The organism is Nonomuraea insulae (assembly GCF_042656245.1).
The window spans coordinates 113,540-169,600 of the sequence record NZ_JBHSPA010000055.1; the positions used below are offsets into that span (position 1 = coordinate 113,540).

A 56,061-nucleotide genomic window follows, 5' to 3' on the forward strand; every position below is an offset into this window, starting at 1 on the left:
CGGCGGCCCGCACCGAGGGATCGGCCGAGCGACGGCCGGCCAGCTCCAGGAACAGGCCGGCGTCGGAGTCGTGGGCCGCCAGCCGGTACCCGGAAGGCCCCAGCACCACCGAGGCGGGACCTCCGAGCGCACGCCGGAGCTGGGACACGCGGGCCTGGAGGGTGCCGAGCGGGGTGGGCCGCGCGCCCCACAGGTCGTCGAGCAGCCGGTCCGCGGAGACGGGCCCGCCCCCGTGCGCGAGCAGGTCGGCCAGGAGCGCACGCACCTTGACCTCGCCCACGCGTACGGGAGAGCCGTCCTCCGCCCAGACCCGCAACGGGCCGAGCACCCCAAAACGCACCACGTAACCATCAACCCGTAGCGGACCCGAAGGATTTCCGTAGCGCCCTGCCCGATGGTGGAGCGCATGAGCGAATTGACAGTTGTGGGACTCGGCCCGATGGGCTCGACGATGGCCGAGACGTTCCTGGCCGCGGGCCACCGGGTGGCGGTATGGAACCGTACGGAGAGCAAAACGGGCCCGCTGGTGGCCAAGGGCGCCAGGCGCGCGGCGACGGCCGCGGACGGCGAGTTGCTGGTGATCAGCCAGATCGGCTACCAGGCGATGTACGACAGCCTCGGCGAGGCCGGGCTGGAGGGAAAGGTGGTCGTCAACCTGAGCTCCGGCACTCCGGACGAGCTGCGCGAGGCGGCCGGCTGGGTGGCGGAGCGCGGCGGCACGCTGATCACGGCAGGCATCATGGTGCCTCCTCCGGGAATCGGCAAGCCGGGGGCGTACACGTTCTACAGCGGCCCTGAAGAGGTGCTCGACCGGCACGCGGCGACCCTGAGAGCGCTCGGTGAGGTCACGTACGTGGGCGAGGATCACGGCCTGGCGATGATGTACTACCAGTCCCAGTTGCTGATCTTCTGGTCCAGCCTGACCAGCTACATGCACGCCACGGCCCTGCTGGGCACGGCCGGGGTGGCTCCGAAGGACTTCCTGCCGTTCGCGAGCGGCATCTTCACCCAGCTCGGCGGCGACGGCCCCATGGGCTACGCCAAGATCCTGGCGGACAGCTTCGAGGCCGGGGTCTACCCGGGCGAGCAGAACTCCCTGCACATGCAGGCCGTCGGCCTGGGCCACGCCGTGGAGGCGCTGGAGCAGGCCGGGCTGGAGACCACGGTGCCGAAGGCGCTGGCGCGGCTGTTCGAGCGCGCCGACGCCGAGGGCCGCGGCGAGGAGGGCCTCGGCACCGTGATCGAGTCGATCAGAAAGCCCTAGTGGTTGGCGAGGAAGGCCAGCAGGTCCTGCCGGGTGAGCAGCCCGCAGGGCTTGCCGTCTTCCAGCACAACTGCCGCATCCGCCTTCTCCAGCGCTTCCACCGCACGCGACACTGGTTCACCACTGCCGATCGTGGGTAGCGGCGCCGACATGTGATCAGCGATCGAGTCGTCGGAGGAGAGCCTGCCGTGATAGAGCGCTTCGAGGAGGTCGCGCTCCACTATGGAGCCGACCACCTCGGCCGCCATGACCGGCGGCTCCTCCTTCATCACGGGGAGCTGGGACACCGAGTATTCACGCATGATCGCGATGGCCGTGCCGACCGACTCATGCGGATGAACGTGCACGAACTCGGGCAGCCCAGGCCTCTTGCGTGCCAGCACGTCGCCGACCAGCCCCTCCTCGGTGGAGGTGGTCAGGAAGCCGTAGTCGGCCATCCAGTCGTCGTTGAAGATCTTCGACAGGTAGCCGCGGCCGCCGTCGGGCAGCAGGACGACCACCACGTCGTCGCGCTCCGCCTTGGCCGCCACGCGCAGCGCCGCCACGACCGCCATGCCGCAGGAGCCCCCGACCAGCAGCCCCTCCTCGCGGGCGAGCCTGCGGGTCATGTTGAAGGACTCCTTGTCGGACACCGCGATGATCTCGTCGCAGATCTCGGTGTCGTAGGTGACCGGCCAGATGTCCTCGCCGACCCCCTCCACCAGGTATGGCCGCCCGGACCCGCCGGAGTAGACCGAGCCCTCCGGGTCCGCCCCGATGATCTTCACCCGGCCGCCGGACACCTCCTTCAGGTAGCGCCCGGTGCCGCTGATCGTCCCCCCGGTGCCGATGCCCGCCACGAAGTGCGTGACCGTGCCGCCGGTCTGCTCCCACACCTCGGGCCCCGTCGAGTGGTAGTGGGAGTCGGGGTTGTTGACGTTGGAGTATTGGTCGGGCTTCCAGGCGTTGGGCACCTCGCGGGCCAGCCGGTCGGAGACCGAGTAGTAGGAGTCGGGGTGCTCGGGCGAGACGGCGGTCGGGCAGACGACGACCTCGGCTCCGTACGCCCGCAGCACCGCGATCTTGTCCCCGGCCACCTTGTCCGGCACCACGAACAGGCACCGATAGCCCTTCTGCTGCGCCACGATGGCCAGCCCCACCCCGGTGTTGCCCGAGGTCGGCTCCACGATCACACCGCCGGGCCGCAGCGCGCCCGACTTCTCCGCGGCCTCGATCATGCGCACCGCGATGCGGTCCTTGACCGAGCCGCCCGGGTTGAAGTACTCGACCTTGGCGAGCACCTGAGCGGGCACGCCCGCGTTGACTTTGTGCAACCTGACGAGCGGGGTGTTGCCCATCAGGTCGACCAGGGAATCGTAAACGCGCACCGAGGTGTTCACCTTCTTTGCCGAAGCTTGATCAGCTTGTGGATGGCCGAGATCCAGTGGGGGCGGCGGGCCCTCGGCTACTTTCAAGGCAAACGCTACCGCCGAGTTCGACTAGGGAGGGCACCTACGTGGTCTGGGCACCTGGCATGGCGCGCGCGGCGCGGAAGATCGCCACAGCGGCGGCGCTCGGAGGGGGCGGACTGACCGCTCTCGGAGTCACGGCATACGGTCTGCTGATCGCCGAAGGGCTGTTCGCGCGCAAGGCCATCGGCCGCCCTCACGGACTGGACGGCCCGCCCTCCGACGGCCTGTACGGCGGCGGCTTCCCCGGCGAGCCGCTCAAGATGGCCATGCTCGGCGACTCCACCTCGGTCGGCCTCGGCATGACCGACCCCGCCAGGACCCCCGGCGTGTTGCTGGCCAACGGCCTGGCCGCGGTCGCCGAACGCCCGGTGCGCCTGGTCGTCGCGGGCAAGTCCGGCGCCCCCTCCGCCGACCTGGCCGAACAGGTGGACGTGGCGCTGGCCATGGAGCCCGACCTGGCGGTGATCTTCGTGGGGGCGAACGACATCATCACGCAGACGCCGCCCGCGACCGCCGTACGGCATCTGACCAAGGCGGTGCGGCGGCTGCGGGACGCGGGGGCCGAGGTGGTCGTGGGCACGTGTCCCGACCTCGGCACCGTGCGGCCGATCGGGCAGCCGCTGCGCTGGGTGACGCGGCGCTGGAGCCGGCAGCTCGCGGCGGCGCAGACGGTGGCCGTGGTGGACGCGGGCGGCCGTACGGTGGCGTTCGCCGACGTCCTGGGCCCGGAGTTCGCGACAAATCCGACAGAAATGTTCGGACCCGATCGTTTCCATCCATCTGACCGAGGTTACGCGCAGGCCGCTTACGCGGTGCTACCGTCGGTGTGCGCTGCGTTGGGGCTGTGGCCTGAGCCGCGCCCCGCACGCGGCGAAGCACTGCAACCGATCTACCTCGCGGCGGCTACGGCCGCGGAGGAGCCCGGCACCGAGGTCACCGCGACCCGGGTCGACGGACGGGCGACGGGCCTGCATGGGAAGTGGGCGACGTTGTTCCGGCGGAGACTCGGCGAGGCAGTCAACGACACCTGACGGCCGCGCACCCCTGGCCGGTCACCCTCCGCACCGGAGTCGCCACTCCCCGTCCTCTTTGGAGTGGATTGCCCGTGCTCCGGCGCCTCTGGAAACCGTCCCTCGCCCTAGCCGGAACTTTCGCCGCCACCGCCTGCTCAGGCAGCGACGCGGCCACCACCTCGGCCTTCCCGACCTGGGACAACTCCCAGGTCAACGTCATCAGCCGAACGGCGGTGGCCGCCGGAGTCGTCGCCACCACGTCCATGAAGCCCGACGGCGCCCTTGAGACCGTCGCCGTCGACCTGCACGACGGCAAACGGCTGTGGGCCTACCCCGCCACGATGGCCGGCCGCCTGCCCGGCATGGGCGTCTCCACCCCCGCGATCGTGGAGACGGCCGAGGGCCAGGGCGTGGTCGCCGCGCTCGACCCGGGCAAGAAGGCCCGCTGGAACGCCACCCTCATCGTCCGCGACGCCCGCTCCGGGGTGCAGAAGTGGACGAGGCCGGTGCATTCGACGTTCGGCCCGCAGCGCTGCGGGCCCTACCTCTGCCTGTCCGAGCACACCGCCCTGGCCAAGGCGCGCACGGTGGTGCTCGACCCGGCGACCGGCAAGCAGGTGTGGAACCTGCCGGGGATCTCCGAGGTCGAGTGGTCGGACCAGACCCGGGTGGTGCTGCTCAGGCTGGCCGCCAACCCCATGCTGGAGTCCTACGAGCTCAAGTCCGGCAAGCTGCAGTGGCAGCAGCCGATCGAGCAGGCGCTCGGGCCCGGGATCGACATGTCGGGCGGGTGGGCGTTCGGCGCCACGGGCGACGACCTGGTCGGCTACGTCGCCCCCTACACCAACCCGCGGACGAAGAAGGTCTCCACCTTCGGGCTGTTCTCCGTGAAGATCGCCGACGGGACGATCAACTGGATGCGGCCCTCGGTCGTACGCGTCTATCCGAGCGGCAACCCAGGCCACGCCCCGGTCGTGCGCCCCGTCGACCGGCAGGGCGCCTATGGCGGCTTCGCCCGGCTCGACTCCGCCTCCGGCCGCGTGGTCGGCCAGATCGGCGCCGACGAGGTGCCCGGCTCGGGCTGGTGGCTGGCCTTCCCCGACGGCATGACCAGGCTCGGCTTCCTCAAGCACAACGCCAAGGGCTCGGCCTTCGACCTCGTCTCGGGCAGGTCCGTACCGGTGGAGGAGGAGCGCGGCTGGTCCTTCTGCGTCACCGACCCCAAGCCCCTGCCGCTGCGCGGGCAGGCGCCCGGCTTCTACTCCACGGCCGCCGTCTGCGAGTACGACCTCGGCACCGGCAAGCGGATCTCCCCCGCCACGCCCCCGCCGCCGTGGTTCACGGGCAGCCAGGACGGCTGGCGGTTGTGGCGCGACGAGAAGGGGGCCCTGCACGCCGTGAACGACCACACGGCGACGGTGCCGGGTATGTACGGATAAAGGGTCGGCGGGCCTTGCGCGAAGAACTGGAATATAGTTCTACTATTAGCGCCGACAAAGGAGGGTCCATGCCCGAGGCAGTCATCGTCGCAACCGCGCGATCCCCGATCGGACGAGCTTTCAAGGGGTCGCTCAAGGACATCAGGCCCGACGACCTGACCGTGCAGATGATCCAGGCGGCGCTGGCCAAGGTGCCCCAGCTCGACCCGGCCTCGATCGAGGACATCATGCTCGGGTGCGGTCTGCCCGGGGGTGAGCAGGGCTTCAACATGGCCAGGGTCGTGGCCGTGATGCTGGGGCTCGACAACGTGCCCGGCACCACCGTGACCCGCTACTGCTCCTCCTCGCTGCAGACCACCCGGATGGCCTTCCATGCCATCAAGGCCGGCGAGGGCGACGTGTTCGTGTCGGCGGGGGTCGAGACCGTCTCCCGCTTCGCCAAGGGCAACTCGGACTCGCTGCCCGACACGCACAACCCGATCTTCCTGGACGCGCGCGGCCGTACCAAGGAGTTCGCCGAGGGCGGGCGCGCCTGGCACGACCCCCGCCAGGACGACGCGATCCCCGACGTCTACGTCGCCATGGGCCAGACCGCCGAGAACCTGGCCCAGATCAAGGGCGTCTCCCGCCAGGAGCAGGACGAGTTCGGCGTACGGTCGCAGAACATGGCAGAGAAGGCGCTGGCCGACGGGTTCTGGCAGAAGGACATCACGCCCGCGACCCTGCCGGACGGCACCGTGGTGAGCAGGGACGACGGGCCGCGGGCCGGGACGACGTACGAGAAGGTCTCCTCGCTGGCCCCGGTCTTCCGCCCCGACGGCACCGTCACGGCGGGCAACTGCTGCCCGCTCAACGACGGGGCCGCGGCCGTCATCGTCATGAGCGACGTCAAGGCCGCCGAGCTGGGCATCACGCCGCTGGCCAGGATCGTCTCCACCGGCGTCTCCGGCCTGTCGCCCGAGATCATGGGCCTCGGGCCCGTGGAGGCGTCGAAGCAGGCGCTGAGCAGGGCCGGGATGGCGATCGACGACATCGACCTGGTGGAGATCAACGAGGCGTTCGCGGCCCAGGTGATCCCCTCCTACCGTGAGCTGGGGATCGACCTCGACCGGCTCAACGTCAACGGCGGGGCGATCGCGGTCGGGCACCCGTTCGGGATGACCGGCGCGCGGATCACCTCGACGCTGATCAACAGCCTGACGCACCACGACAGGAACATCGGGCTGGAGACGATGTGCGTGGGCGGAGGCCAGGGCATGGCGATGGTCCTGGAGCGCCTGAGCTGACCCTCGCCCACTGCGGGGCCTAACCGTGCTGGTCGGGCCCCGCGTGGGTGGGAGTGATGCGCATGATGACGCGCCGGTCGCGGGCCATGGCGGCGCGGTAGTCGTCCCAGTCGGGGTGCTCGCCCGAGATGTCCCGGTAGTACGCGACCAGCATCTCCATGGCCTCCGGCAGGGGGACGATCTCCGCCGTGCCGTTCACCTGGATCCACTCCCCGAAGAAGCGGTCGGTGAACACGCAGAGCGAGACCTGCGGATCAAGGCGCGCGTTGCGTACCTTGATCGCCGTTTCCCTGGTGCTGACGACCACATGCCCGTCCTGAACACCCACGGTGACCGGCGACATCTGCGGCCGCCCGTCGCGGTGCCTGGTCAGCAGGACGGCCTTGTGGTTGGTGCGGAGAAAGCCCAGTGCCTTGTCGAGATCCATTCCCACATGATGACGCGCCCGCGCTTGCGGCGCGGGCGCGGGTGGCTGGAAGGGCTTAGATGAAGCCCATGCGGTTATGGCGGCGCCGCTCGTGCTCGTGGACGATCGCGGCGGCGTAGCCATGGGATAGCCCGTGCTCGTCGGCGAGCCAGTTGGCCCGTTCGTCGCACCTCAGGAAAGCCGGGCCGTTGTCGATGGCTTGAAACCACTCGGGGAGTTCGCGTCCCGTGATCGTTGGGACCCTTGCGATGAGCTTCGTCTGCGTCTCCGGTGAGTGGTTCAAGGACATGGGCACCTCCGCGGATTAAGGTCCTTTGCTTGACAGTGCAACACGCAGGTGCGATTGGCAAGCCCCCAACCTGGCATCATTCTGTGACGGCGGGTAGATTTTCCGTCGCACAGCGAGAGGGCCCCGCCGACTGTGGCGAGGCCCTCCGGATGTCGCGAGGCTGAACGGTCAGTCGCTACTGGTGAAATAGCTGACGAACCGGAGCACCTCCAGGTAGATCCACACCAGGCTCAACGTCAGGCCGAACGCGCACTGCCAGGCGAACTTCTCGGGCGCGCCCTGCTTGACGCCCTGCTCGATCGAGTCGAAGTCGAGCAGCAGGAAGAAGCAGCCGAGCAGGATCATCACGACGCTGAAGATCCAGCCGATCGGGCTGTCGGTGCGCAGGCCGAGACCACCGTCGACGAAGATGCCGACGAGCAGGTTGACCAGGATCAGCCCGAGGGCCGCGATGGCGGCGGCGACGGTGAACTTCACCAGCTTGGGCGTGACCCGCACGACGCGTAGCGAGTAGACGGTCAGCACCGCGCCGAAGGCGAACGCCGTGCCCAGCACCGCCTGTAGGACGATGCCGCTGACCATGCCCTCGAAGACCGAGCTGATCTTGCCGAGGAAAATACCCTCGAACACCGCGTACGCCAGGATGAGCACCGGGTTGGTGCTCATCGTGAACGAGGCGATCAGGCCCAGGACCAACGCCACGATGGCGGCGCCGATGGCGATCATGGGCGGGACGTTGAGAATCCAGGCCGCGGCGGCGGCCACGACGAGTGTCCCGAGGGTCAAGAACCCTCGGACCACGACGTCGTCAAGGGTCATGCTCCGGAACGCCGGCCGGGACGGGGGTGCGTACGACGGGGAGTCGTACATGTTGCGCAACTGGTCGGGGGACGGGGCGGGACCGGCCCACCCCGTCGCGGACTGCTGCCGCGACCTGCTGAATACGGGGTTCTTGCTCTCCATCGCTGCCTCCTGTGACGCCGAGCCTACGGGGCGCGGCGGCACCTTGGTCAACTGACGCTCAGATCGGTGTTTCGTTCGGGACTTCGGCTGCGATCACAACGAACGTGCCCGCCGGGGAGTTCCCCGCCACCTGGAGGTGGCCGGGCCCGGCCACCCGGTGACGGTGTTTCCCGAACGGAAAAGGCCGGTTGTAAAGCGTAGTCAACCATTCACGGAAAGAAACTCCCGCCTGTGCAGAAAACCGTCAGGTTGTCAATATCGACTGGAGCACGAAAAGTTTTCGAGCGGGCAAACACGAGGGTGGGTCAACAACCCGCCGGTCAGAGCTTACTCGTCGGCTCCCAGGTCCCACTCGGCCGGTACGGGGCCGGGCATTCACGGCCCGTGAGCGCCTGGTGACAGGGCAACTCCGCAACAAGTCGGCACCGGCGGTGAAGGGCCGGCCAGGACCCTTCCGGCGATCGCGGTAAACCTCCAGGTCAGAGACCTAAATAGCCAATAAAGATGGCAAGTGCCCCCGGCGGGATTCGAACCCGCACGTCAACCCTTTTAAGGGGTTTGCCTCTGCCATTGGGCTACGGGGGCGCCGCAATCATACGAAACGGACCATGCTTCCGAGGAGCACAACTTCGCATCAGGCGTCACAAGTGTGAAGTCTGCGGTGAAGTGATAGCGCTCCAGGGACTCTGTCCAAGAAGAGTAGACCGTCCAGATGGTCCAGTTGGTGCTGAATGCAACGAGCTTCGAAGGCATCCGCTTCGATGGTGACCGCCTCGCCGCTGCCTGGCAAATGCCCATGTACGGTGATACGCCCCGCGCGGCGTACATCGGCCGTGAGTCCCCTGATGGACGCGCACCCCTCTCGCCCGCTCTCCCAGTGGGCCGCGCCGGCGAGCCGTGGATTGGCCACCACGAGCTCTCCGGCCCATGACCGACTCTTGGGGTGGCTCCCCGCGTCAAAGGCGATCAGCCGCAAGCTCAGCCCTATCTGGGGGGCCGCCAGGCCCATCGTGGCGGGCTCCTGGCGCAGGGTCGCGAGAAGATCGGCCGCGGCGGCCACGATCTCGGGGGCGGTGGGGTCCACCGGCTCCGCCGTGGCGGACAGGAGGGGGTGGGGGGCGCCGAGCACCTCGCGCGCGGTCCCCCCTGCCCGCTTCACAGCAGGTCCGGTTCGACTGGCCTGAAGGTGATGTCCGAGTCGAGACTGGCGCCGACGGCCGCCAGCCTGCGCATGAGCGCCGCCACGTCCACCTCCTTCGGTAGCTCGACGTCGGCGATCAGGACATAGAGCCGCCCGGTGAGCCTGGTGCTCATGCCCGTGATGTTGCCGCCGTCCGCGGCCAGCACGGCGCTGACGGCGGAGATGATGCCCGGCCGGTCGGGGCCGTACACGGTCAGCACGTAGCCGAGACCGCCGCCGTCGTCGCAGAAGTGGCGGCGGGCCTCGATGGCCGAGGCGGTGACCACCAGCTCCGGATCCCCGAGGCGTTTCCCCAACTCGGCCGCGTCCAGCTCGCCGGAGACGAGCAACATCATCGCGATGTGGCCGCCGAGCAGCGTCATGGTCGAGTCCTGGATGTTCGCCCCGCAGTCGGCGAGCGAACCGGTGACCGCGGCGATCACGCCGGGCCGGTCGACGCCGAGCACGGTCACCGCTGAAAGACCCACCCGTGGTACCCCTTCCGCTCAAGGGTGCCGAAACGCCCCGGCGAATGGATCACCGGGGCGCTGCCGTACCTGGGCTAACGGCGAGTCGTCGCCACCGCGGCCCTGAAGCCGTCGCGCGGGTGCTCCATCTCACCCAGCGAGATCGTCTCTCGCTTGAAGAACAGGGCCAGGGTCCAATCGACGACGACACGGACCTTCCGGTTCAGCGTCGGCACCCGCGACAGATGGTAGGTCCGGTGCATGAACCATGCAGGGAATCCGCGAAGCTTGAGCCCATAGACATTGGCGACGCCCTGATGCAGGCCCAGACCGGCGACCGATCCGACATACTTGTGGCGGTATTCGACCAGTTCCTGCCCGCGGAGGTGACGGACGATGTTGTCGGCCAGCACCTTCGCCTGGCGGACCGCGTGCTGGGCGTTCGGGGCGCAGTATTGGCCGGGGTTCGTCACGTCCGGCACCCCGGCGGCGTCGCCGGCCGTGAAGGCGCCCGGCGTGCCCGCCACGGTGAGCATGGCGGTGGCCTTGATCCGGCCGCGCTCGTCGAGCGGCAGGTCGCTGTCGTTCACCACGGGGCTCGGCTTGACGCCGGCGGTCCACACGAGCGTGTCGGCGTCGAACGCCGAGCCGTCCGAGAGCACCACGTTCCCGCCCTCGCAGGACTCCAGGCGGGTCTCCAGCTTGACGTCGATGCCGCGCTCGCGCAGCTGCTCCAGGGTCCACTTACCCATCTCGGGGCCGACCTCGGGCAGCACCCGGTTCGTGGCCTCCACCAGCACCCAGCGGATGTCGGACGGCTGGATGTTGCGGTAGTAGCGCGTCGAGTCCTTCGCCATGTCCTCCAGCTCCGCCAGCGCCTCGACGCCCGCGAACCCGGCTCCGACCACCACGAACGTCAGCGCCCTGCGCCTGAGCTCCAGATCCTCGGTCGACTCGGCGACGTCGAGCAGGCGCAGCACGCGGTTGCGCAGCGCGATGGCCTCGCCCACGGTCTTGAACCCGATGCCGATGTCGGTGAGCCCGGGGATCGGCAGCGTGCGGGAGATCGATCCGGCGGCCATCACGATCACGTCGTAGGACACCTCGCGCGGCTCGCCCCCGCCCGGCTGGAAGGTGACGGTGCGCTCGGCGTGGTTCACCTTGGTGACGGTTCCGTTGAGAATGCGCGCCTTCGGGAGGATCCGGCGCAGCGGGGCCACCATGTGGCGCGGCGAGAGGTTACCCGCCGCCGCCTCAGGCAAGAACGGCTGGTAGGTCATGTAGGACTGGGGGTCGATGATCGTGATGCGGGCTTCGCCACTGCGCAGCTCGCTGTGGAGTTTGCGCTGCAGCCGGAGTGCTGTGTACAGGCCGACGTATCCGCCGCCGACGATCAAAATGTCCTTCTTCATCCTGAGGCCCCATCCCTCGTGGAGTGCTTGTGAAAGCATTCACAAGCCTACGTCAACTGCCTCCCGCGAATCCAATCCTGGGATGGTGCGACGCGTCACACAGCCAGTGACCTGGCCCTGGAGAAGACGTCGTCCAGCATCTGGGCGGTGACGCGGCCGGTGAAGGTGTTCTGCTGGCTGGGGTGGTAGCAGCCGAGCAGGGTGACGGGCGCGTCGCCGTACCGGATCTCGGCCTCGGCGCCGTGGCCGAACGGCGGGCGGCTGCGGGGCAGCGCGTAACCCGCGTCCTTGAGCGCCGGCCACATGGCCTGCCAGGCGTACCCGCCCAGCGCCACGATCACCCGCACGTCCTCCGCCACCAACGCCATCTCCCTGGCCATCCACGGGAAGCACGCGGCCTTCTCCTCCGGCGCCGGCTTGTTCGCGGGCGGGGCGCAGCGCACCGACGCCAGCACGCGGGTCCCCAGGAGCTTCTGGCCGTCTCCCGCGTACGTGCTGGTCTCCTGGGCGGCCAGGCCGGTGCGGTACAGCGAGGCGAACAACCAGTCGCCGCTGCGGTCGCCGGTGAAGATCCGCCCGGTCCTGTTGCCCCCGTGGGCCGCCGGGGCCAGGCCGACCAGCAGGATCCGCGGACGTTCATCCCCCCAGCCAGGGACCGGACGGCCCCAGTACGTCTCGTCGGCGAACGCCCGCCGCTTCACCTCGGCCACCTCCTCGCGCCATTCCACCAGGCGCGGGCACGCGCGGCAGACGGACTGCCCGGCCGTGAGCTCCGCGAGCGTCCCACTGCCGGCGGCCAGCCGGCGCACATCCTCGGGGTCCAGCGCGACGGGGGTGTCAGCGGTCGCGGGGTCGTCGGGCCAGCCGGTGCCAGGCGCTACAAAACTCATGACACCGATCGTGCCCGATCCCCACCCCGGACCCGCGCCGAAGTAGAGCGGCCCGTGCAAGGGGCCGCCTGGATGCTCGCGGTCCCAAGGCGGCCGGGAGGTGGCGACATGAAAGAAACCGGGCGGCACCCGAAGGTGCCACCCGGTTCGATCGCTCAGCGCCTTGGATCAGGCGGCGGGAGCGGAGGTCGTCGTCGCAGGCGACGGCGACGGCGACGGCGTCGGCTCGGTGGCCGGAGCAGGCGCCTTGCAGGCGGCGTAGGACGAGGTGACGGTGTCACCGTTGTTCGGCCCGGTGACCGAGAACCTCACGGTCCCGCCCTTGGCCGCGTCACCGCTCAGCGCGGAGGAGATCCCGCTGACGAAGTGCGTCCCACCCTCACGGGTGAAGTAGGTGTAGCCGCTGTCCACCACGGAACCGTTCAGGGACCAGGTGTAGCTGACCCGGCCGGCGCCGGTCGAGGTGATCTGACCGGAGGAGGTGACCGAGCAGTCGCTCGTGGTCTTCACCGATGCGGACGCGGAGACCCTGGCGTCGGGCTTGGGGTGCTCGGGCTTGGGGTGCTGCGGCTTCCCGTCCCTGCACCAGACCTTGTAGGAGGCCCGGTTGGAGGAGGTGCCGTCGGAGCCCAGAATCTCGAGCTGCGCCCAGCCACGCTGGCTGTGACGCGGGGAGATGCCGAAGCCGACCTTCCGCGTGTCGCGAACCTTGACCTTGCCGCGGTCGACCACGTCACCGTTGAGCACCCACTGGTAACGCACCCAGGTCGGGCGGTCGGCCTTGATCAGGCCAACAAAGTCGATCTTGTCACCATAGGTGCAGGGACCCGTGTACGAGCTCGGGCTGGCCCAGACGCGGGCCGTGATCGTCGGGTCGAGCTGCGTGCGTACGTCCTTCAGCGGCTCCTGGCAGGAGACGGCGAAGTAGCCCTTCTTGGACGTGACCTTCTTCGGGCTGAGGACCTGGACGGCTTCCCAGCCCTTGACCTCGTCCTTGAAGGTGACGGCCTGCTTGACCGTCACGGTCTTGGTGCCCTTGCCCTTGAGCTTGACCACCTTGACCTTGCTCTTGGACCCGTCACCGTGGAGCCAGCGGTAGGCCAGCTCCGTCTTGCCCTTGACCGGCACCTTGATCTTGGCCGAGAAGTTGACCTTGACCGGACAGGAACCTTCGTAGTCACCAGGAGAGGCCTTCGGCGCGGTGACCGAGACCTTGGGACCCGACGCCGGCTTGGCGGCCTTGGTCGAGGTAGCCGCCTGGGCGGGGCCGGCGACCAGGCCCGCTGCCATGGCGGCCAGCACCGCGGCCGACGCGCCGAACGCGGCGGCTCTACGTGCTAAGCCAACAGACATCATGTGAGAGTGCTCCATTCCGAGAGGGAAGAGGCGCGCCCGGGAACGGTCGCCACGCCAGCGCCATTTTGCGCACAGCGATATGGCAAAGCCCCCGTAATGCCCCTTTACCTAAGCACAGTACTGTTTGCACGCTCAACACGCGCGACACATCGGAAATGTCCGGATTTCTTCAGCTATCGCGCTATAGCCCACGCGATTCCATCGAGGATGTCGTGTTCACTCACCACGACCTGCGAGAACGCGAAACGACGGACGATACGGTCAAGAATTAGCGCACCCGCGCCAATCACGTCAACCCTGCCGGGGTGCATGACAGGAACGTCCGCGCGCTCACTATGGGTCATCGCGAGCAGCCGCCGTGTCACATCGTGAACCTGCTCGGCGGAAATGCGCGAGTGGTGAATCCGCGCCGAGTCGTAGGCCGGCAGGTCGAGCGCGATGCCCGCCATCGTCGTCACCGAGCCGGCCAGGCCCACCAGCGTGTGCGCCCGGCGTACGGGCACCTCGGCCTCGACCCGGTCGAGCGCGGCCTCGATGTCGGCCACCACCGCCTCCAGGGCCAGTGCGGGCGCCGGATCGCCGGCGTCACGCAGGTGCCGCTCGGTCAGGCGCACGCAGCCGATGTCCACCGACAGCGCCGCCTGCGCGTGCTCGGAGCCGACCACGAACTCCGTGGACCCGCCGCCGATGTCCACCACCAGGTAAGGAGGCAGCGGCCCCTGCGGCACCTCCGTCTCGGGCGACAGGCGCACCAGCCCCCTGGTCGCGCCCGTGAAGGACAGCTCCGCCTCCTCGGACCCCGTCACCACCTCGGGCGCCACGCCGAAGATCTCGCGTACGCCGGCCACGAACTCGTCCCGGTTGACCGCGTCCCTGGTGGCGCTCGTGGCCACCACGCGCGTGGCGGTGGCGCCGTGCCGCTCGATCAGCTCCTGGTAGGCGCGCATGGCCTTGAACGTGCGCTCCAGGGCGTCGGGCGCGAGCCTGCCGGTCCTGTCGACCCCCTGGCCGAGGCGGACGATCTCCATCCGCCGCTCGACGTCGACCAGCTCGTCGTCGCGGACGTCGGCGATGAGCAGACGCACGGAATTGGTGCCGCAGTCGACGGCGGCTACACGCATGGTCCGTCACTCCACCAGTCGGGGAGTGCGTCCAGCGCCTCCCTGCCGAACGGGTTGGCCCCGGGCACCGCCAGCTCGTGCGCCACGAGCGCGTGCAGGCACTTGACCCGCTCCGGCATGCCTCCCGTGCTCTGCATGTCGCGCGGCAGCGGCGCCAGCCCCGCCTCCTGGGCCGCCTTGTCGCGCCTTGCCACGTAGTCGTCGTGCGCCGCCAGGTAGGCCGCCGCCAGCTCGGGCTCGGTGGCCAGCCTGGCCTGCATCTCCCGCATCAGGCCCGAGCCCTCCAGCGTGCCGATCGCCGAGGCGGCCTTGGGGCAGGTCAGGTAGTAGAGGGTCGGGAAGGGCGAGCCGTCGGGCAGCCGCGGCGCGGTCTCCACCACGTCGGGGTTGCCGCACGGGCAGCGGTGCGCGACCCCGCGCAGCCCCCTGGGCGGACGCCCGAGCTGGTTCTGGACGACCTCGACGTCCTTACTGTCCAACGCTCTCCTTTCCCGTGACGGCCCTGCGCCCGGTGCCCTCGTCGACGGCCTCCACCGACTGCCAGAGCGTCTCGTACCACGGCGGCACCGTCGCCGGCTGTTTCACGGCCGTCTGTTCCCTGCCCTGTTCGGGCTCCATCACCACATAGCACTTCTCGCCGGGCCCGCAGTAATGCAGCCGTTCCTTGACCGTCTTCTTGATCCAGTTGGGGTCGTCGCTCTGCCGGTCGCGGGCCAGCAACGCCTGCTTGTCCGCCTCGACCTTTGCCTTCTCCGCCCGCAGCTCGGAAATACTGCGGCGCAGGCTGATGTACTCGCGCACAGGGTAGGCCAGGCTCATCGCGATCGCGCACACCACGACGGCCAGGATGGCGGCCCGCCCGGTCAGCTGCGGCCTTTTCGCCAATTGCTGCACACCCCCCTCAAATACGGCTCGCGGCCGGATTCGGGGTGCCGCGAGCCGTACTCGAAACTAGCGCCGGAAACGCGGGAAAGCCGCGCGACCCGCGTAACGGGCGGCGTCATCGAGAAGCTCCTCGATGCGCAGCAGCTGGTTGTACTTCGCCACCCGGTCGGAACGGGCCGGCGCGCCGGTCTTGATCTGACCGCAGTTGACCGCCACGGCCAGGTCGGCGATCGTCGTGTCCTCGGTCTCGCCGGAGCGGTGGCTCATCATGCAGCGGTAGCCGCTGCGGTGGGCCAGGTCCACGGCGTCGAGCGTCTCCGACAGCGTGCCGATCTGGTTGACCTTGACCAGCAGCGCGTTGGCCGCGCCGTCCTTGATGCCGCGCTCCAGCCGCTCGGGGTTGGTCACGAACAGGTCGTCGCCGACGAGTTGCACCTTGGCGCCGAGCGAGTCGGTGATGGCCTTCCAGCCCTCCCAGTCCTCCTCGTCGAGCGGGTCCTCGATGGAGACGAGCGGGTAGTTGGCGACCAGGTCCTCGTAGAACGCGATGAGCTCCCGCGCCGACAGGCCCTTGCCGTCGATCGTGTAGACGCCGTCCTTGTGGAACTCGGAGGCGGCCACGTCGAGCGCCAGCCCCACGTCCTCGCCCGGCACGTAGCCGGCCCGCTCGATCGCGACCAGGATCAGGTCGAGGGCGTCGCGGTTGGAGGGCAGGTTGGGCGCGAAGCCGCCCTCGTCGCCCAGGCCGGTGGCGTAGCCCTTCTCCTTGAGCACGCTCTTGAGCGCGTGGTAGACCTCGGTGCCCATGCGCACGGCCTCGCGGAACGTCTCCGCCCCGATCGGCGCGATCATGAACTCCTGGATGTCCACGTTGGTGTCGGCGTGGGCGCCGCCGTTGAGGATGTTCATCATCGGTACGGGCAGCACATGGGCGTTGGGGCCGCCCAGGTAGCGGAAGAGCGGCAGGTCGGCGCTGTCGGCGGCGGCCTTGGCCACGGCCAGCGAGACGCCGAGGATGGCGTTGGCGCCGAGCTTGGCCTTGTTGGGCGTGCGGTCCAGGTCGATCATGATCTGGTCGATGATGCGCTGGTCCTCGGCCTCGACCCCGTTGATCTCCTCGAAGATCTCGTCGGTCACCGCGAGGACGGCCTTCTCCACGCCCTTGCCGCCGTAACGCTTGCCGCCGTCACGCAGCTCGACCGCCTCGAACTGACCGGTGGACGCCCCGCTCGGCACGGCCGCGCGGCCGGTGCTGCCGTCGTCGAGCACCACCTCGACCTCGACCGTCGGGTTACCCCGGGAGTCGAGGATCTCGCGAGCGTATACGACCTCGATGGTAGCCACGGGATGCGCTCCTAAATCGAAAGGCAAATATGCCATCAGAGCCTATCGGTACGCCCGCCACCTCTCGTGGCTCCCCCGAGTGCAGTCTCTGCTCCACCATCAGTCCCCCTGGTTACATCCCACGGGATCCTGACATTTCGCGACTTATCGCGCCAAACTCAGGACGACTCCCACGAATGCACCCGATCCCGGTACGTACGAGCCGCCGCCCGCAGTTCGGCCTCGGCGTCGAGCCCCGCCTCGCCGGCCCGGCGCACCAGGTCGAACAGCTCCCGCGCCACCCCCTGCCCGATGGCCGCCGACAACGCCTCGGGCGCCCCCGCCCGCTCGGCCCTGCGCAGCAGCTGGGCCGCCAGCGACAACGCCGGCTGCCCCATCGGCACCCCTTCGAGCACCGACTCCCTGCCCTTGGCGGCCCGCTCGGCCGCCTTGATCGCGTCCCAGTTGTCGTTGACCTCGTCCGCGCTCTCGGCCCGCACCGAGCCGAACACGTGGGGATGGCGGCGTACGAGCTTCTCGACGATCCCGTCCGCCACGTCGTCCATGTCGAAGTCGCCGGCCACCCGCGCGTGGAAGACGATCTGCAACAGCAGATCGCCCAGCTCCTCCCGGAGCGCCGGATAGTCGCCCTGCTCGATGGTCTCGAGCACTTCGTAGGCCTCTTCCAGCAGGTACGGCACCAGCGACTCGTGCGTCTGCTTACGATCCCACGGACACTCGGTACGCAGCCGGTCCATCACCGCGACCAGGTCGAGCACCCGCGCCCCCGGCAGGTCGTACGACCCCGGCACGACCTCGATGACCGGCGGCTCGTCGAGCGCGACCGCGGCATGCCCCACGGCCCGCATGAACTCCTCACCGTCCTGCGCGGACAACCACACCACGCTCTCGCCGATCGCCCGCCGCGCCAGCCCCGCCGGGTCCGGCTCGACCACCTCGACCTCGATCCCGGCCTCACCGAGGTAGGGAAGGTGCGGATGGTCGGCGGAGCCGGTCAGCACGGGCCCTGAGCGCAGCGCCTGCCACGCCTGGTGGCTCAGCAGGCCCGGCGCGACCCTGGGCGAGGTGGTGACGACGATCAGCGGCACGATCAGCCCTGCGCCGGCTGCTGCGCGGGCTGGGTGGCGAGCTTGCCGAACCTGCCGGTGTCCACGAACAGCGCCGGGTTCTCCTGCGAGCGCTGCGGGTTGAGCGCACCGTAACGCGGGCTGAAGACCGTCTTGATCGAGGCGAACTCCTGGGTCAGCTTCTGCTGCGCGGCCTGGCCGCCGAACTGCTGCTGCAGCTTCGACAGGCCCACGATGACCCGGCCGTAGGCGCGGGCGTCGTTGGGCGAGACGCCGTTGGCCAGCAGGTTGATCGCGGGCGACTCGAACTGACCCGGGTCCTTCAGCGCCGTGTCGATCTCGGTCTCGCTCACCGGCACCTTGTAACGCGCTATGAGCTGCTCGGACGCGCTCACGTTGACCAGGCGCTGCAGCACGACCTGGGTGACCGGCACTCCGAGCTGCGTCTCGTCCAGCTTGTTCTGCTTCAGCGCGGCGAGGTAGGCCCGCGTGTCCGCGTCGAGCCTGCTCGTCGAGATGCGCTCGTTTCCGACCACGGCCGCGGCCCCGGCATGCATGGGGGAGGAGCAGGCGGTCAGCGCCACGCCCACCGCCGCGGCGGCCACAGCCACTCGTATCGACTTCACGTACGTCCCTTTCGACCAGAAAACCGCCGCTAGCTTACCCGTGCGGGTTCGAGGAACATCGCCTCGACCAGGTCACCGCACCATTTGAGCAGATCGAGATCGCGTAGCGGCTGCCCGCCCAGCGGCTTGGTCTTGGGCACCGGCACCAGCAGCGTCTCCGCCGCCTGCTTGTATATCGCCTTCTTGTACAGCCGGTCGAGTCGCACCTGCTGCGACTCTCTCAGCCTGGCCGGGCCGAACTTGACGTTCTGCGCCTGCAGCGTGACGTCGGTGAGCCCGGCCGAGCGCGCCTTGATCCGGAACCTGGCCACCTCCAGCAGGTTCTCCACCTCCCTCGGCGGCTTGCCGTAGCGGTCGGTCAGCTCGTCGCGCACCTCGTCGATGTTGACCGTGGAGGTGATGGCCGCGATCCGCTTGTACGCCTCCAGCCGCAGCCGCTCGGAGGTCACGTAGTCGTGCGGGATGTGCGCGTTGATCGGCAGCTCGACCTTGACGTCGGGCTGCTCCTCCTGCACCTCGGTGCCCGACAGCTTGGCCTTCTGCTCCTGCACGGCCTCGGCCATGAGCCGGACGTACAGGTCGAAGCCCACGCCCGCGATGAACCCGGACTGCTCGGCCCCCAGCACGTTGCCCGCGCCGCGGATCTCCAGGTCCTTCATCGCGACGTACATGCCCGCGCCCATCTCCGTGTGCTGCGAGATCGTCGCCAGCCGCTCGTGCGCGGTCTCGGTCAGCGGCTTCTCCGGCGGGTAGAGGAAGTACGCGTAGCCGCGCTCCCTGCCTCGCCCGACCCGCCCGCGGATCTGGTGGAGTTGCGACAGGCCGTAGTTGTCGGCCCGGTCCACGATCAGCGTGTTGGCGTTGGGCACGTCGAGCCCGGACTCCACGATCGTGGTGGAGACGAGCAGGTCGTATTCGCGCTCCCAGAAGCCCACCATGATCTTTTCGAGCTGGTGCTCGTTCATCTGCCCGTGCGCCACCGCGATGCGCGCCTCGGGCACCAGCTCGCGCATCCGCGCGGCGACCCGGTTGATCGAGGCCACCCGGTTGTGCACGAAGAAGATCTGGCCGTCACGCATCAGCTCGCGCCGGATCGCCGCCGCGATCTGCTTCTCCTCGTACGGCCCCACGAACGTGAGGATCGGATGCCGCTCCTCCGGCGGCGTGAGGATCGTCGACATCTCGCGGATGCCGGTCAGCCCCATCTCCAGCGTCCGCGGGATCGGCGTGGCGGACATGGCCAGCACGTCCACCTGCGTGCGCAGGTGCTTCATGGCCTCCTTGTGCTCGACCCCGAACCGCTGCTCCTCGTCGATGATGATCAGCCCCAGGTCCTTGAACCTGACCTCGGGGCTGAGCAGCCGGTGCGTGCCGATCACCACGTCGACCGCGCCCGACCTGAGCCCTTCGAGGGAGCCCTTGACCTCGCCGTCTGTCTGGAAGCGCGAGACCGCCCTGATCGCGACGGGAAAGCTGGAGAACCGCTCGGCGAAGGTGGACATGTGCTGCTGCACCAGCAGCGTCGTCGGCACCAGCACCGCGACCTGCTTGCCGTCCTGCACCGCCTTGAACGCCGCCCGCACCGCGATCTCGGTCTTGCCGTAGCCGACGTCGCCGCAGATCAGCCGGTCCATCGGGACGCCGCGCTCCATGTCGCGCTTGACCTCGTCGATGGCTTCGAGCTGGTCGCCGGTCTCCACGTACGGGAAGGCGTCCTCCATCTCCCGCTGCCACGGCGTGTCCAGCCCGAAGGCGTGCCCAGGCGAGGCCATGCGCGCGGAGTAGAGCCTGATCAGCTCCCCGGCGATCTCCTTGACCGCCTTCTTCGCCCGCGACTTGGCCTTGGCCCAGTCGGCGCCGCCCATGCGGTTGAGCGTGGGCGACTCGCCGCCGACGTAGCGGGTGACCTCGTCGAGCTGGTCGGTCGGCACGTAGAGCCGGTCGCCCTTGGCGTACTCGATGACCAGGTATTCGCGGGTGGCGCCCTGCACCGTGCGCTGCACCATCTCGATGTAGCGGCCCACGCCGTGCTGCTCGTGCACCACGTGGTCGCCGACCTTGAGCTGGAGCGGGTCGACCATGTTGCGGCGGCGCGACGGCAGGCGCCGCATGTCCTTGGTGGACGCCTTCTGCCCGACCAGGTCGAGGTGGGTCAGCACGGCCAGGTTGGGAGTGATGAACCCGTGCTCGATCAGACCGGTCGAGACATGGACGACCTTCGCCTCCGGCGCCTTATCCAGAAATTTCTGGAGTCGAGCGGGAACGTCCACACCCTTGAGGAGTTCCACCATGCGCTCGGCCGGGCCGTGGCCCTCACTGAGCAGCACGACGGCCTTCTCCTCGGCCAGCCAGCCCTTGATGTCGGCCAGCGCCTTGGCCGTGTCGCCGCGGTAGGCCTCGGAGTCCTGCGCGTCCAGCTCCACCCCGACGCCGAACGGCGCCATCGTCCACCACGGCTGGCCCAGCACGTCGGCGTGCCCGCGGATGTCCTCCAGCGTGCGGAACGCGGCCGCGCCCAGGTCGATCGGCGCCTCGCCGCCGGCCGCCGCGTTGATCCAGGAGGCTTCGAGGAACTCCTGCGAGGTGCGTACGAGCTCCTCGGCCCTGCCCCTGATCCGCTCGGGGTCGCACACGAACACCGCCGACCTGATCGGCAGGTGGTCGAGCAGCAGGTCCATCTCCCCCGCCAGCACGGGCGCGAACGCCTCCATGCCCTCGACCGGAATGCCCTCGGCGAGCTGGTCGAGCACCTCGGCCAGCGCCGGATGCTCCTCGGCCAGCTCACGCGCCCTGGCCCGCACCTCGTCGGTCAGCAGCAGCTCACGGCACGGCGGCGCGAACAACCCGTCCTCGGCCGCCTCCAGCGAGCGCTGGTCGGCCACCTTGAACCAGCGGATCTCCTCGACCGTGTCGCCCCAGAACTCCAGCCGCAGCGGATGCTCCTCGGTCGGCGGGAACACGTCGAGCAGCCCGCCGCGCACGGCCACCTCGCCGCGCTTCTCCACCATGTCCACCCGGCGGTAACCGTTGGCGACCAGGTTGGCGACCACCTCGTCGAGGTCGGCGTCGTCACCGGCGCGCAGCCGGATGGGCTCCAGGTCGCCGAGCCCCTTCACGATCGGCTGCAACAACGCCCTGATCGGCGCCACGATCACACTGAGCGGCCCGGCGGCGGTGTCGCCCTTGACCGGGTGCGACAGCCTGCGCAGCACCGCCAGCCGCTGCCCGACGGTGTCGCTGCGCGGCGAGAGCCGCTCGTGCGGCAACGTCTCCCAGGCCGGGAACACCGACACGGAGCCGAGCTCCGCGGGCTCGATGAGGCTCGTCAACGCGGCGGCGAGGTCTTCCGCCTCACGCCCGGTCGCGGTCACGGCGAGCACAGTGCGCTGGTCGTGCCCGGCCAGCGCGGCCACCCCGAAAGGGCGCAACGCGGACGGCGCGATCAGCGAGACGTCGCCGCCCTCTTCGAGAGCGGCGGTCAGCTTCGGGTCGGCGCGAACAAGGTCAAGTAGTCCAGAAAGACTCATCAGATACGTCCACAGCCCCACGACGGCAACACGATTACCCCCGGCCGTGTCAGGTCGCGGGGGTCTCGTTCAAGACTACTCGCCGCGCAACCTCACTCGACGCGGTAACCAGGCACGGAGGGCCAGCGCACCGTGAGCACCGTGGATTGCCGCTCCGCACGCCAGGAATGGTCGACGCCCTCGCCCCAGACCACGTAGTCGCCCGGCTCGGCCAGCAACACGCTGCGCCCCGGCAGTTCCACCCGGAACCGGCCGCTGATCAACACCAGCAGCGCCGTGCGGTCCTCGTCCCTGACCCACTCCGCCCGCTCGTCGCCCGGTGGGTGCACGCCCCACTTGATCTCGACGTCTTCGCTGTGTCTTGGGTCACCAGGGGGTTTGAAGTGACCGAGCAGCCACCCCCGGTCGCCGGCTGCGTCCACACCGGCGTTGCCCACGTAGACCTGATCGCTCACGGGCCAGGACGCTAGCAGGGAAATGCATTACTGATACCGATTGAGTGATTACGCTAGGTCACATGTCTGAGGTGCGATCGGTCGCCCTGAGAGGCGACTTCTTCGGTCAGCGGGTCCGCGAGCACTGCGCCGGGCAGCCGATGAGGCGGCTCGACGTCCTGGTCGCCGGCTGCGCGCACGACGAACCACTCGTGGTCGAGCACATGGAGACCCGGGCGACCGGGGCCGACGAGGACCACCCCGCGGTCAGGCGCGTGCTGGAGGAGCGCGCCGACCTGGTCACCTGGTCGCTGGGCGACCTGCGCTGCGTGCCGCTGCCGCCCAGGGCCTTCGACGTCATCCAGCTCTCCTTCCTGCTGGAACGCGTCCGGCACGCGGAGCTGGTCTTCGACCGGCTGCTGCAGTCCCTGCGCCCTGGCGGCCTGGTGCTGCTGCGCGTCCGCGACAGGAAGTCCGCCTACGGCCTGCTCGACCGCATCTCGCCGTCGTGGCTGCGCCGCCTGCTGTGGCGGCCCCTGGTCAGGCCGGGCACGCCGGGCCCGCTTCCCGCCGTGTACGAGCCCCTGGCCTCCAGCGACGGCCTGCACGCGTTCTGCCTCAGCCGTGGCCTGATGATCACCGACGACGAGCGCAACACCAGCGGCCCGGCCCGCTCTGGCAGGATCGGCACCGCCGCCGTCGCCCTCATGTCCAGCCTGACCAGCGGCCGTTTCCCCGCCTCCCACGACGAGATCACCATGGTGATCAGAAAGCCGCAGCACCACTTCGCCCGGCTCATCTGACCACCTTGGCGGGACACCGCGAGGAAGGGGGGAAGATAGGTGCGCGGGTCAGGCACCGTGACCTAGGGGACCGGGTCTAGCGGCACACTGGTTTCAGTCGCTAAACTCCTTTCCTACCAATTCAATCGGAATAGTTGGGATGTAGGAACCGTGGAGTGGACCCCCGACCCGCGCGAGCTGGCCGACCTCGAACTGCTGCTCTCCGGGGCGTTCGAGCCGCTGACCGGGTTCCTCGGCCACGACGACCTGCACGCCGTGCACGAGCGGGGCACGCTGGCCGACGGCACCCGCTGGCCGGCTCCCGTCACCCTCACCGTCCAGGCCGACCTGGCCCCGGGCGAGGAGGTCACGCTGCTCGACCCCGAGGGCCTCCCCCTGGCCGCGCTGAGCGTGGCGGCCCACGAGCCCGACGGCCTGACCTCCGGGCCGATCAAGAGCCTGGGGGCGCCGGAGCACGGCCCGTTCGCCCGCCTGCGGCGTACCCCCGCGCAGGTCAAGGACGAGCTGGCCGGACGGTCCGCGCTCGCCGTCACCATGCGCGGCCCCCTCGACGATCTCGGGGAGATCGTCGCCACCGCCAAGGAGCTCGACGCGACGATCCTGCTGCTCCCCCTCTCCTACGGCGAGGCGGGCCCCGCGATCGTACGCGCCGCGCTGCGCGCCAAGGAGAAGCTGCCCGCGGACACGATCGTCGTCTCGGTCCCCCTGGCCCCGCGCGACGAGCCGGAGATCGACCTGGAGCTGCGCGAACACGTGGCCACCGCCTACGGCGCGACCGAGCACCTGGCGGGCCCCGACCCCGTGCACATCCCCGGCCCGCCGCACCGCCGCGGCCTGGTGGTGTTCTTCACGGGCCTGTCCGGCTCGGGCAAGTCCACGATCGCCCGCGGCCTGCGCGACGCGCTGCTGGAGCTGGGCACCCGCACGGTCACCTACCTCGACGGCGACGTGGTGCGCCACCTGCTGTCCAAGGGCCTGACCTTCTCCAAGGCCGACCGCGACCTGAACATCCGCCGCATCGGCTTCGTCGCCGCCGAGACCGCCCGCCACGGCGGCCTGGCCGTCTGCGCCCCGATCGCGCCCTACGCGGCGACCCGCGAGGAAGTGCGCGAGATGGTCGAGTCCGTCGGCGCGGACTTCCTGCTGGTCCACGTCGCCACGCCGCTGGAGGAGTGCGAGCGGCGCGACCGCAAGGGCCTGTACGCCAAGGCCCGCGCCGGGCTCATCCCCGAGTTCACCGGCATCTCCGACCCCTACGAGGAGCCGGACGACGCCGACCTGGAGATCGACACCACGCACATCTCGATCGAGGCGGCCGTCTCCCGGGTGCTGGACACGCTCAAGATCGGAGGGTGGATCCGGTGATCGACTGGGCGCTGATCGGCGGGTCGTTCGTCGTCGCCATCGTGGTCGGGCTGACCGGGATGGGCGGCGGGGCTCTCATGACCCCGATGATGATGTTGTTCTTCAACGTCCCGCCGCTGGCCGCGGTCTCCAGCGACCTGGTCGCCTCGGCCGTGATGAAGCCGGTCGGCAGCGTCGTGCACCTGCGGCAGGGCACCGTCAACCTGCGCCTGGTCGGCTGGTTGTGCGCGGGCTCGGTTCCGGCGGCCTTCTGCGGGGTCTTCCTGGCCAGGGCGTTCGCGGTGAGCGACGCGGTCACCTACGCGCTCGGCGTCGCCCTGCTGCTGGCCGTCGCGGGCATGGCGGTGAAGAGCTGGCTCGGCGGGAGGGGCGGCACGTCGAACGCCCGCGACATCGTCGTGCGCCCAATCCCGACCCTACTGGTCGGTACGGTGGGCGGTTTGGTGGTCGGCGTCTCCTCCGTCGGCTCGGGATCGCTGATCATCGTGGCCCTGCTCGCCCTCTACCCGGCGCTCAAGGCCAACCAGCTCGTCGGCACCGACCTCGTCCAGGCCGTGCCGCTGGTCGCCTCCGCCGCCCTCGGCCACCTGCTGTTCGGCGACTTCCAGGCCGACCTCACGCTGTCGCTGCTCATCGGCTCGATCCCGGGCGTCTACCTGGGCGCCAGGATCTCCTCGCGCGCCCCCGGCGGCCTGATCAGGGCCATGCTGGCGATCGTCCTGCTCGCCTCCGCCCTCAAACTGCTCGACGTCAGCAACACGCTCACCGTCTGGGCCCTCGTCGCGGCCACGGCCGTCACCGTCGTCGGCTGGCGGGTCAAACTCAGGGCCGCGGCACGGGCGTCGAGCGAAAGTACGGATCTCGAGCCAGCTCGGTGAACGCCTTGTCGGCCCCCGGATCGGAGTCGAAGCTCGTGTCCCCGCGCGGCGCCTGCGGCGAGTCGAAGTAGATCAACGCCTTGATCTGCGGATATCGCTTGATCTGAGCCAGCACCGACTCGAAGAACTTCCGCTTGAACGCCCCGTCGCGCGGCCGCTCGAACACCCCCCACTCGGCCACCATGACCGGCTTGCCGGGAAAACGCGCCTGCATCCACCGATAGAAACCGGGCCACTCCGGATATTCCTTGCGCGTCTTGTTCACGAGCCCGTCGAAGTCGTGCACCCGGTCATCGGCATACGGGTCCATGGCCACCCAGTCCACCACGTCGTCACCCGGGTAGAGATCCTCGAACCAGGACTTCGCCGCCCAGTTCGGCGCCCCCATGTACGTCATGACCACGACCGCGTTCTTCACCCCTCCGGCCCGCAACCGCAGCACGACGTGCCGGAACATGGCCGCGTAGTCGATGGCCCGCATGCCCGAGTCCGACGAGGAGTCCACGTCGTTCTCCGGCTCATGGTGCAGGGTGAGGAAGAAGCGCTCGGGAAAGGTGCGCCGGAGGTAGGCGGCCAGCCGGTCGATCCTGCCGTCGAGGGCGCCTTCGGCGATCTCCGACCAGGTGTGGTCGAACGACGGCTTCCAGTTGATCATGAGCAATCGCGGCCTGGCGGGGTCGCGGGCCAGCCTGACCTCGGCGTCGGTGGGGAACAACTCGCTGCCCCGGTGATAGACGTGCAGCACGTCGGCCGCGGCCCCCATCCGCGACTCCGCGCCGTGCAGCGCCTGCTCCACCGGCGCGCCGGTGAAGACCTCGGGCGCCAGGCCCCACCAGGCGCCGCAGGACGGGATGAGCCTGGAGGTGGCCGTGCAGGCGGGCGAGGCCGCCGCCGACTTCGTCGTGGGGGCCTGGACCGGGCCCTGAGCCGGGCGCTGCGACGTGTGGGCGCCCTCGGCGTCGGAGCAGGCGGCCAGCCCGGTGATCAGCATGGCGGACACCGCCAGAACGACGCCGCCAAATGTTGCGATATGCGAAATTCCCCGTAGCTGCAAAGCCTTCCAACTCCTTCGTCGAACGACCCCCGCCTATCACACCTGAACCTTGCCATGTCATTCCTGGAACTTCAGCCAGTGTGGAAGTCTCCCCAGTTCGTGGCGGTGAAGTGACGTTCGGAATTTCCGGATATTTCGCTTTATGGGAATTCTGCTATAGGGCCTTACCGGAGAAAATCTTGAGTATTCAACCTGGGTGATAATCGTCCCGCCTATAGTGGGCGCTCATGAGCTCCGGCACCGACCTGGACGAGCATCTTTCGCTGATTCGCCGGCGCTGGTTGCTCCTGGTGGGCTGCGTGGTCGTCGGAGGCACCGCGGGCCTCGCGGTGCTGCGCCTCACCCCGCCCGCCTACACCGCGACCACGCAGGTGCTGGTCACGCCGGTCGGCCCGCAGGAGCCGGCCAACCAGGTCACCAGCCGCCAGCGCGAGTCGCTCAACCTCGACACCGAGGCCCAGGTCGCGCAGTCGGCCGTGGTCGCGGCGCGGGTGGCCAGGGCGCTCGGCCTGACCACGCCCGAGCCGGTCGAGGTCTCCGTGCCGCCCAACTCGTCGGTGTTGTGGATCTCGGTGACGGCCGCCGACCCCGCCGCCTCAGCCGCGCAGTCCCGCTCGTACGCGGAGGCGTACCTGGCCAACCGCCGCGAGAGCGCGCTGACCTCCATGGCCGAGCAGCAGGAGGCCGTGCTCAGCAAGCTCAAGCAGGTCAACGCCGGGATCGACGTGGTGATCAAACAGCTCGCCCGCCTGGCCAGGAGCAGCCCCGAGCACGCGATCGCCACGCAGCGCCAGGGCGTGCTCAACCGGCAGGCGGCCAATCTGGCGCTCAAGTACGACGCGCTGCGCACGGTCGCGGTGAGCCCCGGCTCGGTCATCAGCCAGGCCACGCCCCCGGCCGCGCCCAGCTCCCCCAGCCTGCCGCTGCACCTCGGCACCGGGCTGATGGCGGGGCTGCTGCTCGGCTCGGCCGCCGCCTACACCCGCGACCGGTTCGACACCCGGCTGCGCACCCCCGCCGACGTCGAACGCCTCACCGGCCTGCCCGTGCTCAGCGACCTGTCGAGCCCGCGCGAGCACGGCGTGCTGCACGATCTGGCCGGCGCCGTGGTCTCCGCCTGCCCCGGCAAACGCCTGCTGGTCAAGGCGCTGCCCGCCGAGCTGTACGCCTCGTCGCTGGCAGAGCCGCTGGCCGTCAGCGCGCCGCTCGTCGTGCTCGACGGCTCCGACGTCCGCGACCTGACCAGGGCGGACGCGGCCGTGCTGCTGGTCGGCCTCGGCCGGGTCCGCTCGGTGGACGTCGAAGCAGTCGTACGCCGGCTCGCCAGGCACGACGTGCCGATCATCGGCGTGGTGACGGCCACCGACGAGGTGCCCTCGTTCGTCCCCCTGCTGGATGCCCGCCAGCACACCCCGCTCGGCAAGCTCGTCGCGACCGGCGAGATCGAGGCGAGCCTGACGGCCGAGACCACGCCCATGCAGGCGATCCACCAACGCCGGCCGGGCAAGCAGACGTGACAGGGCCCGCGTGGCCCATCGCGGCGCTGCTGGTCGGCTATCCGCTCTGGTGGGCGCTCGGGTTCGGCGGGCTGTCGGTGATCGTGCTGGCCGTGCCCATGGCGGTGCTGTTGTGGCGGCGCCGGCCGATCAGCGTGCCGCGCGGGTTCGGGCTGTGGGTGCTGCTGCTGGCCGGGTACCTGGTGAGCGGGCTGATGCTGGCTGACTCGCCGCCGGGGACGCACGGGGAGCTCGGGGCGGGCCGCCTGCTCGGCTACGGCATGCGGCTGGCGCTCTACTGCGCCGTCCTGGTCATGGTGCTCTACCTGGGCAACCTCACCGAGCGGGAGCTGCCGCAACTGCGCCTGGTGCGCATGCTCGGGGTGTTGTTCGTCACCACGGTCGCGGGCGGGCTGCTCGGCGTGCTCTTCCCCGGCTTCGAGTTCACCTCGCCGGTGGAGCTGGTGCTGCCCGACTGGATCGGCGGCAACTCTTTCGTGCGGAACCTCATCCACCCGACCGCCGCCCAGACGCAGAAGGTGCTGGGGTTCTCCCTGCCCAGGCCCGAGGCGCCGTACGAGTGGGCCAACGCCTGGGGCAGCAACGCCTCGGTGCTGCTGGTCTGGTTCGTGGTGGGCTTCTGTGTGTACGGCAGGTCGCGGCACCGGCTCTTCGCGGCCGTGGTGATCGCCCTGGCGGCCATCCCCATCGTGTACTCGCTCAACCGCGGCCTGTGGATCGGCCTCGGCCTGACCGCGCTCTACCTGATCGTCCGGGTGGGCGGGCGCACGAGGGTGGCGTTGTGCGGCGCGGCCGTGGCGGCGGCGCTGGCGTTCGCGCTCAGCCCGCTGGCGTCGCTGGTCGCGCAGCGCCTGGACAAGCCGCACTCCAACGACATCCGCGCCTTCACCGTGACCTCCACCCTCGCCGCCGCCGGCCACTCGCCGGTCATCGGCTACGGCAACACCCGCAACGCCACCGGCAACCATCGCACGATCACCACGGGCAAGACCGAGTGGTGCCAGACCTGCGGGCATCCGCCGCTGGGCAGCGACGGGCAGCTCTGGTTGCTGATCATCACGCAGGGGTTCACGGGGGCGGTGCTCTACGTGGCGTTCTTCGTGGGCGCGATCCGCCGCCACTGGCGCGACCGCAGCCCGATCGGGCTGGCCGGGGTGCTGGTGATGGGGCTCGTGCTGCTCTACATGTTCGTCTACGACGGCCTGGTCACGCCCCTCAGCCTCTATCTCGTCTCGTTCGCCCTCCTGTGGAGGAACACATGAACGATGCCGCTGTACGTCTTGGGTATCTAGAGGAGACCTTGCGGCTGTTGTACCCAGGGGGCGGCTCGCCGCTGGCGTACACGCTGCTCCCGCACGCCGCCCTGCCCCGCCGCCTGGCGCCGCGCCGCTGGTGGCACGTGGGCGCGAAGGTGGTGGTGCCGGTCGAGGGGTCGATCTCGGCGTACCTGAGCGAGGTCTTCCATCAGCCGGTCGAGACCGTCCTCCATGTGCGCCCCGCGCTGCGCGCCAACCGCAAGCCCATCCTGGAGGCCCGCTCGGGCGGCCGCCGGCTGGCGTTCGTCAAGATCGGCGACACCGAGAAGGCCCGCGACCTGATCGCCACCGAGGCGGCGGCGCTGCGCAGGCTGGCCGGGCTCTCCCTGGACACCGTCACCGCGCCGGCCGTGCTGCACCACGGCGACTGGCGCGGTCTGTCGGTGCTGGCGCTGTCGCCGCTGCCGGTGCGGCGCGGCCGGGTGCCGGGGCCGCTGCTGCTGGAGGCGGTCAGGGAGATCGCGGGCACCGGCGGCACCCGCCCCGCCTGGCACGGCGACCTCGCCCCCTGGAACCTGTGCCGCTCCCCCGACGGCCGCCTGCTGGTCTGGGACTGGGAACGGTACGAAATCGGCGTCCCCTACGGCTTCGACGCCGTCCACCACCACTTCCAGCGGGCGCTGCGCAGGATGCGGCCACCGGTCGCGGCGCGCGCGTGCGTGGCCGGATCCGTACGGGTGCTGGCGCCCCTGGGCCTGGCCCCCGCCACGGCCAGGCGGACCGCGGCGCGTTACCTCATCACCCTGGCCGAACGACACGCCGCCGACGGCCACGCCCCGCTGGGCCCGCCCGAGTCCTGGCTCTACCCGGCCGTCGACCACGAGGAGCTGCTCACTTGAAGACGATGAAGCAATCGGTGTTGTCGCTGTCGCGGGCCACGGGACGGTTCACCTCGGGGGCGCGCGTGCTGCCGTCGTTCCTGATCGCGGGCGGGCAGCGGTGCGGCACCACCTCGCTCTACCGCGCGCTGGCCCAGCACCCGCTGCTCCTCAAACCCGTCATGCACAAGGGCGTCCACTACTTCGACGTCGCCTACCGGCACGGCCCGGCCTGGTACCAGGCGCACTTCCCGCTGCGGGTGAGCGCGGCCCTGCTCGCCCACCGGTACGGCACCCGCGCCCATGCCTACGAATCCTCCCCCTACTACCTGTTCCACCCCCTGGCCGGCGAACGCATCGCCAAAGACCTGCCCGGCGTGAAACTGATCGTGCTCGTCCGCGACCCGGTGGAACGCGCCTGCTCGGCGCACGCCCACGAGCTGGCCAGGGGCTTCGAGACGGAGTCCCACTTCGAGCACGCGCTTGAGCTGGAGGGCGAGCGCCTGGCCGGGGCCGAGGAGCTGCTGCGCGACTCGCCCTTCGCCGTGCACCACTCCCACCGCCACCACGCCTACGTGGAGCGGGGCCGCTACGCCGACCAGCTCGACCGGCTGGAGCCGCTGATCGGCCCCGAACGCATCCTCGTGCTCGACAGCCACCGCTTCTTCGCCGAGCCGGAGGCGGTCTATGACCGGGTGCTGGAGTTCCTGGGGGTGCCGCACCTGGGCTATCCCACGTTCGACCGGCACAACAGGCGCGCGCTGCCCCGTCCGGTGCCCCGGGTGCTGGGGCGGGCGCTGCGGGACCACTTCGAGGCGTACGACGCGCGGCTGGCGCGCTGGCTCGGCGGTGAGCCCTCGTGGCGGCGGTGATCGTACGGCGGGGGCTGGCGGGGGTCACGGGGGCCGCTTTCAGCGCGATGGCGCAGTTCGTCCTGGTCGTGGTGGTCACCAGGACGTACCCGGCCACCGACGCGGGCGCCTTCTTCACCGCGACGGCGCTGGCCCTGATGGCGGCGGGCATCGCCAAGCTCGACGCCGGGAACGGGCTGGTCTACTTCATCGCCCGCGCCAAGACCTACGGCTATCGCGGTATTTCCGGGTATCTCCGGGCGGCGCTCGTGCCCTGCCTGGCGGTCGCGACGGCCGCCGCGGTCGTGCTGTACCCGCGTCTGGGGGCGCTGGCGGTGCTGCTGCCGGTCATGGTGGCGACGGACGTGCTGCTGGCCGTCACGCGCGGGTTCGGGGCCGTGCGGCCTACCGTGATGCTGGACGGGGTGCTGGTGCCGGCCTGCCAGCTCGTGCTCGTGGCCGGTGCGGCGCTGGCGGGGGCGGCGGCCTGGTGGTTGCCGTTGGCGTGGGGGGCGCCGTACGTGCCGGTGCTGGTGCTGGCGGCGGGCGGGTTGCGGGGGCGGGTGCCGCGGACGCCGTACCTGCCGGGGACCGGGCGGGACCTGTGGCGGTACACGGCTCCGCGCTCGGTCGCGGGGGCGATCCAGGCGGTGTTCCAGCGGGTGGACATCGTGATCGTGGCGCTGCTCGCGGGGCCCGCGCAGGCCGCCGTCTACACGGCCGCGACCCGGTTCAAGGTGGTGGGGCAGCTCGCCAACCAGGGGCTGGCGCAGGCCGTACAGGCTGGGCTGGTCAGGGCGCTGGCCGACGGCGAGCGTGAGCGGGCCGGGGAGCTGTACCAGGCGGCCACGATCTGGCTGGTGCTGCTGACGTGGCCGGTGTGGCTGGCGTACGCGGGGCTGGCGCCGTGGGTGCTCCGGCTGTTCGGGCCCACGTACGGCTCGGCGGTGCCCGTGGCGCTGGTGCTGTCCGGGACGATGATGGTGGCGACCGCCTGCGGCATGGTGGACGTGGTCCTGACCGCCGCGGGGCACACCGTCTTCAGCCTGCTCAACCTACTGGCCGCGATCGGCTGCACCGTGCTGCTCGACCTGGCGCTGATCCCGGCCCACGGGGCGCTCGGGGCGGTCGCCGGCTGGTCGGGCGGAGTGCTGGTCAAGAACCTGCTGCCCCTGTGGCAGCTCCACCGCCGCTACGGCCTGCACCCCTTCGGCCGCCACACCCTCGCGGCGCTGCGCGTGCGCGACTGGGCGGCGGCATGACGGTGCTGGTCACGGGCCTGCCACGCAGCGGTACGAGCTGGACGGGCCGGATGCTCGCCGCCGGAGGCGACCTGGTCTACGTCAACGAGCCCCTCAACCCCCAGCATCCGCCCGGCCGCTGTCCCGGGGTGCTCGCTGCCCGGGTGACGCACCGGTTCCAGTACATCTGCGATGACAACTCCGCGCACTGGCTGCCCGCCTTCCGCGACACGGCGGCTCTGCGCTACCGCTGGCTGGCCGAGCTGCGGACGAACCGCTCCCCGTACGACCTGGCCCGCCTGCTCCGCTACGGCACCGCCTTCACCCTCGGCCGCCTGGCCGGGCGGCGGGCACTCCTCGACGACCCGTTCGCGGTGCTCAGCGCTGGCTGGTTCGCGCGGCGGCTGGGGTGCAGGGTGATCGCCCTGGTACGCGACCCGGTGTCGTTCGTGGCGAGCTGGCAGCGGCTGGGGTGGACGGTGTACTTCCACGAACTCCTGGAACAACCGCTCCTGACCCGCGACCACCCCGAACTCCTGGAGTTGCGCTCGCTCATCGGCTCCCAGGACCGGGTGGCCAAGGCGGCGGCGCTGTGGCGGGCGACCCGCACGATCCTGGCCGGCACCCCCGGCATCCTGCTCACCTCGTACGAGTCCCTGGCCGCCGACCCCCTCCCCGGCTTCCAGCGCCTGTACGCCTACGCCGGCCTCCGCTGGACCCCCACCGCCGAACGCCGCATCACCCGAGCCTGCCACCACCCCGCGGCAGGCCCCGGGACGGGCTTCACCTGGTCGGGCCTGTCGCGCACGGCCTACCGGCGCATGGACTCCCGTCAGGCGCTGGTGGAGGGCGCGCGCGGGCTCAGCGAGGAGGACGCCGCCCGCGTCCGCGCGCTCACCACGGCCTGAGCCGCGTCGCCAGGCAGCCGCCGAGCAGCCGCACCGCGAACGGCAGGTCGTCGACCAGATAGCGGCGCGCCAGCCGCCCAGGCTCGCTGACCAGCCGGAACGCCCACTCCAGCCCGGCCGGCCGCATCCACTCGGGCGCGCGGGCGACGGTGCCGGCGGCGAAGGCGATGGCCGCCCCGCAGCCCACGAACCACGCCTCCGGCAGCTCCTCCCGCAGCCCGGCGATGAGGCGGTCCTGGCGCGGGAACCCGAGCCCGACGAAGACCAGCCGGGGCCGGGCGTCGATCACCTTCCGGTGGACGCTCCGCGTGCCCTCAGGGGTGGCGTCGAAACGATAGGCGGGCGCGTCCACGCCGCAGACCTCCAGCCCGGGGTGGCGGCTCGTGAGCGCCCCCGCCGCCCTGCGTGCCACGCCGGGCGGGCCGCCGAGCAGGTAGACGGGCCAGCCCCGGCGCGCGGCCAGCTCACTGAGCGACCAGATGAGGTCCGCTCCGGTGACGCGCTCGGGCACGGGGGTGCCGAGTAACCTGGCGGCCCACACCAGCGGCATGCCGTCGGTGACGACGAGATCGGCCGAGCACACGAGCTCCCTGAGCTCCGGATCGGCGGCGGCGGCACGGCAGATGTCCACGTTGGGGGTGACGATCCGCCCGCCCTCCCCGGCCTCCAACGCCGCCGCCACCCGCCGGACGACCTCCTCCTCGGTGAGCGCGTCCACACCGACCCCGCCCACCCACACCCGGGCGGAGGCCGGCTCGTGCGGCGCGTCGTCGGGCACCGTGCTCTCGGACGGCGGCACGGTCTTGGTGCGCTCGCCCGGCTCGGAAGGGCGCTGGGCCGGAGGCCTCGGTGCGGTGGTCCTGGAGGTCAAATGCCGTGACCCCGGTGGTGCAGGGCGGACAGGACGCCGGCCGCGGAGACCAGCCCTGCCGCCACCGCCAGCGCGATCGGAGCGCGCGGCTCCGCGGGACGGGCCGCGAAGGTGCGGGCGGCCCAGCGGAGCGCGGCCCGCCGGTGCCCGAGCGCGGCATGGCCGAAGGCCAGCTGACCGTAGACCCGCGCCGCGCCGCGCGGGTCCACGGCCAGTTCTGGATGCCGGGCGAGCATCCACTCCAGCCCGGCGATGCGGTCCGCCCAACGGGCCGCATAGTGGGACCCGGCCCAGCGCACAAGCACAAGCGGCCGGTCGACGTGGACAAGCGGCCGCCGCTTGGCGGCGCGTAGAGCCAGGTCCCAGTCTTCGTTCTGTCCCGCGGGCGCGCTCTCGTCAGGCCGGAGCAGGCCCCGCTCGAACAGAAAGGTGGATGAGTGCACCATCACCATCCGCGAACGAACCAGGTCGTCCGCGGTCACGGTGGAAGTTCCCGCGAGGCGGACCACGCGGCGGCGCCCGTGCTCCACCTCGATGCCGCAACTGGCGAACTCGCCCCCGCCTCGGAGCGCCCGCACCTGGGCGGCCAGCTTGCCGGGCAGCCACACGTCGTCGTCGTCGCAGAAGGCGATCAGATCGCTCTCACAGGCGGCGATGCCGGTGTTGCGGGCGCCGGGCAGGCCTGCCGTGCGCGTGTTGGGCAACACGCGCACGGCAGGAGAAACGTCGATCTCGCGGGCCGGACAACCGTCGGCGACCACGACCACGGAGATCTTCCCTGGGTAATCCTGGCTCAGCACCGCCGCCACGGCCTCGCGAAGCGGCCCCGGCCGGTCGCCGCGGGTCGGGATGACGACTCCCACGGAGGGGCTCACGCGGCCGCCCCCCAGTAGCCGTATCGGGCCCTGAGCGGCCAGGTGAGCGCGTTGACCACCCGCCGGTCGCCCTCGGGCAGGCCCGACAGCCACGAGTCGTCGCGCCGCAGCTCCACCCGCCCCACGTGGAAGCGCATCGGGTTGCCCGAGGCCGTGTGGGAGATCCCCAGCCAGGCGGTGCGCCCCTCCAGGAAGGGCAGCTCCGGCTTGGGCAGCCCGAGCCGCAAGGCCAGCGCGGTCAGGGTCTCCCCGGGCGCGGCGAGCAGATCCTCGTAACGGACCCTGGTCACGCGCGCCCCGCGCCCGGGGAGAAGCTCCATCGCCAGGTTCTGGGCCGCCCAGTGGGCCGCCGTGCGGGCCGGCCCCCAGCGGGTCATGGGCTGCCCGTCCTCGGGCCGCGGCACGGCCCTGGCCCATGAGTGGGCCACCGCGCGCGGGTCCCTGACCACGTGCACGATCCGTACGTCCACCCCGCTCGCCACCAGGCAGCAGGCCAGCGAGGCGTGCTTGCTGGAGTCGATCACGACCGACGCGCCGGTCGCGTCGTAAAGCTGTCGGTAGGCCCGCACGTATTCGGCCAGGTCGGGATGGTCGATGCGGGCGATTCTGCGGGTGCGGTCGACCCTGGCGCGCAACGCCAGAATTCGCTCAGCCAGCCGCCGGGTCCATCCGCCGAACGCGCGCTCCCCCACGAAGCGCCAGAAGGGACAGGACGGGAAGGCCGTGCCGCACCCGCAGAGCTCCTCGGCGAGGACTCCCCGGTCCCACAGATGCACGACCTCGCCGAGCGCCACCACGCCGGGAAGCTCACCGAGGAGCCTCTCGAGCAGCGTGCTGCCGCTGCGCCCAAGGCCGCCCAGGTAGATCACCTGGGCGGTCGTGCGATCTGTCACGGAGAAGAGCCTTCGCGTCGTCGAACACGGAACGCGATGACCCTAGCGCGGACGGTAATCAGTGGGTAAGGAGAACGCCGAAAGATCTACCTTCAGCTTGCGTCGATGATCATCCCGGCGCCGACGGTGCCGTTCGTGGCCTCGTCCACCAGGATGAAACCGCCGGTCATCCTGTTACGCGCGTAGTCGTCGACGAACAGCGGCTGCGTCACCCGCAGCGACACCCGCCCGATCTCGTTGAGGCCGAGCGACGTCGCCTCCTCGTCCCGGTGCAGGGTGTTGACGTCGAGCCGGTAGTGCAGGTCACGCACCATCGCGCGGGCCGTGCGGGTGGTGTGCTTGATCGTCAGCTTGGACCGGGGCGTCAGCTTGAGGCCGTCGCCCATCCAGCAGACCATCGCCTCCAGCTCCTGCGCCGCCTGCGGCTGGTTGTTGGGCCTGGCGATCATGTCGCCGCGCGAGATGTCGAGGTCGTCCTCGAAGCGCAGCGTCACCGACATGGGCGGGAACGCCTCCTCCAGCGGCCCGTCGAAGGTGTCGATGGAGGCGATCCGCGTGTTCAGGCCCGAGGGCAGGTGCACGACCTCGTCACCGGGCTTGAGCACGCCGCCCGCCACCTGGCCCGCGTAGCCGCGGTAGTCGTGGAAGGCGTGGTCCGTGGCGCGCTGCGGGCGGATCACGTACTGGACGGGGAAGCGCACGTCGGTCAGGTTGCGGTCGGAGGCGATGTGCACGTTCTCCAGGTGGTGCAGGAGAGAGGTGCCCAGGTACCAGGGCATGTTCTCCGAGCGCGAGACCACGTTGTCGCCGTTGAGCGCGGAGATCGGGATGAAGGTGAGGTCGGAGACGTTCAGCTTGGAGGCGAACGCGGTGAACTCCTCCCTGATCTCCTCGAAGCGCTCCTGCGAGTAGTCGACCAGGTCCATCTTGTTGACGGCCAGCACCAGGTGCGGGACGCGCAGCAGCGTGGTCAGGAACGCGTGCCGCCGCGACTGCTCCAGCACGCCCTTGCGGGCGTCGATGAGGATGATCGCCAGGTCGGCCGTGGAGGCGCCGGTGACCATGTTGCGGGTGTACTGGATGTGCCCGGGCGTGTCGGCGATGATGAACTTGCGGCGCGGCGTCGCGAAATAGCGGTAGGCCACGTCGATCGTGATCCCCTGCTCCCGCTCGGCCCGCAGGCCGTCGGTCAGCAGTGACAGGTCGGTGTATTCGGTGCCGCGGTCGCGCGAGGTCCGCTCGACGGCCTCGAGCTGGTCCTCGAAGATCGCCTTGGAGTCGAAGAGCAACCGTCCGATGAGGGTGGACTTGCCGTCGTCGACGCTTCCCGCCGTGGCAAAGCGCAGAATGTCCATTTTTAGAAGTAGCCCTCTCGCTTACGATCTTCCATCGCGGCCTCGGACGCGCGGTCGTCGGCCCTGGTGGCGCCGCGCTCGGTGATCCGGGTGGCGGCGATCTCCTCGATGATCTCCTCGACCGTGGCGGCCGCGGACTGCACCGCGCCCGTGCAGGTCATGTCGCCCACCGTGCGGTAACGCACCACGGCCTCGTACAGCGGCTCGTCCTCGCCGCGCTGCACGACGTCGGCGTCGGGCAGCAACATGCCGTCGCGCTCGAAGACCTTGCGGGTGTGGGCGAAGTAGATGGAGGGGATCTCGATGCCCTCACGCCGGATGTAGTCCCAGATGTCGAGCTCGGTCCAGTTCGACAGCGGGAAGACGCGGATGTGCTCGCCCTTGCGGATGCGCGCGTTGTAGAGGTTCCACAGCTCGGGGCGCTGGTTCTTCGGGTCCCACTGCCCGAAGTCGTCGCGGAAGGAGAACACCCGCTCCTTGGCCCTGGCCTTCTCCTCGTCGCGCCGCGCGCCGCCGAAGACCGCGTCGAACTCGTGCTCCTCGATCCCGTCGAGCAGCGTGGTCGTCTGCAGGCGGTTGCGCGAGGCGCGCCGCCCGGTCTCCTCCACGACCCGGCCCTGGTCGATGGAGTCCTGCACGCTGGCCACGATCAGCCGCGCGCTCAGCTCGGCCGAGCGCCGGTCGCGGAACTCGATGACCTCGTCGAAGTTGTGCCCGGTGTCGACGTGCATGAGCGGGAACGGGATCGCGGCGGGCCAGAACGCCTTCTCCGCGATGCGGAGCATGACGATCGAGTCCTTGCCCCCGGAGAAGAGCAGACACGGACGCTCGAACTCGGCGGCCACCTCACGCATGATGTGGATGGCCTCTGCTTCGAGCACATCGAGCTGCGACGTCGTGTAGTCGCGCTGGAGCATGGGAGCTTTCCTCCGGCGGTTCAGCGGTGCAGGTCCCGGATTCCGGCGAGCAGGGATGCCGCCAGCTCCGGTAGGGAAACCAGGATATCGGGTAGTGAGGGGTCGGCTTGGTTGTAGGTCAGCTCGGAGCCGTCGATCCGGCTCGCGTGAACCCCGGCGGCCTGGGCGACGGCGACCGGCGCGGCGGAATCCCACTCGTACTGGCCACCGGCGTGTACGTACGCCTCCACCTCGCCGGTGAGCACCGCCGAGATCTTGGCCCCGGCCGAGCCGATCGGCACGAGGTCGGCGCCGACGAGGTAGGCCAGCTTCTGGACGAACTCAGGGGGCCTGGTGCGGCTCACCGCGATGCGGAAACGGCCCTTCTCGTACGGGGGCGGCTTCGGCGGGTCGGCGGTCGTCAGAGTGCGGCCCTGGGCGGGCAGCGCCACGGCGCCAGCGCTCAACCTGCCCCGCTCCCACAACGCCACGTGCACGGCCCAATCAGCGCGCCCCTCCTGCGTGCTTATGGTCGCGCTCTCTTCGGCCCCGTCTTGGTCACGCGAGCTACCGCCTCCGGGGCCGGTTCGCCGCTCCGAGAACTCCCGCGTGCCGTCAAGGGGGTCGACGATCCACACCCGCTCGGCGCTCAGCCTGCGCGGGTCGAGGCGCTCCTCGCGGGTGGCCTCCTCCGACAACACGCTGTCGCTGAGCCGCAGCCGGGCAAGCGACTCCATGAGGTAGACGTGAGCGGCCCTGTCGCCCTCGGCCCGCAGCGCGGCCGGGTCGTCGAACCCCATGCGCTCGCGGATCCGCAGCAGCCGCTCCCCCGCCTCGGTCGCCAGGTCCCCGGCGAGGGCGTGGTCGTCGCGAATCGTCATCAATATGCTCCTTGCCCGCGGGCGACGGCCGACCAAGTCTTCCACAGGATCTGGAGGTCCAGCGTGAGGGACCAGTTCTCCACGTAACGCAGGTCCAGTCGTACGGATTCCTCCCACGATAGGTCAGATCTACCACTGACCTGCCACAGCCCGGTCAGCCCAGGGCGTACGAGGAGTCTTCTGCGCACGTCGTCACCGTAGCGCGCCACCTCCTCCGGCAGCGGCGGCCGGGGCCCGACGAGCGACATGTGGCCCAGGACGATGTTGATGAGCTGGGGCAACTCATCCAGCGAGTGGCGGCGCATCAGCGTGCCGAGCGGCGTGACGCGTGGATCGTTCCGGATCTTGAACAGCAGCCCGTCGCGCTCGCTGACCAGAGTGATCTTCTGCTCCTCGGAACCCCGCCGCATCGTGCGGAACTTCACGATCGTGAACAGCCCGCCGTCCCTGCCCACCCTGGTCTGCCGGAACAGCGCCGGCCCCGGGCTCGTCACGCGTACGGCCACCGCGAGCCCCGCCAGCACCGGTGACAGCAGCACCAGCAGCGCGGCGGCCACCAGCCGGTCGAAGACGTTCTTGACGAGCTGCCTGACCCCGGCCAGCTCAGGGTGCTCGACGTGCAGCAGCGGCATCCCGGCGACCGGCCTGATCGTCGTGCGCGGCCCGGCCACGTCCATCAGCGCGGGGGCGACGACCAGCTCGGTCTGGGTGCATTCCAGCCGCCAGGCGAGCCGCCGCAGGGCGTGGCCGTCCATCTCGGGGCAGGCCAGCACGGCCACGGTGTCGGCGGCGTACTGCTCCACCACGAGTGGCACGTCACTCAGATCGCCCGCGACGGGCACGTCCGCCACCTGCTCCCCGGCGTGCCCACCGGGGAGACAGGCGGCGACGACCTCCATGCCGTGGTGGCGCTCTCTGCGGAAGAGGTGCACCAGCTCGGCGGTGGAGAGCTCGTGGCCGACCGCGACCACCTTGCGCATGCAGGCGCCCGTGGCTCTACGGCGGTGCAGGGAGCGGCGCAGGGCGTACCTGAAGACGAGCGTGAAGAACGTGACCAGCGGCAGTGCCAGGACGACGTAGCCCCGGGCGACGTCGGTCTTGGTCACGTAGGAGCCGATCGCCGTGCCCGCGATCAGCGCCACACCCGCCTGCATGACGCGGCGGAACTCCTCAGAGCCGACGCCGAGCATGCGCGGCTCGTAGGCGCGGTTGAGCGCCACCGCGCCGCACCACACCACCGGCAGCGCCAGGCTGACCAGCAGGTAGGGCAGCACGTACGGGGTGAACCCGCCGAACCTGACGAAGAACGCGGCCCCGGCCCCGATCCCCGCCCCGCACAGGTCGCCCAGCACGGCCCGCATCCGATAGGAGCGGACCCAGGAGGGCGTGCGCGGTGTATGCCTTCCCGAGCAAGCCCCATGCCCCGTCCCCACGACGGCCATGAGCCCCTCACCGCGCACGCGCGCCTCCAGGTGACCATTCCATGAACGGACAGTCACAGATGGTAGCCGCGCGTGACGCCGGGATCCGGCGAACGACCCAATGCGGTGATCAGCGAGGAGGGCCGGAAATGTGCAGATCAGACCGATGAAAGTCGTTCTGAGTGGCATCCAGGCCGCGGGACATCAGCGACTCCACCACGTCGGCGGCCCGGTCCACGAGGAAGGGCAGATCCTTGCGCTCCATCGTGGCGAAGTCGCGCAACACGAAGGAGGCGGGGTCCATGCGGCCGGGCGGGCGCCCGATGCCGAAGCGCACGCGCAGGTAGTCGCGGGTGCCGAGGACCTTGGTGATCGACTTGAGCCCGTTGTGGCCGTTGTCGCCGCCGCCCAGCTTGGCCCGCAACGCGCCGTAGGGCACGTCGAGCTCGTCGTGGACGACGATCAGCCGCTCAGGGCCGATCTTGTAGAAGTCGGCGAGCGCCTTGACGGGCCCACCGGAGAGGTTCATGTACGTCAGGGGCTTGGCCAGGATGGCGGCACGCGTCTCGCACACCTCGGCCCTGCTCTTGTGGGCCTTGAGCCGCCCGCCGGCCCTGGCGGCCAGCTCGTCGAGCACCATGAAGCCCGCGTTGTGCCGGTTGCCCGCGTATTCGGGCCCTGGATTGCCCAGTCCGGCGATCAGCCAGCGATCCATGCGTTCCCCTCACAGCCCCTGACCAGCGGAACGGGACGGCTCGAGTCCGGCCGCCCCGTTCACGAGTGAAGCCCGTCGCCTACTCGGCGGCCGGGGCCTCGGCGCCCTCGCCCTCGACGGCCACGGCGACCAGGGCCTCCTCGGCGCCTTCCGCGGGCTCCTCGACGGGCTTGTTGATGACCTGCAGGATGACCGCCTCGGGGTCGGCGATCAGCGTGGTGCCCTGCGGGAGCTTGAGCTGCGCGGCGGTGACGACCGTGCCGATCACCAGGCCCTCGACGTCGACCTCGATGCCGGTCGGGATGTGCGTGGCCTCGGCCTCCACGGCGATGGAGACGAGCTGCTGGTCGAGCAGGCCGTCGGAGTTGACGTCGCCGACCGTGGTGACCGGGATCTCGACCGTGACCTTCTCGCCGCGCCGGACCAGGAGCAGGTCGACGTGCTCGACGAAGCCCTTGATCGGGTCGCGCTGGATGCCCTTGGGCAGCGCGAGCTCGTCCACGCCCTCACCCTTGAGGTGGATGAGCACGTTGGCCGTGCGCAGGGCGAGCAGCACCTCGTGGCCCGGCAGGGTCAGGTGCTTGGGGTCGATGCCGTGCCCGTAGAGAACAGCGGGCACCTTGTCGGCGCGGCGGATCTTGCGAGCGGCGCCCTTGCCGAACTCGGTGCGCGATTCGGCGGCGATACGTACTTCAGACACGACATCTCCTAGGGATGCATGGGGGTCGGATCGTTGAGCGCTCACCCTCACCCGCCCTAGCGGAAGGCATTACGAGCGCAACCTCATCAGTGTAGGGGCTCAGCTGTCTCCCTCGAACAAACTGGTGACCGAGCCGTCCTGGAAGATCTCCGTGATCGCGCGGGCGATGAGCGGCGCGATCGACAACACGGTCAGCTTGTCGAACCTGGAGGTCTCCGACAGCGGCAGCGTGTTGGTGACGACGACCTCGGAGATCTGGGAGTTCTTGAGCCGGTCGACCGCGGGGTCGGAGAAGACCGCGTGGGTGGCGGCCACGATGACGTTGGTGGCGCCCTGCTCGTAGAGGGCGTCGGCCGCCTTGCAGATGGTGCCCGCGGTGTCGATCATGTCGTCGATGAGCACGCAGGTGCGGCCTTGTACCGTTCCGACGACCTCGCTGACCTTCACCGAGTTGGCCACGTCGAGGTCGCGGCGCTTGTGGATGAACGCCAGCGGCGTGCCCAGCGTGTCAGCCCAGCGCTCCGACAGGCGGACGCGGCCGGTGTCGGGCGAGACGACGGTGGTGGTCTCCAGGTCGAGCTTGTTCTTGAGGTAGCTCTCCAGCACCGGCATGGCGAACAGGTGGTCGACCGGGCCGTCGAAGAAGCCCTGGATCTGCGAGGTGTGCAGGTCGATCGACATCAGGCGGTCGGCGCCGGCGGTCTTGAACAGGTCGGCCATCAGCCGGGCCGTGATGGGCTCGCGACCGCGGCCCTTCTTGTCCTGGCGGGCGTAGCCGAAGAACGGCATGACCACGGTGATGCGCTTGGCGGAGGCCCGCTTGAGCGCGTCGACCATGATGAGCTGTTCCATGATCCACTTGTTGATGGGCCCGGTGTGGCTCTGGATGACGAAGGCGTCGCAGCCGCGTACGGACTCCAGGTAGCGGGCGTAGATCTCGCCGTTGGCGAAGTCGATGAGTTTGGTGGGGGTGAGGGAGACGCCGACGTGCTCGGCGACCTCGTCGGCCAGCTCCGGATGTGCCCGCCCGGAGAAGAGCATGAGGTTCTTCTCACCGGGCTGCTTGATGCTGGTCACTGTGCTTTCTCCTGCTCTTGCCCGGCCAGCGCCCGTTCGGCGGCCGCTGCCGACTTCGTGCCCGCGCGCCTGCGCAAGACCCATTTCTCGATGTTGCGCTGCCGCGCTCGCGCCACTCCGATCGCGCCAGGGGGAACCTCGTCGGTGATCACCGAGCCGGCCGCCGTGTAGGCGCCGTCGTTGATCGTCACAGGGGCGACGAGCATGGTGTCGCAGCCGACGAAAGCTCCGTCGCGCACGGTGGTGTGGTGCTTGTCGACCCCGTCATAGTTGACGAAGACCGTGGAGGCGCCGATGTTGACGTCGTCGCCGAGTGTGGCGTCCCCCGCGTAGGACAGGTGCGGCACCTTGGAGCGCTCGCCGACCTTGGTGTTCTTCATCTCGACGAATGTGCCGGCCTTGGACTTGCGGCCCAGGACGGTGCCCGGGCGCAGGTAGGCGTAGGGGCCCACGTTGGCCTCCGGGCCGATCTCGGCGTGGTCGCAGACGGCGTTGCGGACCACCGCGCCCTCGCCGACGAAGGTGTCGGTCAGCGTGGTGGCGGGGCCGACCTCGGCGCCGGACTCGATGACGGTGGCGCCGTGGAGCTGGGTGCCGGGGTGGATGACCGCGTCGGCCCCGATCCGCACCCCCACGTCGATCCAGGTGCTGTCCGGGTCGATGATCGTGACGCCGGCGCGCATGTGCTCTTCGAGCAGGCGCAGGTTGAGCACCTTGCGGACGGCGGCGAGCTGCACGCGGTCGTTGACGCCCTCGACCTCGACGAAGTCGCCGGCCACGCAGGCGCCGACCCGGTGTCCGTCGCGGCGCAGGATGGACAGGACGTCGGTCAGGTATTCCTCGCCCTGCACGTTGTCGGTGGACACGCGCTTGACCGCGTCGGCGAGCAGGAGCCCGTCGAAGGCGTAGATGCCGGAGTTCATCTCGTGGATGGCGCGCTGCTCAGGGCTGGCGTCCTTCTCCTCGACGATCTCCAGGACCGCGCCGGCCTCGTCGCGGATGATCCGCCCGTAGCCGGTCGGGTCGGGCACCTCGGCCGTCAGCACGGTGACCGCGTTGCCGTCGGCGGCGTGCCGTTCGAGCAGGCCCGCCATGGTCCGGGCGCGCAGGAGCGGCACGTCTCCGTAGGTGACCAGGACCGTGCCGGAGATCGTGCCGACCTCTTCGAGCACGGTCCGCACGGCGTGACCGGTGCCGCGCTGCTCCCGCTGGACGACGGCGCGCGCGTCGGGGTCGGTGGCGGCCAGATGGCCGCCGACCTGCTCCAGCGCGTGGCCGATGACGACGATGAGCCGCTCGGGACCGAGGTCGCGGGCGGCGGCGAGCATGTGGTCGACCAGGGCGCGACCGCACACCTCATGCAGGACTTTCGGGGTCTGGCTCTTCATCCGGGTGCCCTCGCCCGCGGCGAGGACGATGACGGCTGCCGGGCGCGGCACACTCACGGACTGAGGCTCCCTGTGGCTGGACGAATCAGGGCTGTCGGTACGTTCGGCGATTGGTGCGTCTAGATCGTCTACTACCAGGTCGTCTATCGCACCGCTACCCTGCCGACACCGTGAGGATACCTGGCCTCCCCCGGAACATTTTGCCGGGGGAACGCCTCAAGGCTCCCGGAAGAGGACTCGAACCCCTACAAAGTGGACCAAAACCACTTGTCCTGCCGATTAGACGATCCGGGACAGATCGGACACGTGAGGTCCGACACCCCCTACGATACCGACCCCGCGCACGAGCCCGCGCCCGCATTTCCCTCTCCCGCCTGTCCCACCTGCGCTCCCGCGTAACAGACCACCAGAAAAGACGCAAGACACAAACCCCACGCACCTCGTACGGCGCGGCTTCACGTTCTCCACATTCCCGGCTTAGGTCTTCCTTACTTACGCTGGCGTAGGTTACGGTTGCGTAGCCTGGACATTCATCCACATACATGTCGTTGGAGGTCGCCAATGACCGTTATCTCCGAGCGCACAGCACCTACCCCCAAGCCCGATTTCGAACCCGAGCCGAAGTCCAAGTCCGAGCTCGTCACCTTCGGACTGGTGGTCGGACTGCCCATCGTCGCGATCGCGGCCGCCGTGCCGCTCGCCTGGGGATGGGGGCTCGGCTGGACGGACATCGCCATCGCCTTCGTCTTCTACATGGTCACCGGGCTCGGCGTCACCGTCGGCCTGCACCGCTACTTCACGCACGGCTCGTTCAAGGCCAAGCGGCCACTGAAGATCGCGCTGGGCATCGCGGGCACCCTGTCGCTGGAGATGTCCGTGCTGGACTGGGTGGCCACGCACCGCAAGCACCACAAGTTCTCCGACAAGGAGGGCGACCCGCACTCGCCGTGGCGCTTCGGCCCCGGCTTCAAGAACATGGCCAAGGGCCTGCTCTACGCCCACATGGGCTGGTTGTTCGAGAGCGAGCGGACCAACAGGGAGAAGTACGCGCCCGACCTGTGCAAGGACGAGGACGTGCTCAAGATGCACAAGTGGTTCGGCCCGCTCGCGCTCACCTCGATCCTGCTGCCCGGCGTGCTGGGCCTGCTGCTCACGTGGTCCTGGCAGGGCGGCCTGACCGCGCTGTTCTGGGGCTCCCTCATCCGCATCGGGCTGCTGCACCACGTGACCTGGTCGATCAACTCGATCTGCCACGTCTTCGGCGAGGAGGACTTCCAGGTCCGCGACAAGTCGCGCAACGTGTGGTGGCTGGCCCTGCCCTCCTTCGGCGAGTCCTGGCACAACCTGCACCACTCCGACCCGACCTGCGCCAGGCACGGCGCGCTGAAGGGTCAGATCGACCTGAGCGCCGGCCTGATCCGGATCTTCGAGAAGCTGGGCTGGGTGTACGACGTGCGCTGGCCGACGGCCGAGCGCCTGGCGGCGAAGCGCATTGCCTGACCCCGTCGTCGATCAACCGATGAGCGGCCACGGATCCGTGGCCGTCATTATGGAGACCGTGACCGAACCCCGATCTCGCAGGCGCATGTCCGGCAGCGAACGAAGAGAGCAGCTGATCACCATCAGCCGCACGCTCTTCGCCGAGAAGGGGTTCGACGGGACCTCTATCGAGGAGATCGCCGCTACCGCACAGGTGTCGAAACCCGTGGTGTACGAACACTTCGGCGGCAAGGAGGGCGTCTACGCGGTCGTCGTGGACCGCGAGATGCAGAAGCTGCTCGGCATGATCACCGAGGCGCTCTCCGCCACCCATTCCCTGGTCAAGCTCGAACGGGCCGCGCTGGCCCTGCTGCTCTACATCGAGGAGAGCAGCGAGGGCTTCCGCATCCTCGTGCGCGACTCGCACGCCGCCTCGGGCACCGGCTCGTTCGCGAGCCTGATCAGCGAGATCGCCAGCCAGGTCGAGGACGTGCTGGCCGATGAGTTCTCGGCCCGCGGCTACGACCCGAAGCTGGCCCCGATGTACGCCCAGATGCTGGTCGGCATGGTCGCGCTGACCGGCCAGTGGTGGCTCGACGTGCGCAAGCCGGGCCGCGAGGAGGTCGCCGCCCACCTGGTCAACCTGGCGTGGAACGGTCTGACCGGCCTCAACGCCAACCCTACGATCACCGCCACGAGCCGGGGCCAGACACCGCCGGTCAAGCCGCGCACCACCAACGAGAAGGAGTTGCGCGACTTCGAGAAGGCCCGCGAGAAGGAGCTCAAGGAGGCGGAGAAGGTCCGCCAGCGGGAGCTGAAGGAGGCCGAGAAGTCCAGGGTGCGCGAGCTTAAAGAGCGCGAGCGGGTGCTGAAGGAGGCCGAGAAGGCCCGCGAGCGGGAGGAGAAGATCCGCCAGCGGGAGGCCAGGCTGGCCGAGCGGGCCGCCCGTCTCGAACAGGTAGATCATCCTGAGTGAGTCTTGAACAACCCGGGCGTCCGGAGTGACGATGGGGTTGAGCAGGGCTGACCATCAGGGGTGAGCCGTTGCGGCTACGTTAACGTTCTGTTCAATCAAACGGGGCAATATACGCCATATGTCCGCGGAACCGTTCCAACCTGCCAACGACCTGCCCCTGCCACAGGAGCGGTTTCTCAACCGCGAGGAGAGCTGGCTCCAGTTCAACGAACGGGTGCTCGACCTGGCCGAGGACCCCACGGTGCCGCTGCTCGAACGCGTGCGCTTCCTCGCCATTTTCGCCAGCAATCTGGATGAGTTCTTCCGGGTCCGGGTGGCCGGGCTCAAACGGCGCATGGCGACCGGCCTGCTGTTGCGTACCAGGAGCGGGCTCAAGCCGCGCGAGGAGCTGGCCAGGATCGCGACGATCGCGGACGAGCTGGCCAGGCGGCACGCGGCGGCCTTCCACCAGCAGATCTGCCCGCAGCTCGGCACCGAGGGCATCGAGATCGCCCGGTGGGACGATCTGGGCCGCGAGGAGCGCACGGAGCTGCGCAAGCTGTTCAGGGAGCGGATCAGGCCGGTGCTGACGCCGCTGGCCGTGGACCCCGCCCACCCTTTTCCGTATATTTCCGGGCTCAGCCTGAATTTGGCAGTTCTGGTGCGTAATCCGGCGACCGACCATACGGTTTTCGCCCGGGTCAAGGTTCCTTCGCAGTTGCCCAGGTTCGTACCGGCGTCCAAGGACCGCTTCGTTCCGCTTGAAGACGTCATCGCCGCACATCTCGGGCAGCTCTTCAAGGGCATGGAAATCCTCCAGCACCACGTCTTCCGCGTCACCAGGAACGAGGATCTCGACGTCGACGAGGACGTCACGGAGAACCTCATGCAGGCCCTGGAGAAGGAGCTGCTCAAGCGGCGTTTCGGCCCGCCCGTGCGGCTGGAGGTCGAGGACACGATCACGCCCGAGGTGCTGGCGCCGCTGGTGGAGGAGCTGGAGCTGGCCCCGCACGAGATCTACCGCCTGCCCGGGCCGCTCGACCTGACGGGCCTGCACGCCATCGCCGACCTGGACAGGGGCGAGCTGAGCTACCGGCCGTTCGTGCCGGCCGAGGCGATCAACTCCGAGGACGACATCTTCTCGACCCTGCGCGAGCACGACGTGCTGCTGCACCACCCGTACGACTCCTTCGCCACCAGCGTGCAGCGCTTCATCGAGGCGGCCGCGGCCGACCCGAGGGTCCTGGCGATCAAGCAGACCCTCTACCGGACCAGCGGCGAGTCCCCCATCGTGAACGCGCTGATCGACGCGGCCGAGGCGGGCAAGCAGGTCGTGGTGGTCGTGGAGATCAAGGCCCGCTTCGACGAGCACGCCAACATCTCCTGGGCCCGCAAGCTGGAGCGCGCCGGCTGCCACGTGGTCTACGGCGTGGTCGGGCTGAAGACCCACTGCAAGCTCGCCCTGGTCGTCCGCCAGGAGTCCTCCGGCGAGCTGCGCCGCTACTGCCACATCGGCACCGGCAACTACAACCCCAAGACCGCCCGCCACTACGAGGACTTCGGCCTGCTCACGGCCGACCCGCTGGTCGGCGAGGACGTGACCGACCTGTTCATCCACCTGACCGGCTACTCCCACCACTCCGCCTACCGGCGCCTGCTGGTCGCCCCGCACTCGATGCGCAGCGGGCTGCTGGCCAGGATCGAGCGGGAGATCGCCCACCAGCAGGCCGGGCGCCCGGCGCGGATCAGGATCAAGACGAACTCGCTGGTGGACGAGCCGATCATCGACGCGCTCTACCGGGCCTCCAGGGCGGGCGTCCCAGTGGACCTGTGGGTACGCGGCATCTGCATCCTCCGTCCGGGGATTCCCGACCTGTCCGAGAACATCCGCGTGCGTTCGATTCTGGGGCGGTTCCTGGAGCACTCCCGGGTCTACGAGTTCGGCCTGGGCCGGCGGCCAGAGGTGTGGATCGGCAGCGCCGACCTGATGCGCAGAAACCTCGACCGCCGCGTCGAAGCCCTGGTCAAAGTGACATCGCAGCAGCACAAGGCCTATCTCATCGAGCTGATGGACCAGGCCATGGCCGAGACCACGAACGCGTGGTGGCTCAACTCCGACGGCGCCTGGATCCGCCATCAAGGGGATGACCTGCACAGCCGTCTCATTGGTACGCGCCGCTGGAGGACCGTTGATGACTGACCTGCTCCGGGCCGCCGGAGCCGTGGTCTGGAGAGGCGAGCAGAGCAACCCGGAGGTGGCCGTCGTCCACCGCCCGAACTACGACGACTGGACCTTCCCCAAGGGCAAGCTGAAGTCCGGGGAGCACGTGATGGCCGCGGCCCTGCGAGAAGTGCGCGAGGAGAGCGCCCTGACCGTCCTGCTCGGCCGCGCGCTGCCACCCGTGCACTACATGAGCGCCGGCCGGCTCAAGCGGGTGAACTACTGGGTGGGGCAGGTGGTCGCCGACGACGGGTTCGAGCCCGGTGAGGAGGTGGACGAGCTGCGCTGGGTGCCGTTGGAGGAGGCCAGGCGGCTGCTGACGTACGAATGGGACGCGGGGCTGCTGCGGGCCCTGTCCGCGGCGCCGCTCGACACCGTGCCCCTCGTCCTCGTCCGGCACGGCTCGGCCGGCTCCCGCGGCGAGTGGACCGGTGCGGACGCCACGCGCCCGCTCGACACCGACGGTGCCGCCCAGGCGGCCAACCTGGCCACCGCGTTGCCCGCCTACCGGCCCGAGACGTTGCTGAGCTCGCCCAGCGCCCGGTGCGTGGAGACACTCGCCCCGTACGCGGCCGGGACGCGGGCCGAGATCAGGATCGAGCCGCTCCTCAGCGAGGAGAGCCAGGATCCGCAGAAGACGCCCGCGCTGGTCAGGGACATTCCCGGGCCCGCCGCCGTGTGCAGCCACGGCAAGGTGCTGCCGGCCGTGATCTGGGAGCTGAGCGGCAAGAACGTGCACCTGCGCAAGGGCTCGTTCGCCGTGCTGCACAGGGTCGGCGGGCGGGTGGTCAGCGTGGAGCGCTATCCCACGTGACGGACAGGCTCGCGTAGCCGTCGGCGATCCTGCCCTCGCTGCGCGGCAGGTCCGCCTCAGGGACGGCCAGGCGCAGGGTCGGGAAGCGCTGGAACAGGCGGCTGAACACGGCTTCGAGCTCGACCCTGGCCAGGCTGGCGCCGATGCAGAAGCGCGGGCCGTACCCGAAGCTCAGATGCGGGTCGGTCTGCGGACGGCGTAGGTCGAACACATCCGGATCCGGATAGATCCGCTCGTCCCGGTTGGCCGCGCCCGGGGTGATCACCACCGCCTCTCCCTTGCGGATCGTGTGGCCGCCGATCTCGATGTCCTCGTGCGCGTACCTGGGCAGGCCGTGCAGGCTGGGCGAGGCCAGGCGCAGGATCTCCTCCACCGCGCCGGGCGCCAGCCCAGGGTCGGCTTTGAGCTGGTCGAGCTGGCCGGGGTTGGCGAGCAGGAGCAGCGCGCCGAAGTCGATGCGGTTGACCGTGGTCTCGTGCCCCGCGAACAGCAGCCCGCCGGCCAGCTCCGAGATCTTCCCGTCGTCGTCCAGCTCCCCGGCCAGGTCCGACAGGACGTCCTCGGCCGGTTCGTGCCGCTTGCGCTCGATCAGCCCCGCCATGTACGCGCTCAGCTCCTCGCGGGCGGCCTGGCTCTTCGTCTGGTCGAGCATGTCGCCCATGCGGAAGGACAGGCCGCTGAAGTAGTCCCTGTCCTCGTACGGGACGCCCAGGAGCCGGCAGATGACCAGCACGGGGATCGGGAAGGAGAGCTCGGCGTGCAGGTCGGCCGGCGGCGACAGCTTGGCGAGGTGGTCGAGCCGCTCGTCCACCAGCGAGCCGACGTGGTCGCGCAGCTTCTTCATGCGGCGCGCGGAGAAGGAGGGCATGAAGAGCCTGCGCATGCGCTCGTGCTCGGACTTCTCCGTGGCCACGTCGCCCTGGGGCCCGCCGAGCAGGGCGGATGCGGACAGGCGGGCCGCCTTGTCCGGCTCCGGGTGCGAGCGTCCGAGCCGGCTGTCGTTGAACAGCGCGCGGGCGTCCTCGTACCCGCTGACCAGCCAGACCTCGTCGCCCGTACGGGTGCGTACCTTCGCGATGCCCTTCTCGGCCCGCAGTTCCCGGTACGCCTCGGGCACCTCGAGCAGACTGCCGCGTTCGAAGGGGATGGTAGGAAGGTTCATAGAACCTTGGTAACCGCTTTGACGGTCTCCTTCCATACCCTGGGGAACTCGGCGTGGGCGCGATCGGCGGCGTTGCGCTCGATCCCGATCAGCAGCCCGTACGTGAAGGTGTCCTCGCCCGCCTGCCGCGCGCTCTCCGCCTCCTTGGCCAGCAGCTCCTGCGCGACCACGCCGTCCTGGTAGGTGCCCAGGACCTCCTGGATGCCCGCGGCCAGCTTGGCGAGCGTGCCCATGTCGGCGCCGATGGTCGGCTGGAGCGCTTCCGCGGTGTAACGAGCGCGTTTGGCCGCCTTGCGCACGTCGTGCATGGCGAGCTCGCTGCGTTCGAGGTCGTCGATGGTCTGCGCGAGGTCGTACGCCTTCGTCACCCGGCCCCAGCTGACTCCGGCGATGTCGCGCAGCTTCTCCTGAGCCGGCTTGGCCGCCGCCTTGCCCAGGACCGGGGTGGAGACGAGCTCGTCGAGCGCGTTGAGGAGGAGATAGTAGCGATCGCCGCTGAGCGTCTCCTTGATGCTCTCGTACGCGTCCTGCTCGCGTTTGTGCAGATCCGAGCCGAGCCGGGTCTGGATGGGGCCAGTGACCAGCTCAGGCGCCAGCGTGGCCAGCTCCTTCGCGAACCTGGCCCTGATCACTTCCAGGTCGCGCGCCTCACCGAGCACCGTGCCGAGCCAGCGCAGCTCGTCCTGGACCTGGTCGGTGTCGAGGACGACGGTCCTGAACGCCTTGAGCGCGCTGCGCAGCCGCCGGGAGGCCACGCGCATCTGGTGCACGGCGTCCTCCTCGGCCCGGCGGACCCGTGGGTCCTGGGAGAGGAGCGCCTGCACCTGGCTCGCGAGGTAGGCGACGACGGTCTCTCCGGCGGTGCCCGGAATCGTGGGGGCCGTGGGCAGGGGGGCGGGTTCGAGCAGTTTCGCGAGCTTGCTGGCGGCCTCCGAGGGGCTGGCCCCGGCCTTCCTGAGCCGCTTGCCGACCTTGGTCAGCAGCGACTTCGTGCCGCCTTCGAGCAGCTCGGCCTCGACCTCGCGCCACCGTACGACCTTGGGCTCCGCCCCGTACACGGTGCCCTTGACGCGGTCGTCGGCGACCTCGACCAGCCCGGTCTCGCCGTCGCGCAGGACCGTGATGCTCCTGCGGGTGTCGAGCTCCGCGACCTGCTGGAGTTCGGCGCCGCGGGTGTAGGCGCGGACGAGTTCGGCCAGTTCGAGGGGCACGACCTTGGTGCTGCGGGTCAGCGGGTGGGTGATCTCCTGGCGCACGCCCTTGGCCTTGGGCAGCTTCAGGTGCCAGCCGGGATCGGAGCCACCGCGTCTTCGCCTGAGCGTGACTCCTCGCGAGGCCAGCCGCAGGTCGGGCGTGTCATAGTAAAGCGCGACGAGCTGGTAGCTCTTCGGGCCCACGACGTCCGCCAGACCGCTGAGGTCCGGAACCGCGTACTCCTCGGGAACGTCGAACTTGTCCTCGATCTCGATGCCCACTGCACCTCGCAAAAGTCCGATTTCGGACAATGATGCCACTGACCGGCGAACATCACACGGGGTGCAGGAGTTCGATTCTGTTGCCGACCGGGTCGGAGACGTAGATCCGCCGATATCCGGGAAGCAGATAGTCCGCTTCCGCGTCGTCGAGATCGTCCACCAGGAAGGCAGGATGGGCCTTGCGCGCCGGCCTGAAGTCGTCCTCGATGCCGAGGTGCACCTCCACGCCGTCGCCCCTGAACCAGACGCCACCGCGCTTGGCCAGCTCGGGCGGCTTGGGGACCTCGCGCAGGCCGAGCACGCCGGCGTAGAACTCCCTCAACAACGGCTCGCTGCCGGGCGGCGCGGCGAGCTGAACGTGATGCAGTCCTTTCACTCTCATCTCTGGGCCACCACGAAGATCCTCCTGAACGGGAAGGGGGTGCCGTAGCTTCGGGCCGGATAGGCCTCGGCCAGCAGCGGGGCGAGGTCGTGCTTGAAGCGCCGCTGCTCGTCCGGGTCGAGGCGGTCGAAGATCGGGCGCAGGGCGGTGCCGGAGACCCAGTCGAGGACGGGGTTCTCGCCCTGGAGGATGTGCACGTACGTCGTCTCCCACGCGTCCGCCTGGGACCCGCCGTCGTTGAGCAGATCCACATACTCCAGGGGTTCGCAGACCGGGTTGCCCCTGCTGAAGTCGCTGAGCCTGTCGGACCAGGCGCGGGAGGAGCACAGCTCGCGGATCGCGACGTGGCTGGGGGCGTCGAAGTTGCCCGGCACCTGGAACGACAGCCAGCCGCCCGGGGCCATGTCCTCCATCCAGTGCTCCAGCACGGAGCGGTGCTCGGGCACCCACTGCAGGACGGCGTTCGACACGAGCACGTCCATGGGCCGGTCAGGCCGCCACATGGCCACGTCCGCGACCGCGAACCTGACCTGGCTCTCCAGTTTGCGGGCCTCAATGATCATCGTGGGCGAGGAGTCGAAGCCTTCGATGGTCGCGTTGGGCCAGCGAGTGGCCAGCTCCACGGTGAGTTCACCGCTGCCGCAGCCCGCGTCCACGACATAATCGGGCTCGACGGCCCCCACTCTGGAGATCAGCTCGATGAACGGCCGCGACCGCTCGTCGGCGTAGACGGCGTACGTCACGGGGTCCCAGATATCTCTTGACATGAAGATAATTGATATCGAGAGAGATATCTCGATGTCAAGACAGTACACTCTTGTGTCATGACGGAGGATGCTAGAGACGAGGTCGACAGCCTCGTCGCGGCTTGGCGAACGGAGCGCCCCGACCTTGACGTCGAGCCGCTCCAGGTGCTCTCCAGGGTGTCACGACTGGCCAAGCATCTCGACCGGGCGCGGCGGGCGGCGTTCGCCGAACACGATCTGGAGCCCTGGGAGTTCGACGTGCTCACGGCCCTGCGCCGGGCCGGCAAGCCGTATGAGCTCAGCCCGGGAGCCCTGCTGCGCGCCACCCTCGTGACCTCGGGGACGATGACCAACCGCATCGACCGCCTCGCCCAGGCGGGGCTGGTGCGCCGACGGCCCGATCCGGAGGATCGGCGCGGAGTGCTGGTGTCGCTGACGGAGACGGGTGTGGCTCGGGTGGATGCGGCGTTCTCGGATCTGTTGCGGAGGGAGCGGGAGTTGTTGTCGGGGCTGGAGATCGGCGATCAGCACGCCCTGGCCTCTCTCCTCCGTACGCTCCTCGCCCCCTTCGACTCTCCCCTTTGACCATCGCTTTGCCCATCGCTTTGCCCATCGCGGCTGGAGCCGTCAGTCGCCGAGGCGGTCGGCGGTTTCCAGCCACTCGGCTTCGATGGTGTCCTTCTGGGCCGTGATGTCGCGCAGCTGGGCGTCCAGGGAACCGAGCTTGGCATAGTCGCTGGCCGCTTCCGCCATGGCGGCGTGGAGGCGGTTCTCCTGGTCGCTCAGCTTGTCGAGCTGGCGTTCCAGGCGGTTGAGCTCCTTGCGCAGCTCACGCTCCTCCTTGGCCGACAGCCCGTCCTGGGCCTGGTCGGAGGCGCCGGCGGCAGCACCGGCAGCACCGGACGCCGCGCCACCCTCCGAACGCTCGGCCGTCGTGCCGCCGACGCCGAAACGGGCGGTCACGGCCGTGCCCGCCGCCCGCCGTTCGAGGTATTCGTCCACCCCACCGGGCAGCAGCGACAACTTGCCGTCGCCCAGCAGCGCCACGGACGTGTCGGTCACCCGCTCCAGGAAGTAGCGGTCGTGGCTCACCAGGATCAGGGTGCCGGGCCAGCCGTCGAGCAGGTCTTCGAGCTCGTTGAGGGTCTCGATGTCGAGGTCGTTGGTGGGCTCGTCGAGCAGGAGGACGTTGGGGTCGTCCATGAGCAGCCGGAGCAGCTGCAGCCGCCGCCGCTCGCCGCCCGACAGGTCGCCGACCACCTTCCACTGCGCCTCGCCCTTGAAGCCCAGGCGTTCGAGGAGCTGGGAAGCGGTCCACTCCTTCTTACCGAGAAGGAGGTATTTGCGAACCTGCTCCACCGACTCCAGCACCCGCTGGGCCGGGTCGACCTCGGCCAGCGCCTGGGACAGGTGCGCGAGGCGTACGGTCTTGCCCCTGATCACGCGGCCGGAGTCGGGCTTGACCGTGTCGGCCAGCAACCGCAGGACGGAGGACTTGCCGGACCCGTTGACGCCGATCAGCCCGATCCGGTCCCCCGGGCCGAACTGCCACGTGAGGTGATCGAGCACCCGCGGGCCGGTGTCGGGGCCGCCGGCGTGCAGGGTGACGTCTTCGAGGTCGTACACGGTCTTGCCGAGCCGGGCGGCGGCGAACCGCATCAGCTCCACCGTCTCACGGGCGGGCGGCTCGTTCGCGATCAGCGCCTGGGCGGCGTCGACGCGGAACTTGGGCTTCGACGTACGGGCGGGCGGGCCGCGCCGCAACCAGGCGATCTCCTTGCGCATGAGGTTCTGGCGGCGTTCCTCGGTGGCCTGGGCGATCCTGGCGCGTTCGGCCTTGGCCAGCACATATGCGGCGTATCCGCCCTCGTAGCGCTCGACCCGGCCGTCCACGACCTCCCACGTACGGGTGGAGACGGCGTCGAGGAACCACCGGTCGTGCGTCACGACCACCAGCGCGCTCTTCTGGGCCGCCAGATGCCCGGCCAGCCACGCGATGGCCTCGATGTCGAGGTGGTTCGTGGGCTCGTCCAGCATGATCAGGTCGTGGTCGTCGATGAGCAGCTTGGCCAGCCCCGTACGCCTGCGCTCACCGCCGGACAGGTCGGCGGCCTTGGCGTCCAGGTCGAGGTCGCCGATCAGGTTCGCCAGGATCTCGCGTATCCGCTGATCCCCCGCCCACTCGTGCTCGGCCAGCTCGCCCAGCACGATCTCGCTCACGGTGGCGGCGGGATCGAGGTCGTCCTGCTGCGACAGGAAGGCGACCCGCAGGCCGCGGTTGTGGGTGACGCGACCGCTGTCAGGGCGCACGGCTCCGGCGATGACGGACAGCAGCGTCGTCTTGCCGCCGCCGTTCCGGCCGACCACGCCGATGCGCTCACCGGCCTCTACGCCCAGGGAGATGTCATTGAGGAGTGGCTTGGGCCCATACGCATGGGAAACCGACTCAAGATTGACCAGATTCATGTCCTCCCCAGGGTATCGGCTCGCCACCGGCCCCTGGCCGTCCAACCGGCGCATCGCACGCGGGGCGGGCGGACCACATGCGCCTTCCTGGGCCAAC

General features: G+C 69.8%; 54 protein-coding genes and 2 tRNA genes (2 of these 56 only partly in view). 19 read left to right on the top strand and 37 right to left on the bottom strand.

The annotated features are described in order from the left end of the window. On the bottom strand, window positions 1-340 hold the beginning of the coding sequence (locus ACFPZ3_RS42115; RefSeq protein WP_379519974.1) for a BTAD domain-containing putative transcriptional regulator. Its footprint begins 2,786 nt before the window's first position; 340 of the gene's 3,126 nt are visible here — the first part of the coding sequence; its start codon is at window positions 338-340; the stop codon falls past the left edge of the window. Between the two features lie 66 nt (window positions 341-406). Between ACFPZ3_RS42115 and ACFPZ3_RS42120 the strand changes: the two genes are divergently transcribed. Continuing rightward, window positions 407-1,264, top strand: a complete 858-nt coding sequence (locus ACFPZ3_RS42120; protein ID WP_379519975.1) for an NAD(P)-dependent oxidoreductase — start codon at window positions 407-409, stop codon at window positions 1,262-1,264. Here ACFPZ3_RS42120 and ACFPZ3_RS42125 read toward each other — a convergent pair. After that, window positions 1,261-2,631, bottom strand: a complete 1,371-nt coding sequence (locus tag ACFPZ3_RS42125; RefSeq protein ID WP_379519976.1) for a cystathionine beta-synthase — start codon at window positions 2,629-2,631, stop codon at window positions 1,261-1,263. The genes ACFPZ3_RS42120 and ACFPZ3_RS42125 overlap by 4 nt on opposite strands. Window positions 2,632-2,759: 128 nt before the next feature. Here ACFPZ3_RS42125 and ACFPZ3_RS42130 point away from each other — a divergent pair, with 128 nt between their 5' ends. From ACFPZ3_RS42130 to ACFPZ3_RS42140, 3 genes are all read left to right on the top strand, one after another. After that, window positions 2,760-3,746 carry an SGNH/GDSL hydrolase family protein gene (locus ACFPZ3_RS42130; protein WP_379519977.1) on the top strand — a complete coding sequence of 329 codons (987 nt, stop codon included), beginning with the start codon at window positions 2,760-2,762 and terminating at the stop codon, window positions 3,744-3,746. Between the two features lie 74 nt (window positions 3,747-3,820). Continuing rightward, complete coding sequence (locus tag ACFPZ3_RS42135) at window positions 3,821-5,167, top strand: outer membrane protein assembly factor BamB family protein (RefSeq protein WP_379519978.1); 1,347 nt, start codon at window positions 3,821-3,823, stop codon at window positions 5,165-5,167. Between the two features lie 68 nt (window positions 5,168-5,235). Continuing rightward, window positions 5,236-6,453 carry an acetyl-CoA C-acetyltransferase gene (locus ACFPZ3_RS42140; protein ID WP_379519979.1) on the top strand — a complete coding sequence of 406 codons (1,218 nt, stop codon included), beginning with the start codon at window positions 5,236-5,238 and terminating at the stop codon, window positions 6,451-6,453. A 19-nt stretch (window positions 6,454-6,472) separates the two neighbouring features. On the opposite strand, the gene ACFPZ3_RS42145 is transcribed toward ACFPZ3_RS42140, so the two are convergent. The 17 genes from ACFPZ3_RS42145 to ACFPZ3_RS42225 all read right to left on the bottom strand — a co-directional run bounded on the left by ACFPZ3_RS42145 (window position 6,473) and on the right by ACFPZ3_RS42225 (window position 22,462). Then, window positions 6,473-6,880, bottom strand: coding sequence for a PPOX class F420-dependent oxidoreductase (locus ACFPZ3_RS42145; RefSeq protein WP_379519980.1), 408 nt, complete (start codon window positions 6,878-6,880; stop codon window positions 6,473-6,475). Between the two features lie 55 nt (window positions 6,881-6,935). After that, on the bottom strand, window positions 6,936-7,169 hold the full coding sequence (locus tag ACFPZ3_RS42150; protein ID WP_379519981.1) for a DUF4287 domain-containing protein: 234 nt from the start codon (window positions 7,167-7,169) through the stop codon (window positions 6,936-6,938). Between the two features lie 168 nt (window positions 7,170-7,337). After that, window positions 7,338-8,132, bottom strand: coding sequence for a Bax inhibitor-1/YccA family protein (locus tag ACFPZ3_RS42155; RefSeq protein WP_379519982.1), 795 nt, complete (start codon window positions 8,130-8,132; stop codon window positions 7,338-7,340). Window positions 8,133-8,644: 512 nt separating this feature from the next. Next, a tRNA-Leu gene (locus ACFPZ3_RS42160) sits at window positions 8,645-8,717 on the bottom strand. A 49-nt stretch (window positions 8,718-8,766) separates the two neighbouring features. Next, the gene (locus tag ACFPZ3_RS42165; RefSeq protein WP_379519983.1) at window positions 8,767-9,291 is read right to left on the bottom strand and encodes a peptide deformylase; all 525 of its coding nucleotides are present in this window, start codon (window positions 9,289-9,291) and stop codon (window positions 8,767-8,769) included. Further along, window positions 9,288-9,800, bottom strand: a complete 513-nt coding sequence (locus ACFPZ3_RS42170; protein ID WP_379519984.1) for a glycine cleavage system transcriptional repressor — start codon at window positions 9,798-9,800, stop codon at window positions 9,288-9,290. Before ACFPZ3_RS42170 ends, ACFPZ3_RS42165 begins: the two co-directional genes overlap by 4 nt. 74 nt (window positions 9,801-9,874) lie before the next feature. Continuing rightward, the gene (locus ACFPZ3_RS42175; protein ID WP_379519985.1) at window positions 9,875-11,191 is read right to left on the bottom strand and encodes an NAD(P)/FAD-dependent oxidoreductase; all 1,317 of its coding nucleotides are present in this window, start codon (window positions 11,189-11,191) and stop codon (window positions 9,875-9,877) included. 95 nt (window positions 11,192-11,286) lie between these two features. Beyond that, entirely contained in the window at window positions 11,287-12,081 is a 795-nt protein-coding gene (locus ACFPZ3_RS42180; RefSeq protein ID WP_379519986.1) for a uracil-DNA glycosylase, read from the bottom strand. A gap of 168 nt (window positions 12,082-12,249) precedes the next feature. Next, window positions 12,250-13,437, bottom strand: coding sequence for a hypothetical protein (locus tag ACFPZ3_RS42185; protein WP_379519987.1), 1,188 nt, complete (start codon window positions 13,435-13,437; stop codon window positions 12,250-12,252). A gap of 173 nt (window positions 13,438-13,610) precedes the next feature. Then, window positions 13,611-14,558: a Ppx/GppA phosphatase family protein gene (locus ACFPZ3_RS42190; protein ID WP_379519988.1), complete on the bottom strand. Its 948-nt coding sequence runs from the start codon at window positions 14,556-14,558 to the stop codon at window positions 13,611-13,613. Continuing rightward, complete coding sequence (locus ACFPZ3_RS42195; protein WP_379519989.1) at window positions 14,549-15,037, bottom strand: DUF501 domain-containing protein; 489 nt, start codon at window positions 15,035-15,037, stop codon at window positions 14,549-14,551. The genes ACFPZ3_RS42190 and ACFPZ3_RS42195 overlap by 10 nt, the downstream gene beginning before the upstream one ends. Further along, on the bottom strand, window positions 15,027-15,443 hold the full coding sequence (locus ACFPZ3_RS42200) for an FtsB family cell division protein (protein WP_379519990.1): 417 nt from the start codon (window positions 15,441-15,443) through the stop codon (window positions 15,027-15,029). Before ACFPZ3_RS42200 ends, ACFPZ3_RS42195 begins: the two co-directional genes overlap by 11 nt. Before the next feature lie 66 nt (window positions 15,444-15,509). After that, window positions 15,510-16,787, bottom strand: coding sequence for a phosphopyruvate hydratase (eno, locus tag ACFPZ3_RS42205; protein WP_379519991.1), 1,278 nt, complete (start codon window positions 16,785-16,787; stop codon window positions 15,510-15,512). A gap of 158 nt (window positions 16,788-16,945) precedes the next feature. Next, complete coding sequence (locus ACFPZ3_RS42210; protein WP_379519992.1) at window positions 16,946-17,875, bottom strand: nucleoside triphosphate pyrophosphohydrolase; 930 nt, start codon at window positions 17,873-17,875, stop codon at window positions 16,946-16,948. A gap of 2 nt (window positions 17,876-17,877) precedes the next feature. Beyond that, entirely contained in the window at window positions 17,878-18,480 is a 603-nt protein-coding gene (locus tag ACFPZ3_RS42215; protein WP_379519993.1) for a SurA N-terminal domain-containing protein, read from the bottom strand. 29 nt (window positions 18,481-18,509) lie between these two features. Next, window positions 18,510-22,007, bottom strand: coding sequence for a transcription-repair coupling factor (mfd, locus tag ACFPZ3_RS42220; protein WP_379519994.1), 3,498 nt, complete (start codon window positions 22,005-22,007; stop codon window positions 18,510-18,512). 92 nt (window positions 22,008-22,099) lie between these two features. Continuing rightward, the gene (locus ACFPZ3_RS42225) at window positions 22,100-22,462 is read right to left on the bottom strand and encodes a signal peptidase I (RefSeq protein ID WP_379519995.1); all 363 of its coding nucleotides are present in this window, start codon (window positions 22,460-22,462) and stop codon (window positions 22,100-22,102) included. 62 nt (window positions 22,463-22,524) lie between these two features. Here ACFPZ3_RS42225 and ACFPZ3_RS42230 point away from each other — a divergent pair, with 62 nt between their 5' ends. The 3 genes from ACFPZ3_RS42230 to ACFPZ3_RS42240 all read left to right on the top strand — a co-directional run bounded on the left by ACFPZ3_RS42230 (window position 22,525) and on the right by ACFPZ3_RS42240 (window position 25,487). After that, window positions 22,525-23,244: a class I SAM-dependent methyltransferase gene (locus ACFPZ3_RS42230; protein ID WP_379519996.1), complete on the top strand. Its 720-nt coding sequence runs from the start codon at window positions 22,525-22,527 to the stop codon at window positions 23,242-23,244. Window positions 23,245-23,394: 150 nt separating this feature from the next. Then, a complete protein-coding gene (gene cysC / locus ACFPZ3_RS42235; RefSeq protein WP_379519997.1) occupies window positions 23,395-24,609 on the top strand; it encodes an adenylyl-sulfate kinase in 1,215 nt (404 codons plus the stop codon). Continuing rightward, window positions 24,597-25,487: a TSUP family transporter gene (locus ACFPZ3_RS42240; RefSeq protein WP_379519998.1), complete on the top strand. Its 891-nt coding sequence runs from the start codon at window positions 24,597-24,599 to the stop codon at window positions 25,485-25,487. Before cysC ends, ACFPZ3_RS42240 begins: the two co-directional genes overlap by 13 nt. Here the strand turns inward: ACFPZ3_RS42240 and ACFPZ3_RS42245 are convergent. Continuing rightward, entirely contained in the window at window positions 25,432-26,478 is a 1,047-nt protein-coding gene (locus tag ACFPZ3_RS42245; RefSeq protein ID WP_379520124.1) for a glycoside hydrolase family 26 protein, read from the bottom strand. The two genes, ACFPZ3_RS42240 and ACFPZ3_RS42245, sit on opposite strands and share 56 nt — an antisense overlap. Before the next feature lie 290 nt (window positions 26,479-26,768). Here ACFPZ3_RS42245 and ACFPZ3_RS42250 point away from each other — a divergent pair, with 290 nt between their 5' ends. The 6 genes from ACFPZ3_RS42250 to ACFPZ3_RS42275 are packed head-to-tail and all read left to right on the top strand — an operon-like array spanning window position 26,769 to window position 33,192. Continuing rightward, window positions 26,769-28,058, top strand: coding sequence for a YveK family protein (locus ACFPZ3_RS42250; protein ID WP_379519999.1), 1,290 nt, complete (start codon window positions 26,769-26,771; stop codon window positions 28,056-28,058). After that, entirely contained in the window at window positions 28,055-29,320 is a 1,266-nt protein-coding gene (locus tag ACFPZ3_RS42255; RefSeq protein WP_379520000.1) for a hypothetical protein, read from the top strand. The genes ACFPZ3_RS42250 and ACFPZ3_RS42255 overlap by 4 nt, the downstream gene beginning before the upstream one ends. Further along, window positions 29,317-30,213: a hypothetical protein gene (locus tag ACFPZ3_RS42260; RefSeq protein ID WP_379520001.1), complete on the top strand. Its 897-nt coding sequence runs from the start codon at window positions 29,317-29,319 to the stop codon at window positions 30,211-30,213. The genes ACFPZ3_RS42255 and ACFPZ3_RS42260 overlap by 4 nt, the downstream gene beginning before the upstream one ends. A 5-nt stretch (window positions 30,214-30,218) precedes the next feature. After that, window positions 30,219-31,064, top strand: a complete 846-nt coding sequence (locus tag ACFPZ3_RS42265; protein WP_379520125.1) for a sulfotransferase family protein — start codon at window positions 30,219-30,221, stop codon at window positions 31,062-31,064. Further along, the gene (locus tag ACFPZ3_RS42270) at window positions 31,052-32,305 is read left to right on the top strand and encodes a lipopolysaccharide biosynthesis protein (protein WP_379520002.1); all 1,254 of its coding nucleotides are present in this window, start codon (window positions 31,052-31,054) and stop codon (window positions 32,303-32,305) included. The genes ACFPZ3_RS42265 and ACFPZ3_RS42270 overlap by 13 nt, the downstream gene beginning before the upstream one ends. Continuing rightward, on the top strand, window positions 32,302-33,192 hold the full coding sequence (locus ACFPZ3_RS42275) for a sulfotransferase (protein WP_379520003.1): 891 nt from the start codon (window positions 32,302-32,304) through the stop codon (window positions 33,190-33,192). The genes ACFPZ3_RS42270 and ACFPZ3_RS42275 overlap by 4 nt, the downstream gene beginning before the upstream one ends. Here the strand turns inward: ACFPZ3_RS42275 and ACFPZ3_RS42280 are convergent. The 12 genes from ACFPZ3_RS42280 to ACFPZ3_RS42335 form a co-directional block, all read right to left on the bottom strand. Continuing rightward, window positions 33,179-34,063, bottom strand: a complete 885-nt coding sequence (locus tag ACFPZ3_RS42280; RefSeq protein ID WP_379520004.1) for a WecB/TagA/CpsF family glycosyltransferase — start codon at window positions 34,061-34,063, stop codon at window positions 33,179-33,181. The two genes, ACFPZ3_RS42275 and ACFPZ3_RS42280, sit on opposite strands and share 14 nt — an antisense overlap. Then, a complete protein-coding gene (locus tag ACFPZ3_RS42285; RefSeq protein ID WP_379520005.1) occupies window positions 34,060-34,938 on the bottom strand; it encodes a glycosyltransferase family 2 protein in 879 nt (292 codons plus the stop codon). Before ACFPZ3_RS42285 ends, ACFPZ3_RS42280 begins: the two co-directional genes overlap by 4 nt. Continuing rightward, entirely contained in the window at window positions 34,935-35,831 is an 897-nt protein-coding gene (locus ACFPZ3_RS42290) for a sulfotransferase (RefSeq protein WP_379520006.1), read from the bottom strand. The genes ACFPZ3_RS42285 and ACFPZ3_RS42290 overlap by 4 nt, the downstream gene beginning before the upstream one ends. Window positions 35,832-35,923: 92 nt before the next feature. After that, window positions 35,924-37,186, bottom strand: a complete 1,263-nt coding sequence (gene cysN, locus ACFPZ3_RS42295; RefSeq protein ID WP_379520007.1) for a sulfate adenylyltransferase subunit CysN — start codon at window positions 37,184-37,186, stop codon at window positions 35,924-35,926. A gap of 2 nt (window positions 37,187-37,188) precedes the next feature. Next, window positions 37,189-38,103, bottom strand: a complete 915-nt coding sequence (cysD, locus tag ACFPZ3_RS42300) for a sulfate adenylyltransferase subunit CysD (RefSeq protein WP_379520008.1) — start codon at window positions 38,101-38,103, stop codon at window positions 37,189-37,191. Window positions 38,104-38,123: 20 nt separating this feature from the next. Beyond that, window positions 38,124-38,963 (bottom strand): 3'(2'),5'-bisphosphate nucleotidase CysQ, encoded by an 840-nt coding sequence (locus ACFPZ3_RS42305; protein ID WP_379520009.1) that lies wholly within the window; start codon window positions 38,961-38,963, stop codon window positions 38,124-38,126. Next, window positions 38,963-40,324, bottom strand: a complete 1,362-nt coding sequence (locus tag ACFPZ3_RS42310) for a sugar transferase (protein WP_379520010.1) — start codon at window positions 40,322-40,324, stop codon at window positions 38,963-38,965. Before ACFPZ3_RS42310 ends, ACFPZ3_RS42305 begins: the two co-directional genes overlap by 1 nt. A 190-nt stretch (window positions 40,325-40,514) precedes the next feature. Beyond that, the gene (gene pth / locus ACFPZ3_RS42315) at window positions 40,515-41,099 is read right to left on the bottom strand and encodes an aminoacyl-tRNA hydrolase (protein ID WP_379520011.1); all 585 of its coding nucleotides are present in this window, start codon (window positions 41,097-41,099) and stop codon (window positions 40,515-40,517) included. A gap of 79 nt (window positions 41,100-41,178) precedes the next feature. Beyond that, a complete protein-coding gene (locus ACFPZ3_RS42320; protein WP_379520012.1) occupies window positions 41,179-41,799 on the bottom strand; it encodes a 50S ribosomal protein L25/general stress protein Ctc in 621 nt (206 codons plus the stop codon). A gap of 99 nt (window positions 41,800-41,898) precedes the next feature. Further along, window positions 41,899-42,876 carry a ribose-phosphate diphosphokinase gene (locus tag ACFPZ3_RS42325; RefSeq protein WP_379520013.1) on the bottom strand — a complete coding sequence of 326 codons (978 nt, stop codon included), beginning with the start codon at window positions 42,874-42,876 and terminating at the stop codon, window positions 41,899-41,901. Beyond that, window positions 42,873-44,321: a bifunctional UDP-N-acetylglucosamine diphosphorylase/glucosamine-1-phosphate N-acetyltransferase GlmU gene (glmU, locus tag ACFPZ3_RS42330; protein WP_379520014.1), complete on the bottom strand. Its 1,449-nt coding sequence runs from the start codon at window positions 44,319-44,321 to the stop codon at window positions 42,873-42,875. Before glmU ends, ACFPZ3_RS42325 begins: the two co-directional genes overlap by 4 nt. Before the next feature lie 165 nt (window positions 44,322-44,486). Beyond that, a tRNA-Gln gene (locus ACFPZ3_RS42335) sits at window positions 44,487-44,558 on the bottom strand. Window positions 44,559-44,825: 267 nt separating this feature from the next. Between ACFPZ3_RS42335 and ACFPZ3_RS42340 the strand changes: the two genes are divergently transcribed. From ACFPZ3_RS42340 to ACFPZ3_RS42355, 4 genes are all read left to right on the top strand, one after another. Then, the gene (locus ACFPZ3_RS42340) at window positions 44,826-45,764 is read left to right on the top strand and encodes an acyl-CoA desaturase (protein WP_379520015.1); all 939 of its coding nucleotides are present in this window, start codon (window positions 44,826-44,828) and stop codon (window positions 45,762-45,764) included. Between the two features lie 49 nt (window positions 45,765-45,813). Then, window positions 45,814-46,719 (top strand): TetR/AcrR family transcriptional regulator, encoded by a 906-nt coding sequence (locus tag ACFPZ3_RS42345; protein WP_379520126.1) that lies wholly within the window; start codon window positions 45,814-45,816, stop codon window positions 46,717-46,719. A 118-nt stretch (window positions 46,720-46,837) separates the two neighbouring features. After that, a complete protein-coding gene (locus ACFPZ3_RS42350) occupies window positions 46,838-48,898 on the top strand; it encodes an RNA degradosome polyphosphate kinase (RefSeq protein ID WP_379520016.1) in 2,061 nt (686 codons plus the stop codon). After that, window positions 48,891-49,733 (top strand): NUDIX hydrolase, encoded by an 843-nt coding sequence (locus ACFPZ3_RS42355; RefSeq protein WP_379520017.1) that lies wholly within the window; start codon window positions 48,891-48,893, stop codon window positions 49,731-49,733. The genes ACFPZ3_RS42350 and ACFPZ3_RS42355 overlap by 8 nt, the downstream gene beginning before the upstream one ends. Here the strand turns inward: ACFPZ3_RS42355 and ACFPZ3_RS42360 are convergent. Genes ACFPZ3_RS42360 through ACFPZ3_RS42375 form a run of 4 tightly spaced genes read right to left on the bottom strand, consistent with a single transcriptional unit; the run spans window position 49,708 to window position 53,519 of the window. Next, on the bottom strand, window positions 49,708-50,895 hold the full coding sequence (locus tag ACFPZ3_RS42360) for a cytochrome P450 (RefSeq protein WP_379520018.1): 1,188 nt from the start codon (window positions 50,893-50,895) through the stop codon (window positions 49,708-49,710). The genes ACFPZ3_RS42355 and ACFPZ3_RS42360 overlap by 26 nt on opposite strands. Beyond that, complete coding sequence (locus ACFPZ3_RS42365) at window positions 50,892-52,370, bottom strand: CYTH and CHAD domain-containing protein (protein WP_379520019.1); 1,479 nt, start codon at window positions 52,368-52,370, stop codon at window positions 50,892-50,894. Before ACFPZ3_RS42365 ends, ACFPZ3_RS42360 begins: the two co-directional genes overlap by 4 nt. 52 nt (window positions 52,371-52,422) lie before the next feature. Continuing rightward, a complete protein-coding gene (locus ACFPZ3_RS42370) occupies window positions 52,423-52,752 on the bottom strand; it encodes a VOC family protein (protein ID WP_379520020.1) in 330 nt (109 codons plus the stop codon). Continuing rightward, complete coding sequence (locus ACFPZ3_RS42375; RefSeq protein WP_379520021.1) at window positions 52,749-53,519, bottom strand: trans-aconitate 2-methyltransferase; 771 nt, start codon at window positions 53,517-53,519, stop codon at window positions 52,749-52,751. The genes ACFPZ3_RS42370 and ACFPZ3_RS42375 overlap by 4 nt, the downstream gene beginning before the upstream one ends. Window positions 53,520-53,576: 57 nt before the next feature. Between ACFPZ3_RS42375 and ACFPZ3_RS42380 the strand changes: the two genes are divergently transcribed. After that, window positions 53,577-54,083 (top strand): MarR family winged helix-turn-helix transcriptional regulator, encoded by a 507-nt coding sequence (locus tag ACFPZ3_RS42380; protein ID WP_379520022.1) that lies wholly within the window; start codon window positions 53,577-53,579, stop codon window positions 54,081-54,083. Window positions 54,084-54,125: 42 nt separating this feature from the next. Here ACFPZ3_RS42380 and ACFPZ3_RS42385 read toward each other — a convergent pair whose 3' ends face one another. Further along, complete coding sequence (locus ACFPZ3_RS42385; protein WP_379520023.1) at window positions 54,126-55,964, bottom strand: ABC-F family ATP-binding cassette domain-containing protein; 1,839 nt, start codon at window positions 55,962-55,964, stop codon at window positions 54,126-54,128. Here ACFPZ3_RS42385 and ACFPZ3_RS42390 point away from each other — a divergent pair. Then, a protein-coding gene (locus ACFPZ3_RS42390) for a hypothetical protein (protein ID WP_379520024.1) crosses the window boundary here: on the top strand, window positions 55,963-56,061 show its 5' portion. 51 nt of this gene lie beyond the right edge of the window; 99 of the gene's 150 nt are visible here — the first part of the coding sequence; the start codon lies at window positions 55,963-55,965; the stop codon falls past the right edge of the window. The two genes, ACFPZ3_RS42385 and ACFPZ3_RS42390, sit on opposite strands and share 2 nt — an antisense overlap.

Excerpts from the sequence above, each read along its gene's own strand:
- ACFPZ3_RS42120 (WP_379519975.1), top strand. The coding sequence starts at position 407 with ATGAGCGAATTGACAGTTGTGGGACTCGGCCCGATGGGCTCGACGATG.
- ACFPZ3_RS42140 (WP_379519979.1), top strand. The coding sequence starts at position 5,236 with ATGCCCGAGGCAGTCATCGTCGCAACCGCGCGATCCCCGATCGGACGA.
- ACFPZ3_RS42145 (WP_379519980.1), bottom strand. The coding sequence starts at position 6,880 with ATGGATCTCGACAAGGCACTGGGCTTTCTCCGCACCAACCACAAGGCC.
- ACFPZ3_RS42150 (WP_379519981.1), bottom strand. The coding sequence starts at position 7,169 with ATGTCCTTGAACCACTCACCGGAGACGCAGACGAAGCTCATCGCAAGG.
- ACFPZ3_RS42155 (WP_379519982.1), bottom strand. The coding sequence starts at position 8,132 with ATGGAGAGCAAGAACCCCGTATTCAGCAGGTCGCGGCAGCAGTCCGCG.
- ACFPZ3_RS42175 (WP_379519985.1), bottom strand. The coding sequence starts at position 11,191 with ATGAAGAAGGACATTTTGATCGTCGGCGGCGGATACGTCGGCCTGTAC.
- ACFPZ3_RS42180 (WP_379519986.1), bottom strand. The coding sequence starts at position 12,081 with ATGAGTTTTGTAGCGCCTGGCACCGGCTGGCCCGACGACCCCGCGACC.
- ACFPZ3_RS42185 (WP_379519987.1), bottom strand. The coding sequence starts at position 13,437 with ATGATGTCTGTTGGCTTAGCACGTAGAGCCGCCGCGTTCGGCGCGTCG.
- ACFPZ3_RS42190 (WP_379519988.1), bottom strand. The coding sequence starts at position 14,558 with ATGCGTGTAGCCGCCGTCGACTGCGGCACCAATTCCGTGCGTCTGCTC.
- mfd (WP_379519994.1), bottom strand. The coding sequence starts at position 22,007 with ATGAGTCTTTCTGGACTACTTGACCTTGTTCGCGCCGACCCGAAGCTG.
- ACFPZ3_RS42230 (WP_379519996.1), top strand. The coding sequence starts at position 22,525 with ATGTCTGAGGTGCGATCGGTCGCCCTGAGAGGCGACTTCTTCGGTCAG.
- ACFPZ3_RS42245 (WP_379520124.1), bottom strand. The coding sequence starts at position 26,478 with ATGCTGATCACCGGGCTGGCCGCCTGCTCCGACGCCGAGGGCGCCCAC.
- ACFPZ3_RS42250 (WP_379519999.1), top strand. The coding sequence starts at position 26,769 with ATGAGCTCCGGCACCGACCTGGACGAGCATCTTTCGCTGATTCGCCGG.
- ACFPZ3_RS42260 (WP_379520001.1), top strand. The coding sequence starts at position 29,317 with ATGAACGATGCCGCTGTACGTCTTGGGTATCTAGAGGAGACCTTGCGG.
- ACFPZ3_RS42265 (WP_379520125.1), top strand. The coding sequence starts at position 30,219 with ATGAAGCAATCGGTGTTGTCGCTGTCGCGGGCCACGGGACGGTTCACC.
- ACFPZ3_RS42275 (WP_379520003.1), top strand. The coding sequence starts at position 32,302 with ATGACGGTGCTGGTCACGGGCCTGCCACGCAGCGGTACGAGCTGGACG.
- cysN (WP_379520007.1), bottom strand. The coding sequence starts at position 37,186 with ATGGACATTCTGCGCTTTGCCACGGCGGGAAGCGTCGACGACGGCAAG.
- cysD (WP_379520008.1), bottom strand. The coding sequence starts at position 38,103 with ATGCTCCAGCGCGACTACACGACGTCGCAGCTCGATGTGCTCGAAGCA.
- ACFPZ3_RS42305 (WP_379520009.1), bottom strand. The coding sequence starts at position 38,963 with ATGACGATTCGCGACGACCACGCCCTCGCCGGGGACCTGGCGACCGAG.
- ACFPZ3_RS42310 (WP_379520010.1), bottom strand. The coding sequence starts at position 40,324 with ATGCGGGCCGTGCTGGGCGACCTGTGCGGGGCGGGGATCGGGGCCGGG.
- pth (WP_379520011.1), bottom strand. The coding sequence starts at position 41,099 with ATGGATCGCTGGCTGATCGCCGGACTGGGCAATCCAGGGCCCGAATAC.
- ACFPZ3_RS42340 (WP_379520015.1), top strand. The coding sequence starts at position 44,826 with ATGACCGTTATCTCCGAGCGCACAGCACCTACCCCCAAGCCCGATTTC.
- ACFPZ3_RS42345 (WP_379520126.1), top strand. The coding sequence starts at position 45,814 with ATGGAGACCGTGACCGAACCCCGATCTCGCAGGCGCATGTCCGGCAGC.
- ACFPZ3_RS42350 (WP_379520016.1), top strand. The coding sequence starts at position 46,838 with ATGTCCGCGGAACCGTTCCAACCTGCCAACGACCTGCCCCTGCCACAG.
- ACFPZ3_RS42355 (WP_379520017.1), top strand. The coding sequence starts at position 48,891 with ATGACTGACCTGCTCCGGGCCGCCGGAGCCGTGGTCTGGAGAGGCGAG.
- ACFPZ3_RS42360 (WP_379520018.1), bottom strand. The coding sequence starts at position 50,895 with ATGAACCTTCCTACCATCCCCTTCGAACGCGGCAGTCTGCTCGAGGTG.
- ACFPZ3_RS42370 (WP_379520020.1), bottom strand. The coding sequence starts at position 52,752 with ATGAGAGTGAAAGGACTGCATCACGTTCAGCTCGCCGCGCCGCCCGGC.
- ACFPZ3_RS42375 (WP_379520021.1), bottom strand. The coding sequence starts at position 53,519 with ATGTCAAGAGATATCTGGGACCCCGTGACGTACGCCGTCTACGCCGAC.
- ACFPZ3_RS42380 (WP_379520022.1), top strand. The coding sequence starts at position 53,577 with ATGACGGAGGATGCTAGAGACGAGGTCGACAGCCTCGTCGCGGCTTGG.
- ACFPZ3_RS42385 (WP_379520023.1), bottom strand. The coding sequence starts at position 55,964 with ATGAATCTGGTCAATCTTGAGTCGGTTTCCCATGCGTATGGGCCCAAG.